The sequence below is a fragment of the Paenibacillus agri genome, assembly GCF_013359945.1.
GTDB classification, from domain to species: Bacteria; Bacillota; Bacilli; order Paenibacillales; family Paenibacillaceae; genus Paenibacillus_AQ; species Paenibacillus_AQ agri.
The window spans coordinates 1-57,671 of record NZ_JABWCS010000197.1 but is presented as its reverse complement, the minus strand read 5'-3'; the positions used below and the strand labels follow the sequence as shown (position 1 = coordinate 57,671).

45 protein-coding genes (1 of these 45 running past the window's edge) are annotated in these 57,671 nt (G+C 46.5%); 42 read left to right on the top strand and 3 right to left on the bottom strand.

Translation table 11 applies throughout. The features are described 5' to 3' along the window. On the bottom strand, window positions 1–502 hold the 5' portion of the coding sequence (locus HPT30_RS07100; RefSeq protein ID WP_175370724.1) for an NmrA/HSCARG family protein. Its footprint begins 389 nt before the window's first position; 502 of the gene's 891 nt are visible here — the first part of the coding sequence; its start codon is at window positions 500–502; the stop codon falls past the left edge of the window. A 175-nt stretch (window positions 503–677) separates the two neighbouring features. Here HPT30_RS07100 and HPT30_RS07095 point away from each other — a divergent pair, with 175 nt between their 5' ends. The 5 genes from HPT30_RS07095 to HPT30_RS07075 all read left to right on the top strand — a co-directional run bounded on the left by HPT30_RS07095 (window position 678) and on the right by HPT30_RS07075 (window position 7,514). Beyond that, a complete protein-coding gene (locus HPT30_RS07095; protein ID WP_066365119.1) occupies window positions 678–1,049 on the top strand; it encodes a winged helix-turn-helix transcriptional regulator in 372 nt (123 codons plus the stop codon). 74 nt (window positions 1,050–1,123) lie between these two features. Then, complete coding sequence (locus tag HPT30_RS07090; RefSeq protein WP_246316970.1) at window positions 1,124–2,050, top strand: helix-turn-helix transcriptional regulator; 927 nt, start codon at window positions 1,124–1,126, stop codon at window positions 2,048–2,050. 95 nt (window positions 2,051–2,145) lie between these two features. Continuing rightward, window positions 2,146–4,017 carry a class I mannose-6-phosphate isomerase gene (locus HPT30_RS07085; protein WP_175370723.1) on the top strand — a complete coding sequence of 624 codons (1,872 nt, stop codon included), beginning with the start codon at window positions 2,146–2,148 and terminating at the stop codon, window positions 4,015–4,017. Beyond that, window positions 4,017–4,985, top strand: coding sequence for an ROK family protein (locus HPT30_RS07080; protein WP_175370722.1), 969 nt, complete (start codon window positions 4,017–4,019; stop codon window positions 4,983–4,985). Before HPT30_RS07085 ends, HPT30_RS07080 begins: the two co-directional genes overlap by 1 nt. An 18-nt stretch (window positions 4,986–5,003) precedes the next feature. Beyond that, window positions 5,004–7,514 carry a glycoside hydrolase family 38 N-terminal domain-containing protein gene (locus HPT30_RS07075; protein ID WP_175370721.1) on the top strand — a complete coding sequence of 837 codons (2,511 nt, stop codon included), beginning with the start codon at window positions 5,004–5,006 and terminating at the stop codon, window positions 7,512–7,514. Window positions 7,515–7,707: 193 nt separating this feature from the next. Here HPT30_RS07075 and HPT30_RS07070 read toward each other — a convergent pair whose 3' ends face one another. Continuing rightward, on the bottom strand, window positions 7,708–9,339 hold the full coding sequence (locus HPT30_RS07070; protein WP_175370720.1) for a PucR family transcriptional regulator: 1,632 nt from the start codon (window positions 9,337–9,339) through the stop codon (window positions 7,708–7,710). Between the two features lie 223 nt (window positions 9,340–9,562). Between HPT30_RS07070 and allC the strand changes: the two genes are divergently transcribed. From allC to sufB, 36 genes are all read left to right on the top strand, one after another. Further along, on the top strand, window positions 9,563–10,834 hold the full coding sequence (allC, locus tag HPT30_RS07065) for an allantoate deiminase (protein ID WP_175370719.1): 1,272 nt from the start codon (window positions 9,563–9,565) through the stop codon (window positions 10,832–10,834). Window positions 10,835–10,870: 36 nt separating this feature from the next. Then, entirely contained in the window at window positions 10,871–12,109 is a 1,239-nt protein-coding gene (locus tag HPT30_RS07060) for a (S)-ureidoglycine--glyoxylate transaminase (RefSeq protein ID WP_175370718.1), read from the top strand. A 77-nt stretch (window positions 12,110–12,186) separates the two neighbouring features. Then, window positions 12,187–13,629 (top strand): uracil/xanthine transporter, encoded by a 1,443-nt coding sequence (locus HPT30_RS07055; RefSeq protein WP_175370717.1) that lies wholly within the window; start codon window positions 12,187–12,189, stop codon window positions 13,627–13,629. Continuing rightward, the gene (locus HPT30_RS07050; RefSeq protein WP_175370716.1) at window positions 13,619–14,932 is read left to right on the top strand and encodes an amidase family protein; all 1,314 of its coding nucleotides are present in this window, start codon (window positions 13,619–13,621) and stop codon (window positions 14,930–14,932) included. Before HPT30_RS07055 ends, HPT30_RS07050 begins: the two co-directional genes overlap by 11 nt. A gap of 20 nt (window positions 14,933–14,952) precedes the next feature. After that, window positions 14,953–15,093, top strand: a complete 141-nt coding sequence (locus HPT30_RS07045; RefSeq protein WP_175370715.1) for a hypothetical protein — start codon at window positions 14,953–14,955, stop codon at window positions 15,091–15,093. A gap of 306 nt (window positions 15,094–15,399) precedes the next feature. Then, the gene (locus HPT30_RS07040; protein WP_376767002.1) at window positions 15,400–16,788 is read left to right on the top strand and encodes an NCS1 family transporter; all 1,389 of its coding nucleotides are present in this window, start codon (window positions 15,400–15,402) and stop codon (window positions 16,786–16,788) included. Window positions 16,789–16,822: 34 nt separating this feature from the next. Beyond that, window positions 16,823–18,217 (top strand): allantoinase, encoded by a 1,395-nt coding sequence (locus tag HPT30_RS07035; protein ID WP_175370713.1) that lies wholly within the window; start codon window positions 16,823–16,825, stop codon window positions 18,215–18,217. Between the two features lie 155 nt (window positions 18,218–18,372). Further along, on the top strand, window positions 18,373–19,467 hold the full coding sequence (locus tag HPT30_RS07030) for a GntR family transcriptional regulator (RefSeq protein WP_175370712.1): 1,095 nt from the start codon (window positions 18,373–18,375) through the stop codon (window positions 19,465–19,467). A 310-nt stretch (window positions 19,468–19,777) separates the two neighbouring features. Next, a complete protein-coding gene (locus HPT30_RS07025) occupies window positions 19,778–20,689 on the top strand; it encodes an ABC transporter permease (protein WP_066365077.1) in 912 nt (303 codons plus the stop codon). Between the two features lie 12 nt (window positions 20,690–20,701). Further along, the gene (locus HPT30_RS07020; protein ID WP_175370711.1) at window positions 20,702–21,592 is read left to right on the top strand and encodes a carbohydrate ABC transporter permease; all 891 of its coding nucleotides are present in this window, start codon (window positions 20,702–20,704) and stop codon (window positions 21,590–21,592) included. A gap of 122 nt (window positions 21,593–21,714) precedes the next feature. Next, complete coding sequence (locus tag HPT30_RS07015; RefSeq protein ID WP_246316969.1) at window positions 21,715–23,376, top strand: extracellular solute-binding protein; 1,662 nt, start codon at window positions 21,715–21,717, stop codon at window positions 23,374–23,376. A gap of 79 nt (window positions 23,377–23,455) precedes the next feature. Continuing rightward, complete coding sequence (locus HPT30_RS07010) at window positions 23,456–25,624, top strand: glycosyl hydrolase family 95 catalytic domain-containing protein (RefSeq protein ID WP_175370710.1); 2,169 nt, start codon at window positions 23,456–23,458, stop codon at window positions 25,622–25,624. Window positions 25,625–26,416: 792 nt separating this feature from the next. Then, window positions 26,417–29,080: a glycoside hydrolase family 38 N-terminal domain-containing protein gene (locus tag HPT30_RS07005; protein WP_175370709.1), complete on the top strand. Its 2,664-nt coding sequence runs from the start codon at window positions 26,417–26,419 to the stop codon at window positions 29,078–29,080. Between the two features lie 277 nt (window positions 29,081–29,357). After that, window positions 29,358–30,317, top strand: a complete 960-nt coding sequence (locus HPT30_RS07000) for an AraC family transcriptional regulator (protein WP_175370708.1) — start codon at window positions 29,358–29,360, stop codon at window positions 30,315–30,317. A 140-nt stretch (window positions 30,318–30,457) separates the two neighbouring features. Continuing rightward, window positions 30,458–31,354, top strand: coding sequence for an SDR family oxidoreductase (locus tag HPT30_RS06995; protein WP_175370707.1), 897 nt, complete (start codon window positions 30,458–30,460; stop codon window positions 31,352–31,354). Between the two features lie 131 nt (window positions 31,355–31,485). Continuing rightward, window positions 31,486–32,691 (top strand): MFS transporter, encoded by a 1,206-nt coding sequence (locus HPT30_RS06990; RefSeq protein ID WP_246316968.1) that lies wholly within the window; start codon window positions 31,486–31,488, stop codon window positions 32,689–32,691. A gap of 175 nt (window positions 32,692–32,866) precedes the next feature. Next, on the top strand, window positions 32,867–33,667 hold the full coding sequence (locus tag HPT30_RS06985) for an aminoglycoside phosphotransferase family protein (protein WP_175370706.1): 801 nt from the start codon (window positions 32,867–32,869) through the stop codon (window positions 33,665–33,667). 286 nt (window positions 33,668–33,953) lie between these two features. Next, window positions 33,954–35,456, top strand: coding sequence for an argininosuccinate lyase (argH, locus tag HPT30_RS06980; RefSeq protein WP_175370705.1), 1,503 nt, complete (start codon window positions 33,954–33,956; stop codon window positions 35,454–35,456). A 68-nt stretch (window positions 35,457–35,524) separates the two neighbouring features. Continuing rightward, entirely contained in the window at window positions 35,525–36,490 is a 966-nt protein-coding gene (locus tag HPT30_RS06975) for an amidohydrolase family protein (RefSeq protein WP_175370704.1), read from the top strand. Between the two features lie 33 nt (window positions 36,491–36,523). Next, window positions 36,524–37,891, top strand: coding sequence for an extracellular solute-binding protein (locus tag HPT30_RS06970; protein WP_175370703.1), 1,368 nt, complete (start codon window positions 36,524–36,526; stop codon window positions 37,889–37,891). Between the two features lie 69 nt (window positions 37,892–37,960). After that, a complete protein-coding gene (locus HPT30_RS06965) occupies window positions 37,961–38,893 on the top strand; it encodes a carbohydrate ABC transporter permease (RefSeq protein ID WP_066365035.1) in 933 nt (310 codons plus the stop codon). A 15-nt stretch (window positions 38,894–38,908) separates the two neighbouring features. After that, complete coding sequence (locus HPT30_RS06960) at window positions 38,909–39,766, top strand: carbohydrate ABC transporter permease (protein ID WP_066365032.1); 858 nt, start codon at window positions 38,909–38,911, stop codon at window positions 39,764–39,766. Between the two features lie 20 nt (window positions 39,767–39,786). Then, on the top strand, window positions 39,787–41,097 hold the full coding sequence (locus HPT30_RS06955) for an LLM class flavin-dependent oxidoreductase (RefSeq protein ID WP_175370702.1): 1,311 nt from the start codon (window positions 39,787–39,789) through the stop codon (window positions 41,095–41,097). A gap of 22 nt (window positions 41,098–41,119) precedes the next feature. Next, window positions 41,120–41,965 carry a sulfurtransferase gene (locus tag HPT30_RS06950; protein WP_175370701.1) on the top strand — a complete coding sequence of 282 codons (846 nt, stop codon included), beginning with the start codon at window positions 41,120–41,122 and terminating at the stop codon, window positions 41,963–41,965. Between the two features lie 220 nt (window positions 41,966–42,185). Further along, window positions 42,186–43,907: a cache domain-containing sensor histidine kinase gene (locus HPT30_RS06945; protein ID WP_175370700.1), complete on the top strand. Its 1,722-nt coding sequence runs from the start codon at window positions 42,186–42,188 to the stop codon at window positions 43,905–43,907. Next, window positions 43,900–44,976 (top strand): response regulator transcription factor, encoded by a 1,077-nt coding sequence (locus HPT30_RS06940; RefSeq protein WP_175370699.1) that lies wholly within the window; start codon window positions 43,900–43,902, stop codon window positions 44,974–44,976. The genes HPT30_RS06945 and HPT30_RS06940 overlap by 8 nt, the downstream gene beginning before the upstream one ends. 362 nt (window positions 44,977–45,338) lie before the next feature. Further along, window positions 45,339–46,514: an acyl-CoA dehydrogenase family protein gene (locus HPT30_RS06935; RefSeq protein ID WP_175370743.1), complete on the top strand. Its 1,176-nt coding sequence runs from the start codon at window positions 45,339–45,341 to the stop codon at window positions 46,512–46,514. 104 nt (window positions 46,515–46,618) lie between these two features. Beyond that, on the top strand, window positions 46,619–47,884 hold the full coding sequence (locus HPT30_RS06930; protein ID WP_175370698.1) for an ABC transporter substrate-binding protein: 1,266 nt from the start codon (window positions 46,619–46,621) through the stop codon (window positions 47,882–47,884). Between the two features lie 140 nt (window positions 47,885–48,024). Next, on the top strand, window positions 48,025–48,897 hold the full coding sequence (locus tag HPT30_RS06925) for a carbohydrate ABC transporter permease (RefSeq protein WP_175370697.1): 873 nt from the start codon (window positions 48,025–48,027) through the stop codon (window positions 48,895–48,897). A 2-nt stretch (window positions 48,898–48,899) separates the two neighbouring features. Continuing rightward, complete coding sequence (locus HPT30_RS06920) at window positions 48,900–49,745, top strand: carbohydrate ABC transporter permease (RefSeq protein WP_175370696.1); 846 nt, start codon at window positions 48,900–48,902, stop codon at window positions 49,743–49,745. Between the two features lie 32 nt (window positions 49,746–49,777). Beyond that, window positions 49,778–51,193, top strand: coding sequence for a Sapep family Mn(2+)-dependent dipeptidase (locus HPT30_RS06915; protein WP_175370695.1), 1,416 nt, complete (start codon window positions 49,778–49,780; stop codon window positions 51,191–51,193). Window positions 51,194–51,438: 245 nt separating this feature from the next. After that, entirely contained in the window at window positions 51,439–51,945 is a 507-nt protein-coding gene (locus HPT30_RS06910) for a MarR family transcriptional regulator (RefSeq protein WP_175370694.1), read from the top strand. 51 nt (window positions 51,946–51,996) lie between these two features. After that, window positions 51,997–52,236: a NifU family protein gene (locus HPT30_RS06905; protein WP_175370693.1), complete on the top strand. Its 240-nt coding sequence runs from the start codon at window positions 51,997–51,999 to the stop codon at window positions 52,234–52,236. A 64-nt stretch (window positions 52,237–52,300) separates the two neighbouring features. Next, window positions 52,301–53,080, top strand: a complete 780-nt coding sequence (gene sufC / locus HPT30_RS06900; RefSeq protein ID WP_175370692.1) for a Fe-S cluster assembly ATPase SufC — start codon at window positions 52,301–52,303, stop codon at window positions 53,078–53,080. 17 nt (window positions 53,081–53,097) lie between these two features. Further along, window positions 53,098–54,411: a Fe-S cluster assembly protein SufD gene (sufD, locus tag HPT30_RS06895; protein ID WP_175370691.1), complete on the top strand. Its 1,314-nt coding sequence runs from the start codon at window positions 53,098–53,100 to the stop codon at window positions 54,409–54,411. A gap of 14 nt (window positions 54,412–54,425) precedes the next feature. After that, window positions 54,426–55,811, top strand: coding sequence for a Fe-S cluster assembly protein SufB (sufB, locus tag HPT30_RS06890; RefSeq protein WP_175370742.1), 1,386 nt, complete (start codon window positions 54,426–54,428; stop codon window positions 55,809–55,811). A 116-nt stretch (window positions 55,812–55,927) separates the two neighbouring features. Here sufB and gap read toward each other — a convergent pair whose 3' ends face one another. Further along, the gene (gene gap / locus HPT30_RS06885) at window positions 55,928–56,938 is read right to left on the bottom strand and encodes a type I glyceraldehyde-3-phosphate dehydrogenase (protein WP_175370690.1); all 1,011 of its coding nucleotides are present in this window, start codon (window positions 56,936–56,938) and stop codon (window positions 55,928–55,930) included. Window positions 56,939–57,172: 234 nt separating this feature from the next. On the opposite strand from gap, the gene HPT30_RS06880 reads away from it, so the two are divergent. Then, the coding region (locus HPT30_RS06880) for a TetR/AcrR family transcriptional regulator (RefSeq protein WP_175370689.1) at window positions 57,173–57,671 on the top strand (499 nt) is incomplete at its 3' end.

The window sequence follows — 57,671 nt, the reverse complement described above, 5'->3', positions numbered from 1 at the left end:
TCGTCCCGTTCTGCACGCCGGCGGACATCGGGTCTGCGAAGTTCTCCATGAAGGTGGCGGGACGCAATATGGTAGCCGGCAAATCGAGTGAAAGAATGTGCTGCTCGATATCCCATTTCTGCATGTCACGATATCGGGATTGCGCATCTGCACCGCCAACAGATGTATAAACGAAGTGCTGGATGTTCGCCTTTAGGGCAGCGTCCGCTACAGCCTTCCCAATACGTCTTTCATCGTCGTTGGATTCGAGAGTAGGGGTCCAGCCCGACGCCTGAACACTGAATACGCCATAAATCCCCTGCATAGCGGCATCGAGCGAAGCAAGATCGTTCATGTCACCGAGAAAAAGCTCGGCTCCCCATTGGGACAGTTGCAGGGCCTTATCGCTTGATAAATCGCGGACAAATGCACGAACCTTCCAGCCATCGGCGAGTAAATGCCTAACAGCCGCACCTCCTTGTTGTCCGGTTGCTCCCAAAACCAATATCTTTTTATCACTCATATCCTAATGCTCCTCTCTAAACTGTATAAGACTATCTCTGTTTAAACTAGACCATGGCAGTTAAATAAGCCCTGTTGTTATCTTAGAATATTAACTTTATAATTTAAAGGAGACACATTATTTATATATAACTTCAAAAAGTAGACTACCTATATTTTAGTTAGGAGTGATTTCTGTGGATGTACGTAAAGGGGACGAGCTATGCCTCATCTCTATTCGTGAAGCTTTGGAGGTTGTGCGCGGAAAATGGTCTTTTTTGGTGCTTTCCTTACTAAGTCTGGGGCCGCAACGATTTAATCAAATGCGAAGAAATTTAGATAACATCAGCATCAAGTCTTTAACGGATGTCCTGCGTCATTTGGAGCAGTATAAGGTCATCAATCGCGAAGTGTTTCCTACTGTACCTGTAACCGTTGAGTATTCGCTAACGGATAAAGGGCGGGAGTATATCCCCGTGCTTGGGCAAATGCGTAAATGGGGTGAAAACTGGGGGGAACATCCGCAGCTCGTTGATGGCCGCGAGTATCGTTGTTGCACAAATAGGTGAGAGCCGTGAAATGGTTAGCTTGTCTTTCATAAAGAAGGCAGTATACAATGGGAGCGAACAAAGGAGGGATGAACATGTCGATCCAATCCAGCTTCCGAAGGGCCAATGACATATGCAACCGGCATGCTACAAAAATTCAAGGGACTGGCCTTTCTATAACTATTTTATATTGGGGATTCATGCCGGCTCATTTCGATAATTCCCTCCACCGCCATTCTTTTTTTGAAGCTTGTTATGTGATGGATGGAGAGGGGAGCTATTATGAACACGACCGGGAGTATGATCTAGTAAAAGGAACGGCGTTTCTATCGAAACCTGGCGTATGGCACCAGATTCGAAGCACTTCCGGATTAACATTATGCTATGTTGCATTTGAAATAGATGCATCGCTAACAGAGCCGTTGTATCTCGAAGCGTATCGACAGCTAGCTGAAAGAGGAAACAGCGTTGTTAGCGGGGCCGACTTCTCTTCTACAGGATATTTGTGGCAGGCGTTAATCGCGTTGTGTGCAAGTTCAGTCTCAACAATCCCGCTATCCCTGGAAAAGGTTGCGCATTCGCTGCTGTTGTCCTTCCCGGATTTGCATGGCCTGACACTTACCGCGGGTGAAAGTGTTCAACAGCCGATTTCTCCAGGGCATGCTTTATTTAGCCAAGCCAAGCGTTTCATCGACGATAACTTAAGCAATGAGCTTACGCTTGCAACCGTCGCGAGTCATCTGCATATCTCTTCCCGGCATTTGACCCGCTTATTTCAGGAGCATCTCAGTCAGTCCTTCGTACATTATATTCAGGAGCGCCGGATGCAGCATGCAGCACAGCTTCTGCTGAATGATTACATACCCATTAAGGACATTGCGTTACAATGCGGCTTTCAGTCCGTGCATTACTTTACCCGTGTTTTTACCCGTGCGCTTGGTGTATCCCCTGCCAAATTTCGCCGTTCGCAATTCTCCGAAGGTCGCTCCGGCAAAAATCATTACCCTCCGAACATGTCCTGATTGTACAAAAATAGTGCCCTTTCCTTTAAAGACGCTGTCCCCAACAATTTATACAATGTGAACATGCATTGATTACGAGTTGGGAGGCAGCAGCAATGGAAGTAAGCAAAGTTCGATCCTTTAATTCGGTTCCGGTTAATCCTGTAAGGCTGCAAAGTCATGAGGAAGTGCAGTCCGATATCGGGACGGGCTATGAGGCATGGCTTCGGCTAATAGAGGACCATTTTAACCAACACAATTCCAAAACATATCATTTAGCCGTTGACGGTACCCATGGCGCGGCATTTACGACGATCCTTGAGCAACTGCAAACGTTATGTAGCCAAGAGAACATTGCATATATTGAACTGGATAGTACGCGGTATATGAAAAGCAGCGCAGAGCTCTTAACGGCGTTTGACCGTTATTTGACGGATAACCGCGCTTTTGGATTTATTGCTTCAGATATCGATTATAAAGATTACTTCAGAGCGCAGGCGCAAGCAGATTGGCAGAATGACGTTGCGAAAAAGCTTCATCCATCCTTGGAATCCTTAGAGGGGGATGGTTCACGTACGATAATTATTACGTATGGACCAGGCGCAGGCTACCTCTCTTCGGATGCCTCACTATCTATATTTTGTGACATTTCACGAGAGAACCAACAACGCCTTCACCGGCAAGGAATGGGTTCGCTGCAACTCGGGCAATGTGTAGATTCAGTAGAGACGTATAAACAAGCATTGTTCCTGGAATGGCCGGTATGGGAGCAATACCGTAAGCGCTATCTGAATGATTTTGACTATTACATGGATATGAATGATCCTGATCAGCCGACGTTTCTTACGCTTCCGCTGCTGCGTGCTCTCATGCAAGCCGCCGCACAGCAGCCGATTCGTGTGAAGCCTTTCTTTGCTCCGGGCATTTGGGGCGGGCAGTATTTGAAGAAGCTTTGTCAATTGCCAGAGGAGTGGGATAACTGCGCCTGGAGCTTTGAGCCGATCGCACCGGAAAATACGCTGCTGATTGAAGCCTACGGTCATACGCTGGAGCTACCGTTCCCGCTGCTGTTGTCTGCTCATCCAGAGCAAATTATGGGGGAGCGGAATGTTCAGCTATTCGGAGATTATTTCCCGATCCGCTTTGATTATCTGGATACGATTGGGGGCGACAATCTATCTCTACAGGTTCATCCCCGCCAATCCTATATAGAGGAAATCTTCAATGAGAGGATGACCCAGCAGGAGTCCTATTACATCATGGAGCAAGAGGAAGGAACAACTCCCTTTGTAGCCCTTGGTTTTACCGAAGGAACAACCGGAGAACAGTTGCTGGAAGCAGTGGATAACGCTCATGCCTCGCGAGAGCCGCTAGAAGTAGGGCGGTATGTCAACGTGCTGGATGCTCAAAAAGGCGATTTGTTCCTTATTCCACCTGGAGCCGTTCATTACGCGGGCAGAGGCAACCTCGTGCTGGAAATCTCATCTACCACCTGGTGGTTTACCTTCAAGATTTACGACCACTTGCGTCTGGACAAAGATGGCTTGCCGCGGCCTATTAACCGCGACCATGCAAGCCGCAATATGAATGACAGCTTCAGTACGCCTTATGTTCATAAGCATCTGGTGCCATCTCCTGTCATTACTCGCGTACAGGGCAGTAGTAGCGAAGAATTGCTGGGAGAGCGTGAAGACTTGCTGTTCCAGGTCAAAAGATTAAAGCTGAATGGCGAATGGCATGGCGATACGAACGGTCAATTTCTCATGTTCAATCTGGTCGAAGGCAATCGTGTTCGTCTTACGCCGCTGAATAATGAAGAAACCGCTGTGGAATGGGGATATGCGGAGTCCTACATCGTTCCCGCCGCAGTGGGGGAATTCCGGATTGAATCCATAGGTGACACAACATGCAGCTTAATCGTTGCTCAGGTCTCTCCAGATTGGCATACTCCGCTGCTGCCTCATCACTGGCAGGGTGGTGAAGCGTAATGGAGCCTGGGGTCTTACTGCAGACCGGCTTAATGACGACCATTGCAATCGATGCTGGAGGAACGTATTTGAAAGCGGGTGTCCTTAAGAATGGCATTCTTCTGCCTGAGCTTTCTTTCATTCGGCCATCACATTCAAATGGAACCCCGGAACAGATCGTCGGCGGTCTGGCAGATCTTATTCTGGAACTGTCAACCGCCTATAGAGCGCAGCAAGGTATCGAAGAACATCCGGCCGGATTTGTAATCGGACTTGCCTTTCCGGGACCTTTCGAATATGAGTCAGGTATTTCACGTATTCGTGGGCTCAATAAATATGAATCCATTTACGGCCTTAATTTGCAAGCACTGCTGCGGGATGAATTAACCCGGCGTGCGGAGCTTAATTCATCAATGCCATGGTTGTCCGAGCTGGCTGCGGCCCCTATCCGACTGGGCAATGATGCCGTGCTGTTCTCCCTTGGCGTCAGCAGATTGTTCCCGGAGGACAAAATGCTATGTCTGACGCTGGGAACGGGGCTTGGATCTACCTTTATTGAGAAGCGGAAAGTGGTCACCGGCAGATCAGGCGTACCGGCCACGGGCATGTTGTATGAAGAGAAATTTGACGGCGAACGAATCGATGATGTATTCGGCAGCAGAGGGATTTTGTCGCTGGGTGATAGCCTCCAGGTTCGTTCAAGCGATGATAGTGTACAGAATCTGGCTGTTGCTGCCCAATCAGGTGATCCCTCCGCCATTCAGGTATGGAAAATATACGGCCAGCGGCTTGGTCACATGCTTCGTCCTTATGTAGCTGCCTTTCAGCCCGACAAGCTTGTTCTTGGCGGACAAATTGCCAAAAGCCGAGACTTATTTGCAGACAGCTTGCTGAGCGCACTGAAGCCGGAGCAGGCAGAGCTTTATTATGAGAACGATGTGCTGGGGCAAGTGTTCTATGGCATACATCAACTATTTCACCATTCATAACATAAAGGAGTTCTCAGGATGAACCTTCAACAACAATTAGAGCAGAGCTCTATTCCGCTGACTGCACGTAAGTGGACAATTTACGCGATTCACCATTCTCACACGGATCTGGGCTACACCGAGCGGCAGGAGAAAATTGAACAATACCATGTCGATTTCATTCGCCAGGCTCTGCGTATTGTCCAGGATGCTCATAGCGGGGCTAACCCCGATTGGCAAGGATTCCGCTGGACGTGTGAGACCTTCTGGGCTGTGGAGCAGTTTTTGCAGCAGGCCAGTGCTGCTGAGCAGCGGGATTTTGCCGAGGCCGTTCTGCGGGGCGACATTGAATTATCCGGAACATACCTCAATATGACCGAGCTGCCGGATTACGGTCTGCTAAGCAAAATTCATAGCAAAGCGCAAGCCTATGCCCGTTCGATCGGACATCAGGTGGATAGTGCGATGACGGCAGATATTAACGGTTATAGCTGGGGATATGCCGATAGTCTGCTGCAAAATGGTATCCGGCATTTATTCAGCTGCATTCATACTCATCACGGCATGTACCCGCTTGGGCGCAAGCAGCTTCCGTTCTGGTGGGAGTCTCCCAGCGGCGAGCGGCTCTTGGTATGGAACGGCGAGCACTACATGTTTGGCAACGAGCTTGGGCTATGCCCGGGAGCGCTTGGCAAATATATGATCCGCGACGAGTTCAATCATAAGCTTGTTGAGCCGGGGGAGATTCACGATCAGATTGCTAATATCCGTATTCATCGCTATCTCACCCAATTGGAGGTGGAACAGTATCCGTATCCATTCGTGCCTGTCATGCTATCTGGACTGCCAACGGACAATGGAGCGCCGAACAGTGCAATCATTGAATGGATTGGACAATGGAATCGTCAGCACGGTGAGCAGATTTCCATTGAAATGGTCAGCTTGAGTCAATTTTTTGAGCGATTGAAGCAGGAAGGATTAGATGAGCTGCCAGTTCATGCAGGAGATTGGCCGGATTGGTGGACAGATGGCGTCAGCTCCACACCGATGCATACCCAGATTTACCGTGACGCGCAGCGCACACTCCGCAAGGTAGAAAAGCTCGATCCGCAGCGGAATCATGTCAGTGATCAAGAACTGGAGTCGGTCGAGCAGGCGCTGGTCCTGTATGCCGAGCATACCTGGGGCTATCATTCCTCCATTTATGAACCCTGGCATAAAAATGTACAAATGCTGGAGGTGCGCAAGCAGGCCCATGCTGCAGAAGCAAGCCGTTTAGCTTATCGTGCACTGGATGCTGTGCTGCTGGCTGAGAATGGAGCGACATTATATCCTGGCCGTCCATATCGCTTCCGTGTAACGAATACGTCGGAGCTTGAAATCACGGAGCTGGTGCAGCTGAGGCTGGAGGGATGGGAGCCGGATGAGCTTCGCAGTGGCGTGGAAGTCATCCGCGAAGACACTGGAGAAGTATTGCCTATGCAATCATCCCAACCGCAGATCATCATCACAGAGCTGACGCTGAAGGGACTGCAGACCTGTATGCTGACCTTGCGTCCGCTGCCGCAGAAGTCTGCGAGCACAGGTATAACAGTATCCAATACGAAGCTTGTCGGCAGTGACCGGGTATACGATATGGTCGACATTTATCCTCTTATGCCAGCTGGGGCAACTGCATCATCAATCACCTTGTCTCAGCATGGGCTGGAGTCTCCGTTCCTCTCTCTGAAATGGTCGGAAGCAGGCGGCATTACCTCATGGTACGATAAAGAGGCAGGAAAAGAATTGCTGCGGCCGGATGCACAATATGGTGCTTTTACACCGGTTTATGAGGTTACGGTTCCTGCTGCGGAATCAGAGGCCTCCGAGGTCTGGGGTATTCGGTCACGCATGGGACGTAACCGTAAAGGCCTGGGTGTGCAGCGGTCGATCGGCCGGCTTGCCTCTGTCAAAGAGCTGGATAACGGTCCGCTATATGCTACGCTGGAGCTTCGCTACCAATTGCAGGGGATCTCCTATTTCTCCTTGTTCCTTAAGGTATACGCCAAGACCAGCCGTGTAGATATCTCCGTCCACTTCCATAAGGACAGTGTCTGGAATCCGGAAAATGTGTACCTTGCGCTGCCGTTTACCGCTGGGGACAGTGAGCAAGAGACTTTATATGCGGATAAGCCCGGCGGGGTCGTACGCCCTTGGAGAGACCAAATTCCGGGAAGTTGTCTGGACTACTCCGCCGTACAAGCAGGTATCGCGTGGCAGGATGAAGAGCGTTCCCTGATGCTGGCGACTCCAGATACACCGCTTATCCAATTGGGATCGCTAGATTATGGCACGAGACAGGTTCATACCCAGCAGCAGCCTGACACTAGTCCGGAAACCTATGCCTGGCTTATGACCAACTACTGGGAGACGAATTTCAAAGCAACCTTGGGCGGATTTTATGAGTTCCAATATTACGTTGCTATAGGTGATAAAATGCCTCCGGCTAGCATTGCCTCGTCCCTGCAGGGTCTTATTGAGCCATTCGTTGTAACCCGGTCCCGCGACTGAGGTAACAAGTTTACCTTGCACATAACACACGAAGAAACAGCGCTTTCTCCTGTTCGTTCTGGAGGAGCGCTGTTTTTCGTGTTGACTTGAATACCTTTTATAATCAAAGTGTCGAATGGCCAAAAGCAGACTCATGGCTAATATAAGAATACATGACTGTTTAAACTGTTCGGAAATAAAGTACCTGTTCTGCTCACTCCCTCAGTTCATGTTCCGGCAATAACGCCTTAATCCGGAACGCCAGCCGCAAACGAAGTGTTTCCTCTGGGTCCTTTAGGCTGCGCCCTAGCAGCTCTTCACATTTTTCCAATCGATATATCACCGTATTGCGGTGAATATAGAGGCGCTTTGCTGTTTCGGCGAGCTGGCAGTGAGTCTCCAGATAGACAGAGAGTGTCTGAAGCAGCAAGCGATGGTCCTTAATCGTCTCGTCGATGAATGCTTGAAACGTCTCCAGATAGAACTTCTTAAGATGAGCATAGGGGATCAGGCGTAAAATTTCCGGTACCTCTTTTGGTTGATACAACTCGACAAAGCGGCAGCGACCCGCCATTCCACCGAAATAGAGTGCTTCGCTGGCTTCCTTGTACGAGACCGGGATATGGATAAGTTGCTGGGCGTAACTACTTACGCCAAAGGACAGCGAAGCTTCATTATGCGTCTGAAGCCGGTCTTGTAGTCTCGACAGTCCCTGCAAGAAGGACGTTTCCACCTCTCGCCATTCGTCTGTCAGCAGCATCAGTAAGACGTACTGCTTGTCGAGCAGGAATAGGCGAATGGTTTGGGGGAAGGATCGTAGTTCGGACACTATATGATCGGCTATCCGATCTTGGTCTGATTTGTACTGCATAAAACTGAGAGACTTGTCTCCTCCATCAAGTTGTCCAACTGCGCAAATATAGCGTTGACTCTCCGGCAGCCCCAGCTCTCGCGCACGGCTGATAATCTCGTCTGCACTGGAAAAAGAGCCGTTGATGAACTTGCCAAAGAACTCATTCTGGATACGACGACGGTTCTGATTGAGCGCTTGTTCTTTCATCAGATCGAAGGCGATAACGTTGGCGGCCTGTTCAATGGTCAGGATCGTCGAGCGATCTTTGGGGGACAGTTCAGCCTCTACACCAAGATAGTGGAGCTGCTGATAGGTATAGACAGGGAATAGAGTCAGAACACTACGTTCTTCCTTTAGAAATGAAAAGCTGGAGAATGTTGAAGGAGGCGATAATACCACACATCGTTCGGACATCAGTTGGTCTAGTTCTGCGGTCAAGGTCTGCCGCTGTGGCTTCCCTGCAAGAAGACGAAGGTGCGGATCAAGCAGAAGGACAGGAGTTTTAAGCAAGTTTGACAGGTCCACCAGCACTTTAACCATACCCTCGCCCTTCATAATATCATGGGTGAATTGGCGGTGAGCTTGCATTGCATTGTGCAGCTCATGTGTACGTACATCGAGAATATGGCTAAGTGACTTGTTCACAATGTCACCGAGCGACGGTTCGACTGGAAGTTCCAGCAAGGGGACAGCCAGTTCGTTTGCGCGTTCGATCAGCACAGAAGGCAGAGTGCCGAGGAAGCGTTTTGTCTTGATTCCTAATCCCGAGCAGTTCTGACGCCCCATTTCCTCGATCAATAGCAGTAATGAAGGCAAGTCATCCTTGAAATGAAAGGCTGTCGTAATCAGCAGTTCATTGGGCTTGAGAAAGGTAATGATATCGGGGGCATCCATCATGTTGACCGTCAGTACTTCGCGTTCCAGCCCCGCGCTCCCTGCGACGATCTGCGTTCCGTTAAAAACAGGGATGTGTAACAATTCCTCTAGTTTCATGACAATGCCTCCTCACAATTCTCTGTATTAGTTATTGTGTACAATTATTACACCGGTTCTTCTACACCTACGTGCATGTTTTTTAGGTTGATTTATTTTACAATGAAGACAATGAATTTGCCAAGTCAACATTTTGTTATAAAATCTGACATGGATACAGAGTGGAATGTGAAGGTACAGACACAGGCAGACGGGCATGTAGTGAAAAATGGGGGAATGCGAAATGAGGATCGAACAACAACCGTTGGTGGTCCCGTCACCTACTGATCTGCATCAGCAGGTGAGTGAGATGATCGACTGGCTCGCAACTTATGGTGGTCAAGGGGAGCATGGGGATCACGGTGTGACCCGAACACTCTATTCTCCCGCATGGCAAGCGGCTCAGTCGGCCTTGGAGCATTGCATGCGAGAGGGCGGATTAATACCGCGCTATGATGATGTTGGCAATCTGTTCGGAAGACTTTCCGGCACGGAACAGGACGGTCGGGTGATTCTTACTGGTTCACATCTGGATACGGTTGTCGATGGTGGTAAATATGATGGAGCTTACGGGATTATTGCCAGTTTTATCGCTGTCCGTTATCTAAAAGAGCACTACGGGACACCGCGCAGGAGCATTGAGGTTGTGTCGCTTTGCGAGGAGGAGGGTAGTCGCTTTCCAATGACTTATTGGGGTTCTGGCAGTATGACTGGGATTCGTGACATGCAGCAGGTCGAAGGGATCGCAGATGCCGAGGGAATCTCATTCCGTGAAGCGATGGGGCAAGCAGGATTCGGAATGGGGATTCATCCTTCACCGCGTCGCGATGATCTGGAGTGCTTTATCGAACTGCATGTTGAGCAGGGCGAGGTGCTGGAGCGAGAAGGCCAATCCATCGGGCTTGTCAGCCACATCGTTGGACAACGTCGTTATGAAGTTACGGTAAGCGGGGAAAGCAATCACGCGGGTACAACGCCAATGGAGTGGCGACGTGATGCGCTCCTGACTGCTGCTGAATTGATTCGGCTAGTGGGTGAGTGGGCGAAGCGACAGGGGGATGGATTAGTTGCTACCGTCGGACGGATGGAGATTCATCCGAATGTGGGCAATGTTATTGCGCGTGAAGTGACGTTTAGTCTTGATGTGCGGCACCCTGATGCTGAAGTGATCCGTCAGTTCTGTGAGGCCTTGTTTATCGAGTGGAAAAAGATCGCGGCGGCGCAAGGCACAACGCTTACGTATCACAAATGGATGGATGAAGACCCTGTAGCGATGTCAGAAACACTGGCTTCCAAAGCGCAGATGATTCTGGCGCGTCAGGGAATCTCCCATCGTAGGATGACGAGTGGTGCGGGGCATGATTCACAAGTGTTCGGCACCTATTGCCCAACTTCGCTGTTATTTGTACCCAGTCATTTAGGGATTAGTCATTCCCCACGTGAGTTTACTGGAACAGATGAGCTGGTCTGCGGGGTTCGCTTGTTAATTGAACTGCTGTATGAGTTGGCGTATTAACGTATATCATGATATGGATTTGAGGAGGCAGACCAAATGACGAACTATCGGGAAATTCAAGCACCCTTACGGACAATTATGACACCTGGGCCTGTGGAGGTAGATCCTCGTGTGCTGCGTGCGATGAGTACGCCGATATTGGGGCAGTTCGACCCGGCGTTTACCACAATGATGAACGAGACGATGGACATGCTCCGACAAGTGTTTCAAACGAACAATAAGTGGGCATTCCCAATCGATGGTACATCGCGATCTGGTCTGGAGGCGGTGCTATGCAGCGTGATCGAGCCAGGCGATAGGGTGCTAGTGCCGATCTTTGGCCGTTTCGGGCATCTGCTTACGGAGATCGCCGAGCGCTGCGGGGCGGATGTGCATCTGATGGAGTGTCCTTGGGGGCAGGTATTCGACCAGCAGGCGGTGATTGAAGAAGTGCGTCGTATTCAGCCCAAAGTGTTGGCTATCGTGCATGGCGAGACTTCGACGGGGTGTATGCAGCCGCTTGATCAGATCGGTCCTGCGTGCCGGGAACTTGGGGTATTGACGGTTGTTGATGCGGTAGCGACGCTGGGCGGAACGCCTGTCAAGGTGGATGAGTGGCAGCTTGATGCTGTGATCGGCGGGACGCAAAAATGTCTGTCCGTCCCGTCCGGAATGGCACCGATTACGTATAACGAAGGGATTGAGAAGCTGCTGTTGACGCGTAAAAAGGTTGAGCGCGGTGTCGCGCAGGAGCAGGATCGCCTTGAGGTGCGCGTGCCGATTCGAAGTAATTATTTTGACCTCAGTCAGCTTCAGGATTACTGGGGACCGCGTAGATTGAATCACCATACGGAAGCGACCTCGATGCTGTATGCGCTTCGTGAAGGTGTACGGATCGTGCTGGAAGAGGGGCTGGAAGCGAGATTCGAGCGGCATCGTCTGCATGAACGGGCGTTGATGGCGGGAATTCGTGGCATGGGCCTGGAGCTGTTCAATGATGTACCGTGGAAAGCGCCAATGGTGACTTGTGTAAAAATTCCGGCGGCCATCAATGGAGAATCGGTGCGGCAGATGCTGCTGGAACAGTTCGGAATTGAGATCGCTAGTTCGTTTGGTCCGCTGCATGGTCAAATCTGGCGGATCGGCACGATGGGCTACAGCTGTCGTAAGGAAAATGTATTGTTTGTGCTGTCTGCACTGGAAGCTGTATTGATTAGACATCAGGCGAAGATTGAGGTCGGACGTGGAATGCAGGCGGCGCTTGATGCGTACGGAGTGGAGCGGGCTGCAAACTGATGTAAGAGTGTCATGTGTTTTTCGGGGCACAGAGTTTGAATAGACTGAGGTCTTTGGGTTTAGAGGGAGGTCAGTCGGTGAGTGGGAAGCGTAGCAATGTCGCGAATAAACAGTGGCTTGGGGCTTTGCGTTGGGTTGCTGGTTTGCAGTGGTTTTTCTTTTTATTTACGAATACAGTTGTGATCCCGATTACGGTCGGAGCAGCATTTCGATTAGGGCATACCCAGGTAGAGATGCTGGTTCAAATCTCGTTTGTACTGACAGGCATTGCTAGTGTAATGCAGGCGGCAATCGGACATCGCAGGGCGATAATGGAAGGTCAGTCGGGGTTGTGGTGGGGAGTGATTCTCGGACTGTGCGCGGCTGCACCTTCCATCGGACGAAGTCTGCAAGAGGTTGGAGCGAGTCTGGCAGTGGGTGTAGTGCTGTCGGGAGTCGTGACGATTTTGCTTGGCGTTATGGGCTGGGGAGCCTGGCTGGCTAGGCTGTTCACGGCTCGGGTGATGGCGGTATTTATGTTTCTGCTCGGTTGTCGTCTGAACTTGATCTTCCTCGAAGGAATGATGGGCATATCTCCAGGCATGTCTGAGGCGCAGCGGGTGCTTCATCCAGCAGTATTCGGTTTAGCATCGGCGGTAGCCTTATTGACAATCTGGATTGTCATCAAGGGCGGACGCAGAGTGGCTCCTTATGCGCTGCTGATCGGAATCGTGGCGGGCTGGGCAGTGTATGCCGTGTTATTTGGAGCGGGTCATGAGTTGACTGGGGTCACACAATCAGTACCAGCAAGCGTGACAAGTGAAGGGGCAGGTATAGGGCGCTGGTTGTTTCCGGTAGGTATGCCGCAGAGCTGGGGCGGGCTAGATATTGGTGTGATACTGATCGCGGTAATTGCAGGACTGGTGAATACATCCAATACGTTCGGGGCGATCAAGGGAACTGATGACATCTATGAACAGGAAGCAGACGACAAAACGTATCGGCGCTCGTTTACAATTAGCGGTGTACTTACAGTGTTGTCCGGTGTACTGGGGACGGTCCCTTATGCACCTTATGTGTCATCCATCGGCTTTCTTCAACAGACACGGATTAGGGAGCGGTTGCCGTTTGTACTGGGGGCGCTGCTCTTTATGATCGTCGGTTTGATTCCGGTGGTGAGTGACTGGATGACATTGTTACCGCTGAGTATAGGAAGCGCAGTGTTGCTGGTGACGTATGTACGACTGTTATTTTCATCGCTTAATTATTTCCGGCAAGTCAGAATGGAGGATCCGGTCAATCTGTATGCAGCGGGTATACCGCTTTTCGTAGGAGTGATCCTGATGGGGTTGCCTGCGGCGACCTTTGTCTCACTCCCTGCATTACTGCGACCGTTACTCGGTAATGGCCTGCTTGTCGGAATTCTGCTGGCGCTGCTGATGGAGCTGATTCCGCATCGTCCGGAACGATTAGCATCAGAAGCTGATGTGAGAGCAGTGAATGATGATTTTAACCAAGGAGGTGCGCCGGATGAGCTCTGATCAACATCATCGTACTAACCAGGCAAGCAGTAAGATAGAATGGCAAGCTTATCAAGCCTATATTGCGCCGAATGTTATTGTGCCACCGTCTGGCGAGGGTAGATTAAATGGTACACGCTTCGCGCTCAAGGATGTCGTCGCGGTTGCGGGGCATACGAATGCAGCGGGCAATCCGGACTGGCTGCGCACTCATGAAGCGGCGCCCCGCCATGCGGAGGTTGTTCGGCGATTGCTGGCGGCGGGTGCTGCACTTGATGGCATGACACATACCGACGAACTGATGTACAGCTTGAACGGAGAAAATGCCCACTACGGCACGCCGATCAACCCGGCGGATTCAACGAGAATCCCTGGCGGCTCCTCCAGTGGTTCAGCAGTTGCGGCGGCAGCTGATGATATTGAATTTGCAATCGGCACTGACACAGGTGGATCGGTGCGGATTCCCTCATCCTATTGCGGGGTGTACGGTTTCCGTCCAACACATGGCATGGTATCGCTGGATGGGGTGATTCCGCTGGCGCATAGTTTTGATACCGTGGGCTGGATGAGTCGGAAATTGCAATGGATCGTTGAGGTTGGCGAAGTATTGTTGGCTGACGAGAGTGACTCAGCTGTCACTTCATTTCATAAGATCTATATGGATGAAGAGACATGGGCCGTGCCGGAGGCGGCAGATCGGGACAAGTTGCTGACACATGTGGGCGAGTTGCAGGGGGATTATCCCTTGCCTTTGGGGTCTGTTCATCTGACTGACCAAGTGTGGAAGGGGTGGATGGAGCAATCTCTTTACTCAGTGCCTGAGGAGTATGCATTGCTTGGTCGGGGGCTGACTTTGTGGTCGCAAGCTTTTCGTCTGCTGCAAGGAATGGAGATATGGCGGGAGCATGGGACATGGGTAACACAGCATCAGCCTGTCTTCGGACCGGGAATTGCAGAGCGGCTGAAGTGGACAAGTACGCTGCGGGAAGCGGATATCACTTGGGCGCAGGAACTGCGAACGGTGTTGCGTGCAGAACTGTCGAGTCTGCTAGGTGTCGATGGGCTGTTGGTACTGCCGACTGCGCCGGGTGTCGCTCCGCTGTGTGGGCTCCAAGGGGAGGAAGCTGAGGCATATCGTGCAAAAGTCATGCAACTATCGTGCATAGCGGGTCTGGCAGGGTTGCCGCAATTAACAGTTCCAGTGTGGCGTGAGGACGGTCTGCCAATCGGGGTGTCATTCGTTGCCGCGCCGGGCCGGGATCGTGCGCTGCTGCATTGGGTGGCGGCAAGGTATGGTGATACAAGAGTGTCCACTGCTGAATAGATTAGGGGGACTAGAATATCTTGAAGGATATACTCTTCATAACGGGAACGCCAGGTTCAGTCATCCTGCAAGCCGGAGATCATGTCGGAGGTCAGTTGACAGGGATGGAGACGTTACATCATCCAGTGTTGGTGGATCAGGGATACATTAAGATGTTGTAGTATCTTCATATCTTTTGAATTAAGTAACTGCCGAGTGGATGCCGGCAGTTTTTTTGTGCAGTTGAAGCTTGGTTTCCGACATGTCTATAACCGCTATCGTTATAAACATAACATAAAATGTTATTTTATTTTGTGCATATTCACCAATAGATTGAAAGATAATCTACGATTTTGCTGATGATTTATAAAAAATAGATGATAAAATGAAGAATATAAAGATTGAGTAAGGAAATATAACATAATTAAGTTATGTTATATAACCTATTAGATGACGAACCAGAAAAAAGGGAGTGAGCGGAGATGTCTATGGATTTGGCGGGTCACATTCAGGAGCAGTCGCAATTGAAAGAAGAGATGTATGTTGACGAGTCCCTTCGACCGAAGCAAGAAAAGGATCGGAAAGTAGGGGTTATCTCTTACATGTTTATGTGGATCGGTGATGGTGTCAATCTAGGGAATATGACACTTGGTGCGAGCCTTATCGCTGCCGGCGTTGCTAACTTGAATCTCGTGCAGACTTTTGTAGCTGCGATCATCGCCATAGGGCTCATCTCAGTCATCTTCGCACTCAATGATCGCTTCGGCTATCGTACAGGCGTCCCGTATGTCGTACAGCTTCGGATGTCGTTTGGCACCAAGGGAGCGATCATCTCCTCCTTCCTTCGAGGCATACCGGCGATTATCTGGTACGGTTTCCAGAGTTGGGTTGGCGCAACGGCGCTCAATGAGATTGTCAAGGTCGTCACAGGCGGCAGCTTTGACAGTATTCCAGTTTGTTTTATTGCTTTGCAGCTTGTCCAGATCGGCCTTTCGCTATATGGGTTTCACGCGATTAAGTGGGTGGAGACGCTCGCATCAATCGTAATCGTACTCGCGCTAATCTATGTATTCGGACTGTTGGTGAATTCACACAGTGATGCTATCATGCATAACTGGGTCCATGCGAAGGGAACATGGGGCCTGCCGTTCTTCTCCTTTATCATGGTTTTTCTGGGTAACTACGCTGCAATATTCCTGAGTGCAGCAGACTACTCCCGCGAACTGAAGCCAGGGATCAGTGATGGGAAACGAAGCTTCCTGTACTTCAGCCCGATTACGATCGCCTACGGCTTCGTACTGACAATCGGTGCGATGATGGCAGCAGCAACAGGGATCTCCAACCCGGTCAAGGCGTTCGCTATTGTTGTCAACAATTCGTATATCACCGTTGGTGTATCCGCGTTTATCGTGATCGGTGTTATTGCAGTTAACATGGTGGCGAATATTGTTCCTCCCGCATACGTTATCTCTTTTGTTACGAAACTAAAGTACAAACCTGCAGTAGCGATCACGGGTCTGCTGGCGCTTTGCTCCTTCCCGTGGGTGCTGGTGAAAGACTCTTCAGCGCATGGTCTGAACATGTTCGTCTTGATCTACTCGGCATTCCTAGGGCCGATCGTTGCGATTCTGCTGGTTGAATTCTATATCCTGCGTCGTCAGAAGGTGGATGTCGCTGAGTTATATCGGGAGAACGGCAGCTTTGCTGGTTACAACCCAAGCGCAATCCTCGCCATGACGCTTGGCGCTGCTGCGGCATTCATAGAAGTAGACCTCGGCTGGATCGTCGGCTTTATCGTGGCAGGGCTCTCATACTTCTTGCTGACGAAATATGCATTCAAAGGCTCGTCCTTCAAGCGCGGCACGATTTTCGAATAGATGGACCAAGGACAATACAAAGGAGCGAATCACGATGGAACAGATGGATCTAATCGTCCGTAATGGAGTAGTTGTACTCCCGACAGGTGTAGAGCAGGTTGACATCGGCATCAAGGATGGCAAGATCAAAGTAATTACATCGGAGCTGGCTGCCTCAGCCCGTCAGGAGTGGAATGCAGCGGGTCAGGTCGTTATGCCGGGGATGATTGATGTTCATGTTCATTTCAGTGAGCCGGGGCGTGAGCATTGGGAGGGGTTCTCTACTGGATCATCGATGATGGCGGCAGGAGGATGTACAACCTTCTTCGATATGCCACTGAACGGAATTCCTTCGACGGTTAACTGTGAAGCGCTGCTGGATAAAGCAAGGCTTGGCAATAAGAAGTCAGTCGTGGACTTCGGTTTGTGGGGCGGACTTGTGCCAGGGAATGAAGACGATCTTGCGCCGCTTGCGAAGTCTGGTGTTATCGGATTTAAGGCATTTCTGTCTACGACAGGTAACAAAGAGTTCGAAGCCGTAGATGAGATGACGCTGCTCAGTGGAATGAAGCAGATCGCCAAGCTGGGCAAAGTGCTGGCGTTGCATGCGGAGAGTGCGGCGATCACGAATTGGCTCAAGGCGGAGAAGGAACAGGCAGGCTGTGTAAGTGCCGATGATTATCTGGCGACACGACCGATCCTTGCTGAAGTCGAAGCGGTTGAGCGGGCGCTGTATTATGCAGAGATCACCGGTTGCGCACTGCACTTTGTGCATATCAGTTCTGAGGCAGCGGTGGGCAAGATAGAGGATGCAAAAAGCCGCGGAATGAACGTAACCGTAGAGACGTGTGCGCACTATCTGCTATTTAATCATGACGCTCTTCGCGAACGGGGCAGCATTGCCAAATGTGCGCCCCCACTGCGTGAAGCCTCTGAGCAGAAGAAGCTGATTGAACTGGTCGCTGCAGGCAAGTTCGACATGCTGACCTCGGACCACTCGCCATGTCCATATGACATGAAAGACCCTAAGGATTTCAATTTGTTTCAGGCGTGGGGCGGCATTAGCGGCGGGCAGTTTACGCTGCTGGCTGCACTGGAATTGTCTCAGACGAACCATATTCCGCTGGAACAGATCGCCCGTATGACCGCTTCCGCTCCTGCCGAGCGCTTTGACCTTGCGGATCGCAAAGGCAAGATTGCCGTAGGCATGGACGCCGATCTGGCGATTATCGACCTAGATACACCATTTACCGTAACTGAAGACAATTACTACGCCAAACATAAGCAAAGTCTGTACATGGGGCATACTTTCCCAAGTAGCATTGTCGGAACGATCGTGCGTGGTAAGGTTGTTGTACAAGATGGGCGTGTGCTGGAGAACGAGGGTATAGGTAAGAACGGTCAATGGCAGAAACCGGAGGGAACGCAATTAGTAGATTTAATGGGTTGATCGCATTGACATGCAGAGCGTCATATTCATCGCTTTCTTATCCATCCACAACTTCAGACGAGGTTGTGGATTTTGTTTTCTTGTATCAAGAAACTTGACACAGATTGGGGCGAAGGGTACAGTGAATGATAAGATTACATGAGGAGAATGAAGCTGTGGCTAAGTACTCGGTTATCAAAGAGGATATTAAGCAAAGGCTGATAAGCGGAGAGTGGACTGAGGGCTACAGGCTACCATCCAGCCGCGAGTTCGCCCAATATTATGAGTCTAGTGTGAATACGATTGAAAAGGCGATCAAGGAGCTCACGGAGGAAGGGTGGCTTATCCGGGATAGCCGCAGAGGAACCTTCATGAATAAAGAGAAGGAGATTTTGCAAGGTGGTACGCGTCTGGTGGCTGCTTTTGTGTTCGGCATCGATAATCCGATCTGGGCGACTGCACTGCGGGGAGTGGAAGATGCCTTGTTTCTACGGGGCTACCAGCTGCTAAGTTCAAGTGATGACCGGAATCTTGAAAAGCTGGAATCCCTCGTACGAGGGGCAGTCGAAAGAAAGGTAGAAGGGGTGATCCTAAGTCCCTTTATGAGTGAAGGACATGAAGAGATTAATAATCGGATCTTCTCCTTACTTCAGGATCACGGGATCAAATACATAAGCTTGGATCGGGTGGTCTACAACACAAGCATTCCGTATGTAACCAGCGATAATATTGCAGGCGCTTACAACCTGACCAAGCTGCTCATCGAACAAGGACATAGGCAAATGCTATTTATTAAAAATAGTAATATAAGCACGATCAATGAACGGCTTATGGGCTTCAAGCAGGCAATTGTTGACTCGGGACTGCCGTATTCGCATGAATTCGAAGTGTTTATTCCCACCAAGTATGAGGATTTCTCTGATGAATTTGACCATTATTGTGATGTTCTAGAGAGAAAAATGAAAGAAATGTCGTTCACGGCTGTATTTACTGCAAATGATCAAATTGCCGAGGCGGCCCTCCGTTCGTTACAAAGTATGAATGTTCGCGTACCTGAGGATGTATCGCTCGTCACCTATGATGCAGAAAATTTAAACCGCAGAATCAAATTAAATGTAACTGGAATCACACAGCCTTTTTATGAAATGGGACAATGTGCTGCCGGGTTATTGCTGAACATGATTGATGGCAACGAAGATCAGTTGTTTTACGGACAAGTATGCAAATCCAACATTTATATCGGGGAGACTGTTCGCTCGATAGGCACCTGAATGTTTTTATAATCTTGAAAGGTCAGCTTGTATCCAAATGAACATTTGGCACAAATTTGATAGCGGCTTTGTTGGAATTCCGTTGCGGACTTTCAATGAGGTCGCTTTTTTTCGTTTCTTACTTGGATAGTAATCAGTGAAATTAGAGTTTTGATATAGCTTCTGTATCATTTATTGTATCATTTATAATCTAAATATAAATCATATATTGACACAGATATTCAATGGTTGTATTCTTTGTTGTAAGCGGTAACAATTTCTTTTTCTAGAGAAGCTTTAAGTGCCAAGTTTTTGAAGGGGGAAAGCAGAGATGGTAACTTCACACAAGTTTTTCAAACGATTTTGGAAGCAACGTTACTTATTTTTAATGGTATTGCCTGGATTTTTGGTTGTACTGGTGTTTAGTTACTTTCCAATGTACGGGATACAGATCGCCTTCAAAAAGTATAGTGCGGTTCGAGGGATGTGGGGCAGTGAATGGGTAGGATTTAAGTACTTCATTTTATTCTTTCAAGATCCTATGGCAATGAGGGTACTTAAGAACACCATATTGTTAGGTATCTACTCCTTGTTATGGGGATTTCCCGCCCCGATCATTCTGGCCTTGCTATTCAACGAATTAAGGTTTCCTAAATTCAAAAAAGCGGTACAGACCATATCCTACTTGCCGCACTTTATTTCCACGGTCATTATTGTGGGTATTCTTCGGACCTTTACCGAGAGAGAAGGGTTGTTTAACAAAATTGCAGGTTGGTTCGGCGTCGATCCGATTGTGTTTCTGTCAGAGCCTGAATGGTTCAGGACCATATTTATCAGTTCAAACATATGGCAGGGGATCGGTTTTGGTACAATTTTGTACCTGGCGGCATTAAGCAGTGTTGATCCTACGCTATATGATGTTGCGAGTATTGACGGTGCAAACCGCTGGCAGAAGGTGCGAAATATTAACTGGCCGCATATCAAACCAACGACGATTATTTTGCTTATTTTGTCCCTTAGCGGGATTTTGGGTACGGATTTTCAGAAAATCCTTATGCTGTATAACCCGGACACCTATGAGGTTGCGGATGTTATTGGGACCTATCTTTACCGTGAAGGGATTATGGGGTCAAGATTTGAATATACGACCGCCATTGGGCTTTTCCAGTCCTTGGTTGCATTTATCTTGCTCATAGGAGCAAACATGTTAAGCCGTAAAGTATCAGACACAAGTATTTGGTAGGGGGTGCGGGACATGGTAGGTAAAGAAAGTATTGGTTCAAAAATATTTGATGTGTTCAATATTTTGTTGATGCTGCTGCTATGTGTGGTCATGCTATATCCATTCTTGCACGTCATTGCAGTTTCTTTAAGCAGTTCTGAACCTATTCTTAGAGGGGATATTACGATTTTTCCGAAGGGCTTTAATGTAGGCGGTTACAAATATATTTTCCAGGACCCATTTCTGTATTCGGGCTACGCGCATTCCATTATATATGCACTGGGTTCCACCTTGTTCATGCTGACTTTTACCTCATTAATGGCGTATCCGCTGACGCTCCCGGACTTCATGGCCAAAAAATTTCTTTCGATCTTTCTGGTCATTACGATGTTCTTTAGTGGCGGCTTGATCCCTTCTTATTTGCTCGCACGGAGTCTTCATTTGCTTGATACCTATTGGATCATGATTATCCCCGGCTGTGTATCTGCGTTTAATGTATTTTTGTTCAGGTCCTTTTATCAATCCATACCAGCCGATTTGCGCGAATCCGCTGTTATTGATGGGGCTAACGATATTCAAATCTTAACCAAAATTTATTTGCCGCTCTCCAAGCCGCTTCTGGCGACATTTGCTCTATTCGGCATTGTTGGCAGCTGGAATGGATGGTTTGAAGCACTGGTGTATCTTCAGGACGAGAATAAGTATCCATTACAGTTGATCCTAAGAAAATATTTATTCTCCCTTTCCTTCGATTCCGGAACCGGAACAGAAGTCATGCAAGCGATGCTGGCACAAATGAATGTGAATGCGAAAAATATTCAAATGGCGATTGTTGTTATTGCGATGTTCCCCATCATGGTGATCTATCCGTTCCTCCAAAAATATTTTGTGAAAGGTGTCATGATTGGTGCTGTTAAAGGTTGATTTTCCGAGGCAGCTGAGAGGAGTGGTGGTTATTAGAAAAGAGACCTGAGCATAGCGGCATAGCACGTACCCTGTAATTGTTAATGAAAGACAAAAAGATGACTATGTTTTCAGGAGGGGTAATGATGAGACAACGCTTCAAATTATCTTCTTTATTGCTTGCAGGTGTATTAAGCGTAGGAACCATCTTGGCAGGATGCAGCTCTAACGCTACTTCCACAAATTCGGGAAACAGTGACACTGCGGAGCAAGCTGGAACGCTAAGCTTTTCTGTAACCTTACCTTCCTTTGGCGCCAAAATAGAAGATTCTATGGTGCACAAGGAATGGATTAAACAGATGGAAGCGCTAACGGGTAAGAAATTGGACATTAAATATAATTACATCCCGATTGGCGAATACGAGGAGAAATCCAAGCTGCTGCTGGCGAGCGGTGATACGACAGATTTGTTCATGGTCATGAGCAAAGACCTCTTTAAGCAATATGAAACAGAGGGCACGTTCCTGGAGCTGAGCGAGTATAAAGACCTTCTGCCTAACTATATGAGCTTAATCGACCAAGCGACCGATGGGAAAATCAAGGCGATCCGCTCAGATGGACAGTTCTATGGATTATGGAATATTGACCTTCCAAGGCAAGCAAAAGATAAAGGTATGGGCGTATACTCGCCGGTAACCTATCGATATGATATTTTTCAAAAGGAAGGTATCAATATTCCAAGCACGATCGATGAGCTGTATGCAGCCGCAAAAACGTTAAAAGAGAAATATCCGAACTCCTACCCGGTGAATACGCAAAGCGGTTCTTTCGATCCACTCTTTTATGCTAACCACAATGGAGGCACATCCATCTATTGGAACGGAAAAAATTATGTTTACGGACCGTTCGAAGAATCGTATAAGGAAGCGCTGCAGTTTGCCAATAAGCTGTATGCGGATAAGCTGCTAGATCCTGAGGTGTTCTCGGATAAAACCGATGCTATTAAGAAAAAAGCAATGAGCGGCACGAACTTCATTTTGCTGTCCAACTGGTTTACCTTCCCGGGTGACTGGAATCGCGCATCAACGGGAGGGGAGAAGTTCGTCATTTCGCTATTCCCCGATAATCCGAAATACGGGAAAGCATGGCAAAGTGTGAACGACTTCAGCTCCGTCGGAGTTAGCTCGGGTGCGGTGATGGTGGTCAGTCCGAAGGCTAAGAATGTGAAGGATTTAGTGAAGCTGTTGGATTTGCAATATAAACCGGAAATTATAAACCTGATTACTTGGGGGATTGAAGGTACGAGCTACACCAAAGATGCCAGCGGCAAACCAACCTTTGTGGATTCGATTAAACATGCGGAGAACCCATGGATTGAAGGCGATAAATACGGAACGAGATCAAGCAGCTCCTACCGTCCTGGTCTGCAAATGGCCATTGATACGAGAGCATTCGTTGATTTTGCGCCTAAGGACTCAGGTATTGTAGATGGCAAACTGGTTGAAGAACCATGGGAAACTGCGTTCCAAAATATGCCGTTCCCTAATGATTACGTACCTCCAATGATTTTCGAGCCTAGCCTTGAATTTACAGATGATGAACGCGAGCAGATCACCTCAGTCATGTCGCCGGTAAATACGTATGTAGCAGAGATGCAGAACAAATTCGTGAATGGCAAAGAAAGCTTTGATAAATGGGCTGATTTCCAGGCTAAGATTAAGAAAACAGGCGATCTCGATAAAGTTCTTAAGATCTATGACGATGCGTTGAAGAGATATGAGGAAAGACGTGCAGCGAATAAATAATTAGCGATCATGCCCGCTATGTTCCTTCTAGGGGGGCGGGCATGATTTTGAACATTAAAAACTGGTGGTGGAACCTTACATGGAAGCTGTGGAATGGAAACAAAGAGTGGAGAAGTATAAGGGAATCTTTACGGAGCCTCCGAAAATTGTCCCTACAGACAAGGTCGTCGATAGCCCGGTCATTGGCAATGGCGATCTCGGTGTCACTATTAGCGGAAAGCCTGAACAGCAGCGCATATGGATCTCGAAAAATGATTTCTGGAAAGCGCAGCTGATGTATTCGAATGGTAGCCCGTGCTTGCTCGGCGGGATTGATGTTCATATACCCGATCTGGCCAATGCTTCGTATTATAGCGAGCAGCGACTGGATGAAGCAACTATTGTATCGACATTTCATGGAGCGGCAGCGTCGGTCAAGATGACCTCCTGGATTTCATCCCTGGAAAATGTGTTAATCGTGGAGCTGAGCAGTGAAAAGCAAGCCGTTTCCGTTACGCTGGATCTGTGGGTGCAGACCGGAAATGGCTCGGAAACGGAGCAGGGACAGGATGGCGATACTGCGTGGGCGGTACGTAAATTTACCGGTGAAGGCATCGAATGGCCAACGGAAGGCGCTATTGCTATGTGCAGCTCGTCAGGAAGTCATTCCTTTGAACTACAGCCTGGAACCAAACAATATATCGTTGCCTCCGTGGTGACGAACCATGATGAGTACAACTACTTACAGGAGTCGATTAGCAGAGCGGGTCTTATCGACGAGAAGCGGATTGCTTCGCTGCGTTCAGAGCACACCGACTGGTGGAGCGGGTTCTGGGCAAAGTCTGCCATTGAAATCGGGGATGAACTGCTAGAGAAGTTCTGGTACGGCTCCCATTATATTATGGCTTGCTGCAGCCGCAACAAGAAGTTCGCGCCAGGATTATTCGGCAATTGGATCACGACAGATAACCCGGAATGGGCGGGAGACTATCATTTGAATTACAATTACCAGGCTCCTTGGTGGGGCGTGTATTCGTCCAACCACATTGAGCTGAGTGAACCGTATGATACACCGCTGCTGGAGTATATGGTGAACGGTCGCCGGTATGCAGAGGAGTATTTGGGATGTAGAGGGATCTATTACGATGTTGGTATTGGCCCGAAAGGGTTACCTACAGCACTATGTAATACGCCTTATGAGAACGGACACATGTTTTTGGGGCAGAAGAGTAATTCGGCGCTAAGTACAGTCAACATGCTGATGCGGTTTTACTATACGTATGATTTGGAATATGCCCGCTTCGTTTACCCGTTCATGATTGAGGTGGCGAATTTCTGGGAGGATTACCTGACCTTCGAGGATGGCCGTTACGTGATTTACCGTGATGCCATTCATGAAGTCGGAACCTATACAGAGTCGCATGACAATGAGGATTGGGACCGCGGCCTGGAGGATATGAATCCTATTCTTTCATTAGCGCTTATTCGGATGCTATTCAAAGGGCTGCTCGATATTTCTGGGCAATTGCAGCTTGATGGGGATCGTCATGAGAAGTGGACTCATATCTTGGAGCATATCAGCGATTATCCGACGTTTGAGCGCGAAGGGAAAACGATATTCCGCTTAACGGAGCAAGGACATGAATGGTGGGGGGACAATACGCTCGCCATCCAGCACATATGGCCTGCTGGCGGGATTGGCCTAGATTCAGATCCACAGCTTCTGCAGATTGCCAAGGATACGATTACGGTGTTGAACCGCTGGACGGATTATAACGGCTTTCCAACCATATTCACCGCCGCCGCGCGTGTCGGTTATGATCCTGAGACTATTCTTCGCGAGCTCCGCCGCCAATGCTCGGAGCATAGCTTTCCGAATCTGTTTATTTTCTTCGGCGGAGGGGGCATTGAATGCTGTAGTGGCGTACCTTCTGCTATCAACGAAATGCTGCTGCAAAGCCATGAGCAGGTGATCAAGCTGTTCCCGGTTTGGCCGCAGGAGAAGGCTGCCCGTTTCCATAACCTGAGAGCCGTTGGAGCATTTCTTGTATCTAGCGAGCTGTCGGAAGGAAAGGTGACGTATATTGACCTTACTAGTGAGAAGGGCAGGATCTGCAGCATCTTGAATCCATGGTCAAACGGCGAGTTCTCTATTATAGAAAAAGATGGCGCTGGTGATCAGCAAAGGGAAGTTGAGTGGCAGTTGTCTGGGAACATCATCTCTTTTAATACAGAAGCCGGCAAGTCTTATAGGCTGCTGGGACATTAGATATAAAACTACTATACAAGATGAACAAAAGATAGTAACGAAAGCGATGAGGAACGAAGGGGGAAGTTTGGAACTGTAGGAGCGAAAGTGATCGCCTGAAAGCTTTCCACCGGAAAGCTCGCATCGGAAGCATACGTTGTCTCCAGATTTCAACCGCTAGAAGCGGTATATTCCCCTTCACTAGTCGCCATACAGTGAAAAAAGAGGGCCATCTCCTCAACTAAAGGCATTTTTGTACCTTATTTTTCTTTAATATAGGTAAATAAGGGTAATAAGGGCGTTTTTGTATCTTGTTTTGGAAAAAACACGCTCGATGGGCTATTATGGAAGATTTAAGGTACAATATTGCACTTAATCTCCACTAACCCCTAACTGCAGAGGATTTAAGGTACGAAAATGCCGTTAATTACACTTTGATCCTTCTTATATAAGCTCTCTTTTTTCTTGGCTATGTTTGTTTTGTGAATTCGTTCTATGTAGATATAAAAATTCTATATAAGACGAGTAAAAGAAAACAACAAATAGCGAGAAGGAATGGAGGGGGAAGTTTGGAACTGTAGGAGCGAAAGCGATCGCCTGAAAGCTTTCCACAGGAGCCCGCACCGGAAGCATACGCTGTCTCCAGATTTCAACCGCTAGAAGCGGTCTAATCAAAGAAATCTGGGGACAACAGCGGCCGAAAGTCCAAACGTTTTCCGCAATGATGATCAAACCCCGTGTAAGAATTCTAAGTTCAATCTATATAGTTACGCAGTAACGAGAGCAAATCTAAGCATGTCAGGAGGAAAGTCTGTGTCAAAAATTAAAGAAATACTTGTGCTTCACCACAGCCATTTGGATATCGGCTATACTCATGCGCAGCCTATTCTACTGGAGCTGCAAAAGAAATATATCGATCAGGCCCTGCAATTATGCGAAGCGACCGAGAATTGGGCGGAGGAGAATAAATTCCGCTGGACCTGTGAATCCGGTTACCCTGTGCTGAGGTGGCTGGAAGATGCAACCGAAAAACAGGTTGAGCAGTTCCGCCGTTATCTGCACAATGGGCAAATGAGCATCTCCGCTTCGTTCCTGCATACAACACCGCTTGTGAGTGCGGAGCAAACGGCTCGTATGCTGCAGCCCATCAAGGAGCTGCGCAGCCGATTTGGGATCGATATCACCACGGCTATTCACCATGATGTCAATGGTCAGCCGTGGCCTTACAGCCAATTGCTGCTTGATGCCGGTGTAGAGTTCTTCATCATGGGAATCAACATCCATATGGGTACCGTTCCCTTCAAAAGGCCGAACGCTTTCCACTGGGAGACGCCTGATCATAGAAAGCTGCTGACGTTCAACGGTGAGCATTATTCTCTGTTCAGCCAAATTTGTAATGTAAACGATAAAAACACGGAGCTTATGGCGGAAGGTCTTGCCCAATATTTAAAGAAGATCGAGGATAATCCAGACTATCCATTCGATTTCGTCTATTTAACCGCAACCAATCTGCCGCTATACGATAACAACCCGCCGGATCAGGATTTGGCAGACCTCATCAAACAATGGAACAGTGAGTCGCGCGAACAGCGAATTTCATTCGTGACGCCGGAGCAGCTGTACGCAAGGGTACGCAAGCATACGGAGGAGCTTCCTACATATGCCGGGGATTGGACAGACTATTGGAACTTTGGTTCCGGCAGTGCAGCCAAGGAAACGAAGCTGAATCGCCGCACGAAGCAAGGGATGAAGGCAGTCGAGCTGCTGGAAGCCTTCCAAGGGGAGGCCGATGGAAGATATCCGGCGATCAAACGGCAAGCTTGGGAGCAAATCCATTTATACGACGAACACACCTGGGGGGCATTTAACGCCATCGCCGATCCCGATCATTTGAATGTTGATATTCAATGGGCACACAAAGCGCACTACGCGTACCAAGGCAATAGTCTAACTGGCTACTTGCTTGGAAGCCAACTGGAGCAGCTCACCGCAAATCCGATTCAGGGGGATAACCCCGAGGGGATTATGCTTGTGAACTATTCATCGGCTCCAATCAAGCATGACCTGCGGGTTCCTTCAAGCTTTCGAGCGCCTGGACGGCATCTGAGCGCCGACAGAATGAGGCAAGTGCTTATGAACAACGATCGTCTTACTGGCGGAGAGAGCTATGGCGTGATTGAACTGCCGCCGTTCAGCTGGCGTAAAATTCCGTTCGATAAGCTGCAGAAGGCGGAGCAGGCTGCAAATCTTGAAGCTTTTCCCGGCTCCAAGGAGCAATGGAACGATCCGTTTAGTGCGATGAATCGGGGATTTGAAATCAAAGTACTAGACGGTCATATTGAGTCTCCGTATCACCGGATACAATTCGATCCCGTTCGGGGAAGAATTCTGAGCTTGTATGACAAGCAAAACGGCTGGGAAACGCTTGATTTGTCCAGTCCGTGGACGTTGTTCCAATATGTTCAGGAGACGATTGACACGACCGCTGCTGAAAATAGCAGACAAACTATTTTTTCGCGGGATGTTGAGAAAGGCAATAATAGCATCAGCTGCTGGAATAACGACTGGCCTGCCGCAAGGCAGACGTATTCCCGCTTGCTCGACTGTTTCGTTGAGCAGGGAGCAAATGATGCAACACTGGTGCTGCGGTGGGATGCGCCTGGCGTGGATAATCTGGAGCAGCGCTTCACGCTATTCAGCTACCGTCCGGAGATTGAGATCAAAGTATCTTATATGAAGCAAGACATCACCACTCCGGAAGGAACGTATTTCGCGATTCCGCTCAATTTGCGAGACTGGCGATGCTTCTACGATACTGCCGGACAGCTTGTGGAGCTGGATGAGCAGCAGCTGCCGGGTGTATGCAGAGATTTTGTGACCGTGGACAAAAGCGTTTCCCTATTCGACGGCGACCATGGTGTAACACTGGTTTGCCCCGATGCGCCTTTGGTGCAAGTAGGGGATTTCAATTTCGGCAGAGAGCACAAGCAAATTGACAAGTCGGGCAATCCCTTACTGTTGGCTTGGCCTATGAATAACTACTGGGAAACGAACTTTAGAGCGCGCCAGCCTGGTTTTAATTCTTTTACTTATGTGCTGTCGACTTATCGTGCATTCGAACCATCAGCCATTACTGAAGCTTCCACTCAAGGTGTATCACAAATCTATGCCACGCCTGTTCTGGATTGCAAGCAGGAAGAAGCAGGGCAATTCATCACTTTTGAGGGTGAACATGTTCATATTTTCGATGTGAAACCGGCGGAGATAAGTAAGGGCATCATTGTGCGGGTAAGGAATGTGAAGGAGGACAATGCAGAGGCTCGCTTGAGCTTTCCAGGCAGAGTGATTGCGGAAGCGTACGAGTCCAATGTTCTGGAGGAGCAGCTGAATCCATTGGCTACCCAGGATGTAGGCACGTTACACATCAACCTTGGTGCCAAGCAAGTGCGGCATTTGCTGGTTATATTAGAAGCATAGGGTTAAGAAAGACGAAAAACGAATTTTCACCGGAGTAGCCTATTGTCTGGAGAATCGGTAAATGTAAAAAAAACCTTCAAGCGGATGCCTTGTGATTGCAGCATGGCATTACCGCTTGAAGGTTTTTTTCTATGAGAAGCAACTTTAAAATTATACTGATATAAACTTTTATGAAATTGTATTATTGTTTACATAGTCCCATTTCTAATGGACCGGGATACATGTCAAAACATATGAAACAATACAGGATAGAGCCATTGGAGGTGCTATTGTACTTATGACATTCCAATCCGAACATACATTGGCTATACCTGCGAACGGTAGCATCAAGGAATCGCTTGCTGTAGAGACGCTTCGCTTGGCCAAGTTGATTAGTGACCATACTCCGTATGATGGGACCTTTAGACAACGTATTCCTGCTTTGTCTGTGGGCCGTTATTCTGCAGCAAGTAAGGACGAGGTCAAATCTTTCGACTTGCCCTCCATGTTAATTGTTGCACAAGGGGCTAAGACAGTGACAGTGGGGCAAGAGGTCTATCAATTCGCTCAATCGCAAATCCTTATGCTCCCTGTTGCGCTGCCGATTGCTTTGAAGGTTACTCACGCTAGCCGCTCGGAGCCTTATTTAAGTGTGAAGCTGGTACTTGACCCGCAAAAAATTGCTGAATTAGCGCTCAGAGTATATCCAAATGGAGTGCCTGCCGTAACGAAATGGAGTGCCGGTTATGTTCTTAATGCCGATGCAGGAATGATTAACGCTACCTCAAGGCTTGTAGAATGTCTAACCAATACCAGTGATGCCGAATTGCTCGGCCCCCTTGTAATGGATGAGATTTTGCTACGTGTTCTGCGCAGTCCTATTGGAGCTCGGATCGCTGAACTTGGTTTTGCAGGTTCGGAAGTCAATCTGGTTACGAAGGCGGTCGCTTGGCTCCGTAATCATTATTCCCATCCCATGAAAGTTGCGGAATTGGCGGAAATGGCACATATGAGTGAGTCTACTTTTCGTGTGCACTTTAAGTCCATTACTTCAATGAGTCCCCTACAATATCAAAAAGCACTTCGTCTGCATGAAGCGAGACGGTTAATGGTATCTGGAGCAATGGACGCGACAACAGCCTGCAATCTAGTAGGCTATGCTAGTCCCTCGCAATTTAATCGGGATTACAGCCGCTTTTTTGGAAATCCGCCCAAAAGAGACATTGCAGGATTACGTCAACAACTTCCGTTGAAATAGGCAACAAGTGAACCAGAACAGGCAATTCTTAGGTCAGTATATCTTCTAAAATTAAATTATCCTTGAAACCACGAATTCCGATTACGTCATCATCTTTTCGTCGATTCAAGTAGATTTAATATTTAGAGGAGGATCTCATAATGCGTATTTTTGTAACTGGAGCGACTGGTTTCATCGGCTCTGCCGTTGTAAATGAATTGTTAACAGCAGGGCATGAAGTCATTGGTTTGGCTCGCTCGGAAGAAGCGGCTAGTGCTCTTCTTAAAGCCGGGGTAACTGTACACCGTGGTTCTTTGGATAATCCCGAAAGTCTTAGAAGCGGTGCAGAAGCAGCGGATGGTGTCATTCATACGGCCTTCAACCACGACTTTTCTAACATGACAGGTGCTGGAGTCACAGACCTGCGTGCAGTTCAGACTTTCGGTGAAGTGCTTGCCGGTTCTGGCCGCCCTTTGGTTGTTACTTCCGTAATTGGCCATCTTGCACCAAGTAGAATTAACACTGAGGAAGATGCTCCTGATGCCAGCACTGCGGGTAAGCACCGTATTGCTTCTGAAGAAGAGGCTCTATCCTTGGCTTCTAAGAACGTACGTGTATCCGTATTGAGACTACCACCTTCAGTACACGGCGCTGGTGACCGCGGCGGTTTTGTTCCGGCATTGATTAATGTCGCTCGTCGTACAGGTGCCTCAGCTTATGTGGGCGAAGGTGCAAACCGTTGGGCTGCTGTACACCGTCTGGATGCAGCGCGACTTTACCGACTGGCAGTTGAAGCTGCACCTGCAGGCTCCAAGCTGCATGCAATCGCCGAGGAAGGTGTGTCCATTCGTGAGATTGCTGAAGTCATCGGTCGCCACCTCGATTTGCCTGTGATCAGCAAGTCAGTTGAAGATGCTCCTGGTCACTTTGGTTGGCTGACTCATTTCGCTTCGCAAAACATCCAGGCTTCGAGTAAGTTGACCCAAGAAATGCTCGGATGGAAGCCTGAGCATGCGGATCTCCTGCGTGACCTGGAAGGAAATTATTTCAAAAATTGATCTAGAACGACAAGTTTTGTAGGATCGCCTTACGGCATAAACTTGAACTGGCCCCTTCCGCTAATCCAGCGAAGGGGGCTTTTGATGTAAGCCCCGCAGGGGCGTCATCTTTTAAAAAAAGAGGTGTTCTTATGAACCAAGCAATATCAGCTAATCATCCCTCCAGAAATTATACCGCCATGACCATGATTCTGTGTTGGGCAGGCATGGTTATCATGTCTAGCCTGTACGTTACCCTTCCGCTCATTCCCTTGTTCTCGGATGTCTTTGGAGTATCTTCCACGCAGGCTGCAACTGCAGGCAGTATCTTCTCGTTGGGATTTGCGATAGGTTGTCTTATCTATGGTCCATTATCTGAAAAATATGGCCGCAAGAGTGTTATATTTATCGGATTAATTGCGTTAACCTGCATATCTTTGCTTATTGGCCTGGTCCGCGATTTTTCCTGGATCATTGTATTACGTGGGTTTCAGGGGGCGGCTGCAGCAACGTTCTCTCCTGTTGCACTTGCCTATGCTGTTGAAATGTTCCCTGCGCAAAAACGGGTCACGGCGATCGGGTTCATTACAACCGGATTTATGGTAGCCGGAATCGTTGGACAAGTGATGAGTGGAATTGTTAGCCAATATTATGGATGGAACGCCATTTTTTATTTTTTGGCAGTGGTTTATTCCATTACTGCTATCCTGGTCTTGAAATTCCTACCTAAAGCGGATTTTCAGAATCCAAATTCCAGTATCCTGGATCCGATTCGAAACATAGGGAAATTATTTGCCCGTAAGAACCTCATACTAGCTTATTTAGTAGCGCTGGTACTTTTGATGTCGTTCGTAAGTATGTCGACTGTTTTGGGCACCTATTTGAGCAGCTCGACATTTGGGTTAAGCAAACAGGAGATTTTATACGTTCGTTCCGCTGGTGTGTTAGGGATGTTGCTTTCACCCTTTGCAGGAATGCTTGCTGAGCGTTTCGGCACAATGAAGATATTGCGTGGAGGATTATTATTAGCTGTACTCGGGCTTGCCTCTTTAGGTCTAATCTCAAACTTAACGTTGCTTGTGATTATGAGCGTCATCTTTATTGCGGGAATCGCTCTTGTAGGTCCAGCTCTCATATCTCTTGTGGGTCAGTTTGGTGGGCAATCGCGTGGCATCGCGGTATCTGTTTATACGTTTATCCTGTTTGCGGGAACGAGTTTAGGGCCAATTATTGCGATTCAGTGCATGAGAACGGACAACTTCTCGCTCACCTTTATTTTGTTGGCACTTGTGCTGGGGATCGGATTCTTGGCTTCTTGCCTGATTCGTAACGATGCTGCCAAAGAGGTCGGAAGCTGATGGAAAGAGTCGTTTTTACGCTAACGGGCAGTTAGCCTGTGATCTGCTAGGGTCATGAATGTTTAATTATAATTGTTTTTGATCAGTGAAAATCGGTAACATTTTGCTATTATCAGGTGAGAACCTCAGGTGAAATCTGCAATGATCATGCATGAAGAAGCGAGGAATGAACCTTATGACTCAAGAAGAAGTGTTGAGTGGCGGAAATGTAAACCATATAGTTCGTATAGGAGACACTGTTCGTCGCCCTATAGGATATTGGAGTTCAAGTGTTCATGAACTGCTCAAACATTTAGAAAGACAAGGCTTTGAGGGAGCACCAAGATTTCTCGGAATCGATGACTCCGGCCGTGAAATGTTGACATTTGTTAGTGGAGATATTAATCAGCCGGAGCTTGAAACGTACACATGGTGGACGGACGAAACGCTTGTGGGCTTGGCTCAACTTTTACGTCAGTTCCATGATGGGACTGTGTCCTTTACACCCAGTAGTGAGGCCAAATGGCAGCTTATATATGCTAATGATGCCGAGCACGAAGTGATCTGCCATAATGATGCAGCGTTTTATAACCTTGTCTTTAGGAATGGTCAGCCGGCGGCGCTGATTGATTTTGATATGGCAGGCCCAGGTCCACGCCTGTGGGACATTGCATATACCCTGTACACATCGATACCGCTTGGCGATTTCATGCCTGACTTTTCTTCGGGGAAAATCGAAATAGTAACCTATCAGCATGAAAAACATGCTGCAGAGCGCCGTCGGCGAATTCATTTGTTTTTTGAATCTTATGGTATACCCGTTCCTAATAATCTGCGGGAATGGATTATTGAACGATTGATTGTTCTATGTGATACGATAAAAAAATTTGCTGCTAACGGAAACCAGGCTTTTCAAAAAATGATTGATGAGGGACAGTTGGCTCACTATGAGAATGTGATTACATTTGTAGACGATCATTTCGATGATTGGATATAGAAATCGAATATTGAGCTAACGAGGACTGCTTCATAAATAACTGAGAAATATACTCACCAATCTCACAATTTTTATATACTCATATTTTGTTATAAAAAAAGTATTGTAAATAATTTCAAATGGTGCTATCATCCTTTTCATATCATTCCAATAAGAATAATACACATTCAACCGGACAGCCGGAGATGTCGCACACTTGCGATTTTCTCTGGCTGTTTTTATTTTCTCTGTCATTTATCTTTCCGCTATTGATCGTAACAGCGTTTATAAAGGGAGGTCCTATAATTTGGTCATTAGAAGGCATGGACAAGAGGAGGGAAACCAGTTTCCGAGTAAGACCTATGTGGAAGCGGTGCTGGAGCCCGCCTACAATCATGCGAAGCAAGAGCTGCTCTTACCGATGATTGCAGTACATAAAGCACATCTCGTAATGCTATATGAGCAAAGTCTACTATCCAAAAAGGATTCCGCGAACATAGCGAAGGCATTGCTCAACATTGATTTGGAACAATTCAGAGAAGGAAATTATAACGGACAGTTTGAGGATTTATTCTTTGAAGTTGAGGATAAGCTTCTGAAATTATCGGATGAATCTTCAAGTAATCTGCATCTTGCACGCAGTCGCAACGATATGGGGATTGCCATTTACCGAATTACATTACGGCAAAAGCTGCTTCTAACACTTCACTCTGCGCTTGAACTACATGCTAGCCTGCTTGATTTTGCCGGGAAACATACGGACACAATCTTTATCGCCCATACTCATACCCAGCAAGCACAGCCTACTACAATCGCCCATTATATCGCCGCGGTAAGTGATTCACTGGCCCGGGATATTCGCAGGCTTCAGGCTGCTTATGCCAACTGTAATTTAAGTAGTCTGGGAGCGGCTGCTCTAACTACGTCAGGCTATGACATCAATCGAGAACGTGTGGCAGAGCTGCTGGGGTTTGATGGACTCATCGAGAACTCTTATGACGCGGTAAGTGGGGCGGATTATGTTGCTGAGATTGCTTCTGGTACGCAGCTGGCAGCGATTAATCTCGGACGTTTCGTTCAAGAGCTATTGCTGTGGTGTACTCAGGAATTTGCAGTTATAAAGGTTGCTGCCCCTTATGTACAAATCAGTTCGATTATGCCGCAAAAGAGAAACCCTGTCTCGATTGAGCACATTCGCTCATTATTATCCAGCGTTGCTGGGTCCTCACAAACCGTACTCACGATGATTCATAACACCCCTTTTGGCGATATCGTAGACACGGAGGATGATCTGCAGCCCTACGCCTGGAAAAGCCTTGATACGCTTGAGGTTATCTATAGGCTGCTGTCAAAGGTGATTGACTCCTTGGAAGTTAATAAAGACGTACTGAAGAAGCGTGCTGGGGCCAGCTTTGCAACCGTAACGGAGCTTGCAGACACCCTAGTAAGAGAAGAAGAAATCCCTTTCCGCCATGCTCACAAGATTGTTAGTAGGCTCGTGTCACAGGCCGTTGAACAAGGGAAAGGAGTTGGGGAATTAGACCTGCAATCCCTTAATGAGATCGCAATCCATACGATTGGCGTCCCTCTGAAGCTAAGTGAGGAGAAGTTTAAGCTAGCTTTAGAACCTGAGCATTTTGTCAACATCCGCAAGCTTAGAGGAGGACCAAGTCCGAGTGAAATCAAACGGGCATTAGAAGCTCAACACGGCAGGCTGCACAGCTTGGAAGAGTGGCTTAGTGAACGAGAAACACATGTAGCGACCGCCTCAGCACAGCTCGATGATAGTTTAACCAATTTTATAAGATGAACAAAAGAAAGTAACGACCGAGCCCTACGTTTGAATCAGAATCAGTCAAAAGAAATGGAGTGATCGGGATGTTTCGCAAATCGTTCAAAGTGTTTGATATTCACGGACATCTACCTTACCAGCTTCAATTAGGCAGCAAAAATAGTCATGCACTTATTTCAAGCTACGGCGCCGAGCGCAGCGAACGAATGCGTCTGACCTGGGACTTTCCCGAACCGGCACCTGTACATGATGAGAGTGATACTACTCCGCTAATTGATCGATGGGTTCAGGAGCTTGATAAATACGGAATTGGTGGACTGAACTTTCTGACAGCCTTAAATAATGACAATATGGCTGACCAAATTTCCAGACACCCAGACCGCTTTACGGGCTTTGCTTATCATTCGATTGAGGAGGAAGGTGCGGAGGCTGAGCTGCGCAGAGCTGTCAATGAGCTTGGCTTGAAGGGCTACAAATTGTTTGGACCGTTAATCTCACGCCCCTTTGATGATCCTTCTTTCACACCGATTTGGAACTTTTTATCTGAAAAGAAACTGCCTGTACTCATACACTTCGGCTTGCTAGGTCATGCGGGAGGGATCGCTCATCATCCCAATATTAGTCCGCTTGCTATTTTTAATACGGCTCGTGATTATCCCGATATTCCATTCATCATTCCGCACTTCGGCGCTGGATATTTTCAGGAATTGCTGCACCTATGCTGGAGCTGTCCGAATGTGTATGTGGATACGTCAGGCTCTAACCAATGGATGCGCTGGATGCCATACGAGCTAACTTTAGAATCTGTATTACGCAAAACTTATGAGCTAATCGGACCAGACCGGATCATTTTCGGAACAGATGCTAGCGGTTTTCCAAGAGGCTTCCCTTATCGCTACTTACAGGATCAAGTTCGTGCCGCACGTGATCTTCGTATACCCGAAGACGATATTGAAAAAATATTCGGCAATAATGCGCGTCGCTTATTGAACCTGAAACAGCTACGACATGATGAAGTTACCTCAAATTCAAGCTTGTCCAAGCAAGGTTAGTATAGACATTTTATAAAAATGGGAGTGGATATCATGCAAAATAAAAAAGGGATAAAATCAATCACAACCTTGCTCGCCATCATTTTGGTGCTTGCTGGATGCAGCAGTAACAGTAGCGGTAGTAGTAATGATAAAAAAGAAAATGCAAAGCCGTCCAATGCAGCGACCGAACCTACAGCTTCGGAAAAGAGTGAGCCGGAAAAAGAAGTATCGATTGAATATTGGCAATATGAATTTCCAGCTAAAGTCGAGCTGATTGATGAACTCATTACAGAATTCCAAACCCTTCATCCCAATATTAAGGTCAAGCAAACCAACTTCCCCTATGACCAATATAATCAAAAAGTAGCCACGCTCGTACCCGCAGGAAAAGGCCCGGATATTATTAATCTCTATTATGGCTGGTTACCGAAATATGTTGCCGCAGGCTACTTGCAGCCACTGCCTCAAGACAGCTTCCCTACTGCGGAAATTGAAAAAGACTACTACCCGCTCGTTGAAGCCGCCAAAATCGACGGCTCCTATTACGCCATTCCTACCGCAGTGCGCACACTCGCTTTATTTTATAACAAAGACCTGCTAGACAAGGCACAAATCAAGGAGCTTCCAACGACTTGGGAGCAGCTTGTAGAGGACTCTATAAAACTAACAGAAAAGGATGCTAAAGGTCAGTTTGTTGTAGAAGGCTTGGCATGGGAACCTGGGGCGCAGCTGCATCACTGGTATCGTGATGGTCTTCTGCCTCAAGCGGGCGGCCAGGATTTAAGCGAAGATCGCCGCAAAATTCTATGGGCTGATACGCCAGCTGGCTTGGAAGCTTTCCAATACTTGCTCGATTTCGCCATCAAGCATAAGGTTGGAATTAACGGCTTTTATGAAAATGATAGCAATGCTTTTATGAATGGCTTCGCAGCACTCAATATTGACGGTTCGTTCCGTCTAGGCTCCATTAAGAAGGATTTTGCGAATTTGAATTTTGGAGTTGCGCCACTCCCATCATATAAAGCCCAGTCAACACCATCCTCGTTCTGGGCGAATGCAATCCCGAAAAACGTAGAAGGGGATAAGCTAAAAGCCGCTACGGAGTTTCTGAAATTTTTAACAAGCAAAGAAGTTCAAGAGAAATGGGTGGACCGGATCGGGGAACTGCCTGCACAGAAAGCAGTAGCAAGCCAGGATAAATATGTGAAGGATGAGAAGCTCGGACCTTTCATCACGCAGCTTGATCATAGCCGTGCGCATTTCTTCATCGATGAGACGCAAGAAAAAACTCTGTTTGTCGATGCGACCAATGAAGTATTGGTAAACCATGTTTCTGTCGAGAAGGCCTTTAACGATCTTGTGGCAAAAGTGCAGAAGCTCTACGATGACTACTGGGCTGAGGTCGACAAGAAAAAATAATAGCAGGATCAGCGGCGCTTAGCTCATTGCTAGCGCCCTATCCTTCTTTAAAGGGAGGAAATATTAGAGATGCTCACACATGTCATCAGACTCACTGCCCGAAAAAGCAGGGAGCTGTTCCGTGTAAGGCTGTCCTATCAGACGCAGCGATACCTGTTTATTTATATCGTGCTGGGTATACCGTTATTGTATTTCCTCAGCACACGCATGCTCCCCATCTTCTATGCCTTTAATGTAAGCGTAAGGGAATGGAATTTGTTGTCCTCAGAGAAGCCCTTCGTCGGTTTTGAGAATTTCAGCACCATATTCAGCGATGAAATTTTTAGTAAATCTATTTTAAATACATTCAAATTTGTTCTTATAGGCGTCCCAGGCCAGCTCATTGCGGGTCTAGCTGTTGCTTTGCTTCTGCAAAGCATTTATCGTTTTCGTGGCTTTTTTCGAACGATCTATTTTATCCCTTACGTGACAAGCATTGTCGCCGTTAGCTGGGTATTCCGTTGGATTCTCATGCGTAATGGCTGGTTGAATGAAGTGCTGCTACAGTTAGGGATAGAGCCGCAATTATTCCTGCAATCTCCACGCCAAGCACTAATTCTGGTGACATTAACGATGATCTGGCAAAGCATCGGCTTCCAAATGCTGGTGTTTATGACTGGGTTAGAGGCGATACCTAGAATGTATTATGAAGCTGCGTCTATTGACGGAGCAAGCGGATGGCGGAAATTTGTTCATATTACGCTGCCTTTACTGAATCCTGTGATCGTATTTTCAGCAGTGATTGGTGTCATCTCTTATCTGCAATCCTTTGGGCAAGTGCTAAGTATGACTAATGGGGGACCTCTAAACAGCACAACAACGATGGTCCTCTACATTTACAATTTAGCGTTCCAGCAGTTCAAGATGGGCAGAGCAGCGGCTGCCACGGTAGTGCTATTTGCGATTATTTTAGTGCTCACTCTACTGCAATTAAAAGTCTTGAATAAAAAAGTAGAATATTAATAGGAGGACGCTCCAATGAGCTCAGCAAGGGAAGTCCAAGGTAGCAAGAGATTACCCGTTAAGAAGCTTCATACGGCACTCATTTACTTATTGCTCATTATCGGTGTCGGGATTATGCTGTTTCCTTTTTTATGGATGGTCGCTACTTCTTTTAAAATTCCGCAGGATGTATATAACTTGAGCCTGATCCCAGAGACCATAACATTCGATAACTATGCTACGATTTTTAAAAAGGCTCCGTTTGGCGACTGGATCAAAAATACACTTATTATTTCTTTAATTGGAACCGCCACGGTTGTTATTTTTGATACAGCAGCAGGCTACGTACTCGCCAAATTTTCTTTTATCGGCAAGCAGGTTATTTTTCTTATCATCATTAGCACGATTATGGTGCCAACGGAAATGCTTATTATTCCATGGTATTTGATTGCCAACGAGTTTGGATGGTCAGATACCAATTGGGGTGTGTTGTTCCCTAGTATTATTACAGCCTTTGGGATCTTTCTTATGAGGCAATTTATGGACTCTATCCCCTCTGAGCTGCTGGATGCCGCCCGCATCGATGGTCTTAATGAGTGGCGTATTCTGCTTAATATAGCGATTCCTCTCGTAAAGCCTGCTATCGTTACCCTAATCATTCTCACGTTTATTGGAAACTGGAACCAGTTCATTTGGCCGCTGATCGTGCTACAAACGGAAGAGAAGTTCACATTGCCTGTCGGGATTGTTTATTTCTCCAGTGAGCTCAAGGATACAAGTAACTGGATTCTGATTATGGCTGGAACAACGATTTCAATTGCGCCGCTGATCTTGTTATTCCTTATTTTTCAAAAGCAAATTATACGTGGTATCGCACTAAGTGGTATGAAATAAGAGGAGTAAAGGTGATAACGATGAGCGAACAAAGTCGTAGAATGATATTAAACCTGGCTCTCCAAAATTCTGGTTCCCACAAAGGCGCATGGCGCCATGAGAGCACACAGTTAAAAGATATTCACGACATCAAGCAGTATCTTCGCATTGCTCAAAAAGCTGAAGCGGCTCGCATCGACTCGCTTTTTATTGCAGATGGTCTATCCATTGAAGCTACAGCGGTGCAATATAGTCCGATTTTTGGGTTTGAGCCTCTGACCTTACTTTCGTCAATCGCAACTGTAACGGAACGGATTGGTTTAATCGCTACTGTATCCACTACGTTCAACGAGCCTTATAATTTAGCTAGATTATTGTCATCGCTGGACCATATTAGTGGGGGGCGAGCGGGCTGGAACATTGTAACGACGGGGGTTGAGCGAACAGCGTTTAATTTTGGACTATCGGAATTACCCCCTCATGCGGAACGCTATGAGCGTGCCCGTGAATTTACAGAGGTGGCCTTAAAGCTATGGAATAGCTGGGAATCTGACGCGCTTGTGCAGGATAAAGAATCAGGGGTGTATGCGCAGGTCGATAAGGTACACGAGATCCACCATGAGGGGAAGTTCTATTCCGTACGCGGAGCATTAAACCTTATGCGCTCACCTCAAGGCAGACCTCTTCTGATCCAAGCTGGCGCCTCTGAGGACGGTAGAAATCTTGCTGCTGGGTTTGCAGAATTACTGTTCACGATTCAGCAGTCCATTGAGGATGCACGTATCTTTTACAAAAACATTAAAGATAGAGCCATAGCAGCTGGACGATCCCCCGAGCAGATTAAGATCCTGCCAGCCCTTCATGTCATCGTCTCTGAAAATGAAGAAGATGCGCTTAAAATCGCTACGGAGCTTCAGCAGCTCGCACCTATTAAAAGAGCGGTTATGTCATTATCCAACCTGCTTGGCATTGATTTCTCGGGATATCCACTGGATGAGCCGTTCCCCGAGCTACCGGATAGAAGTGGAGGAAACGCATATCAATCCTTTTATCAAATGGTGCAAAAAGTAGTGAATAATCAGACGGTAACCCTTCGGGAACTCCTTGAGAAGCATTGGGTTGGGCATGGTCAGCTGAACATAGCAGGGACGCCAAAGCAAATAGCTGATACTATGGAGGAATGGTTTATAAGTGGTGCTGCCGATGGCTTTACAGTTATGCCTGAGCTGGCAAGCGGGGGAGCAGAAGCGTTCCTTGATCTGGTTGTTCCTGAATTACAACGCCGTGGCTTATTTCCAACAAGCTATACAGGGCACACGCTAAGGGAGAATTTAGGCTTCGAGCCACTTTAATTGTAGAGGGGAGTTTGTTATTTTGACGGATCAACATTCATCATATCCTAACGGTCATCTGCTTGTAGATAGCGAATGGCTGGAAGAGCATAGAGGCGGGCCAGATTTGATCCTGCTTGATGCTAGAGCCAATAACTACGAAATTTCGCATATTCCGGGTGCTTACTGGCTGAATGTCAAAGCATTAAAAGAACCTGTTCAAAAATCGATTGTTCCTAAAGAGCAGGTACAACAATTGTTAGAAGGCTTCGGGATCACCAATGAGTCAACGATTGTAATTTATGACGAAGGTAATAATGTGCTTGCCACACGTGCCTTTTATGTTCTTGAGTATTACGGGCTGCGAGATCAATTGAAGCTTCTTAATGGCGGCTTTGCGGCATGGACGGCAGAAGGTTATGAGGTCTCTAGTGATCAGCCGTCACCTCGCAGAGAGAGTTCAATAAGTCTAAACGCTAACCCGCTGCTCATTACTTCCAAAGAGGAACTTCAGGCAGGACTACAGAATGTTATTCTGCTTGATACACGTAACATCTTGGAGTATACCGGTGAGGATCAGCGTAACAATAGAAGAGGAGGGCGTATTCCTGGTGCGATTCATAAAGAATGGCGTGACGCACTCCAGGAAACAGACGAGAGGGGAGTTACCCGGTTTAAGGATAACTCCACCTTGGAAAGAGAGTTTGCCGAAGCCGGTCTTCAGCGGGAGCGAATCATTATCCCTTATTGCCAAACCAACCAACGCGGGGCACATACCTATTTTGTGTTACGTTTACTTGGATATCCCGATATCCGCCCGTATGAGGGATCCTGGGAGGAATGGGGGAACGATGAGTTTACGGAGATTGAGTTAGTTGGTAGAAGCTAAAAAATCAACGTTTATATATCATCGATAATCTTGATTTATTTTAATATAGCCCATAAAGTCCGCGTCTCAGATCGTCAGAAATTTAGAAAACTTCGATATTCCCAACAACTATACTCTTATTCCCTTATTGTTTTACTAGGGAATATAGAGTATTTTTTATTAGAGCATTGTCTCCGGGATACGATAGAAGCGGTTAGACGGGGCAAGGGGAGAATTCAGAATGAAAATAAGAATCAGGCATAAGCTGGTGTTGTTTGTATTGATCGGTGTTCTACTGACGAGTGGCATCAGCCTTTTATATGTACAAAATATGCATAAGTTATATGAACAGCTTGTCTATGAACAAACTAGTGAAAAGCTATATTTGTATTCAGAGCGAATTGAGGACAAGCTAGCCGCCATTGACCGAATGACACAATCGATCGCAAGTGACGCTGACATTCAGCAAGGGCTGGAGAAGATCAAGCAGAGCAAGAATAGTCGCGAAACCTATTATGCGATTCATGCGATGGAAGAGAAGCTGTTATCCTACCGTTTTTTTAATTATCCGATTCGCTCTGTGGCGATTATTGATTATTGGGGCAAGGGTTACTGGCTGGGCACAACCAAGGATGAGACTGCACCAGCTTATAGTAAGCAATTTATTGCAATGGCCGCTCAGAAGGAAGGGGGCAGTCTGTGGAAGGGTGGGGAAAGAGATTCCAAGATTTTTACTTCCTTAAGGGAAATAAGGGGAGTGAAGAGTATGGATTTTCCATCGTTAGGAACGTTAATTGTTCGGGTGAATGCGGATGATTTGATTGAATCCATGGGCTCCAATCCGTCATCCTCCAATAATAAGTTGCTCATCTATGAAGATCATACCCCAATCTATTGGAATGATGAGCAGTGGAAAGCTAAGCCGATGCCAAGCTCTTTAATACAGAATGAACGCTCAGGTGAGCGCTATGAGATGGTCACGTTAAATCGTCATAAGTATTTAAGTACCTTATCTACAATGAGCTTTACAGGTTGGACATTGGTGAATCTGGTACCTTATGAATCGTTATTTCAGAAAGCTATTTTGATGAAGAAAATCCTACTGCTTTTATATACGCTCATTCTGATCTCGCTTGTGTGGATCGGCTTAATTTTTGCAAGAAGCATTACACGTCCCTTGGAGACGCTGGCTGTTCGGATGAGCAAGGTAGAGCAAGGTGATTTTGCCACTTATCGAGAAGAGCCTGTGAGGAATAGGGATGAAATCGGATGGTTAACGAATAGCTTTGACAAAATGACCGCCTCATTAGACCGCTTAATTAAGGATAATTACATCAAACAAATCCATATCAAGGAGTCTCAGTATGAAGCACTGAAGGCGAAGCTGAATCCTCATTTTCTGTACAATACGTTAGATTCTATTAACTGGCTGGCACGCAGACAGGGACAAGAGCGCATCTCCAGTATGGTTAAAGCTTTGGGTGATATGTTGCGAAGCACAACAAGCCGAAAGGAAATGGTCATGTTACAGGAAGAAATTCAGCATGTACATAACTATTTACTCATTCAGAAATATCGTTTTGAAGAACGGCTGCAATGTGAAATCAATATCCCTGATGATTTAAACAGCTGTTATATTCCTGCAATCATCCTCCAGCCTATCGTTGAAAATGCTATAAAGTACGGTATTGATGAATTAACAGGAGAGTGTCACATTACGATTAGCGGGGAGCGTTTTGGCGAGCAATTAGAGATTTGGATTGCGGATCAAGGTCCAGGGATGGACACGCATTATTTAGAGCAAGGCCCGGGAGAGGGCATTGGACTAAGAAGCATTCATGAGCGTTTGCGATTACTGTACGGAGAGCCCTATGGTATTGGGATTTTGGAAGGCATGGATCAAGGAACCATTATTCGAATTACAATTCCTGTTTTATTGAAGGAGGGAAATAGTCATGTCTAGCTATCGGGTATTAATCGTCGATGATGAACGGATGGCAAGAGAAGGAATTGCAGAAGCCATAGACTGGATTACCCTTGGTATGGAGTTGGTAGGGACAGCTATTAATGGACAGCAGGCATTAGAGAAGATTCAAGAGCTCCAGCCGGATGTAGTCATTACGGATATTAAAATGCCTATTATTGACGGACTTCAATTAATTGAGCAGGGCTCAAAGATTTCTTCCCAGATTGTCTTTATTGTATTGTCAGGATTCGGAGAGTTTGAACTGGCTACTCAGGCGATGCGTTTTGGGGTGCGACGGTATTTACTAAAGCCAAGTGATGAGCATGAGATTACTGAGGCTTTGCAGTGGTCTAAGGGCGAGGTAGATGTTATTCGTAGTAATGCTGCGGGCAACATTGCTTCAAGCATGCCCCAAAATCAAGGAATCCTTTCTTCCTCTATCCCTAGTGATTTGCTCCAGGCGATTGTTGATGGTGATGAAGCCCAATTAATGAAGATATCGAGATCATGGATCGAGCAATTATTAAGTAAGGGGTTATCCTTACTTACCATTCAAGACAATAATAATCATGTCCTGTCCTACATACGCAATCAGTTGAAATCAGAACATGGCATTAGTACAGCAGCTACAGTTGTAGGGGGGCAAGATATACAAGCGTTCCAGAAGGAGTTAGGCAAGCTGTATACAAGCTATCATTACCGTAAGATTGATAAGAAGGCGATGCTGGTTATAAAAATAAAGCAATTAACGATCCAGCATATTCAGAATGGACAGCTTTCTTTGCAATGGCTGGCGCAGCATTATTTATTTCTTAACTCTGAGTATTTGGGTAAGCTGTTTCGACAAGATACAGGAGAGAAATACACTCAGTTCTTGACCTCTGTTCGCATGAAGAAGGCGAAGGAGCTATTGCTTTTACATCCTACATTGAAAATATATGAAGTAGCTGAACAATGTGGATTTGAGCAAGATCCGCAGTATTTTTCCAATGTGTTCAAGAAATTTTATGGATTTACACCCAATGAATATCGTAAACAGCATTTAGCGGACAGCTATATAAGATGAACAAAAGAAAGTAACAAAAAAGCGAGAAGGAACGAAGGGGAATGGTTGGAACTGTAGGAGCGAAAGCGATCGCCTAAAAGCTTTCCGAAGGAAAGCTCGCATCGAAAGCATAAGTTGCCCAGATTTCAACCGCTAGAAGCGGTTTAATCGAAGAAATCTGGGGACAACAGCGACCGGAAGTCCAAATATTCACCGTAGTGACGACCGAAATTTAAGTGGAGAGCTTAAGCTAAAGTTCGTCTTATATATTACGGCTTTTTACAATAAAAAACTCGGATTTTTTATATTCAATTTTTAAGGAAATAACATTACTATTAAACGAAGTAAACCACTATGGATTATGAGAAAGGCAGTTGTTAATGATGACATACTCTGATTCTTCAGATCGTTTTATACGAAATGAGCGGGAAGCAAAAATTGCAGCAAGAGCAGATCAGCTGGCAGGGATTTTTGCAGAGCGAGCTCCTAAGCATGATCTTGAAGGGACATTTCCCTTTGAGAATTTTAATGAGTTAAGAGATAGCGGATACCTTGCTCTTACCGTACCAAAGCAATATGGAGGAGAGGAAGCATCGATTTACGAACTGGTTCTTTCTCAAGAGCGACTGGCAAGAGGAGACGGCTCCACTGCACTGGCAATCGGGTGGCATATTGGTTTATTGAAGCAGCTTCATCTATCAGGTGCAATTCCAGAAGAGCTTTTTAGTGAGCTATGTCTTGAGGTTGTAAATGATGGGCTAGTATTGAACGAACTGGTAAGTGAGCGAGCAATGGGCAGTCCGACCCGTGGTGGTAAGCCTGAGACGACAGCCGTTAAAGTTGAGGGTGGCTGGCGGATTACGGGTCAGAAATCGTACTGTACGTTAAGTCCGATTCTTAACAAGTTTATTATTGCAGCTACGATGTCAGATACCGATACTGTAGGATCATTTCTCGTAGAAGCTGGCGATGGCGTTGAAGTGCTGGAGACATGGAACACGATGGGCATGCGTTCCACTGGCAGTCATGATGTTGCCATGAAAGAGGTATTTGTTCCGGACCGATATCTCATTCGTGGAAAAGCAAGTGATCAGCTGCGTAAGCCTGTCCCAACAGACGGTAACATGCTGCATATTCCTGCTTGTTATCTCGGAATTGCACATGGTGCCAGGGATTTCGCCCTTTCATTTGCAGCGAACCATCAGCCTAATTCATTACAAGTCCCAATCGCTGAGCTGCCGAATATTAAGCGTCTAATTGGAGAAATTGAACTTGATTTAATTACAGCAAGAACCTTCCTTTATGATACTGCAGATCGTTGGGATAAGGAAAAGGATAATCGCGAAAATTTGAAGATTGAGCTAGGTGTTGCCAAGCATCTTGCTACCAATGCGGCACTACGTGTGGTTGATCACGCGATGAGAATTGTAGGCGGCTTGAGCCTTTCTAAGAGTTACCCGCTGGAGCGTATGTATCGCGATGTTCGTGCAGGACTTCATAATCCGCCAATGGACGATGTTGTCATTACGAATTTAGCGAATCGTGCATTAGGGAAGTAAGTGCCCTGGGGACAACAGCGACCAGAAGTCCAAACATTCACCGTAGTGACGACCAAGCCTTAAGTGAGAATTTTAATCGTCTTATATAGATAGGGGAGAAAGAGATGAAAAGAACTGCAAAGCTATCTGTTACAGCTATGTTATTAATGTCCATTATTCTGACGGCATGCGGAAAGGAAGACGCAGCAGAGAACGGAAATGCAAGCAAGAGTGATGTTGTTAAAATCGAGTTTTTCCAGCAGCAGGGTGAGGAAGCCATACAAAATGCTTATCACGAAATTATCGCTGATTTTACAAAGGAAAATCCGAATATCGTAATTAATATGAATACCGTGCCTGACCCGGTTAAAGTATTAACCTCCCGTTTTGCAACAAATGATATTCCACCCCTATTTACTGATTTTCCTACACAGCTTCAATTTAAGGAAAAAGTAAAAAATGGCTACATCGAAAACTTAAGCGATCAACCCTTTATCAAAGATGTTAACGAAAAATATTTGGATATGACTGCGGCAGATGACGGTGGATACTACTCTTTGCCGTATGCTCGAAATTACATGGCAGTCTACTATAATATCGATCTATTCGAACAAAATAACGTGAACATCCCAACCACCTATGCTGAATTTATCGAAGCCTGCAAACTATTCCAAAGCAAAGGCATTACACCACTCTATCTTCCATTGAAGGATGTAGGTCATATCTTCCAAGCAACGAACATTGCTTTTGCACCTGGTGGTGTTGAAGAAATGGTTAAAGTGGCTAATGGCGAAGGTCAAGTGGAAGGCAATCAGGTATTCTTGGAATTTGCTAAGAAGCTCAAAGAACTAACACAGTATGCTAATAAGGATGCTTTTGGTGTGAGTGCTCAAATGATGCAGGAAGCCTTTGCTAATGGTCAAGCCGCTATGATTATTTCTGGCTCATACGGTCGTGGGAATATTAAGCTTGCTAACCCTAATTTGAAATTCGGTGCGTTCCCGCTTCCCAATGATACTGTAGATACAACGACAGCTTTATCAGGCGTCAATGCTTCCTTGTCCATCTCCGCAAAAGCAAAGCCTGAGGAAAAAGAAGCTGCGCTTACCTTCTTAAAGTATATTGCCCGACCTGAGGTTGCTCAGAAATGGTCTGATCTATCTGGCGAACCTTCCATCATTAAGGGTACAACCTATGGCGATCAATATTTACAGCCTATCCTTGATTTTATCGACAATGGTCGAGTTCATGACTGGATGTCTTCAACGCTCCAAAGTGCGATCGTAACGGAGCTATATAGTACAACTCAAGGTTATCTCATTAATAACGAGACGCCTGAGCAATACCTGAAGAACATTGATGAGACGATCAAGCTTAACGCTGTTAAGTAATCAATTTCATAAATCTATAAGTGAGCGTGAAATTGATTTAAGTAAAAACAATAGCTTTGAACGGAGCGACAATTTGAGCATTCAAATTGTCGTTCCCTATTTACAAGCTTCACGTAACAATGAGATGAGGAAGGTGCAGCATGATAGGCAAATTTCTAGAACGCTCAACTTATTTCTTATTCACGGTTCCGGCTATCATTCTGTATACACTATTTTTTGCTTATGCAGTTATTGTAGGGATTCAATATAGCTTTACAGATTGGAATGGGATTAGTTCTAGCTACAATTATGTAGGGTTTAGTAACTATGTGGAGCTATGGAATAACCCGAATTTTAGGGACTCATTATTAGTTACTGGAAAATATGCAGTAATGCTTGTAGCAGGAGTAATGAGTCTGTCATTAATTTTAGCTTTAAGCTTAAATTCTCTTAAGAAGCTGCAAACCTTTACCAAGTCGATATATTTCGTGCCGGCCATCATTAGTGCTGTAACCATTTCTTTAATTTGGGACCAGATATTTGTGCGAGTCATTCCTCCGATTGGTCAGGCCTTAAACATTATGGAATTATTCCAAAGTCCTTTAGCCCATCCCAAGTATGCTTTGTTTGCTGTTGTGATTGTTAACATTTGGCAGGCCGTGGCCTTGCCGACCCTTATCTTTATTGCAGGCTTGCAATCTGTTCCCTCCGAGCTGTATGAAGCGGGGAGAATTGATGGGGCCAGTACCTTTAACCGTTTTCGTTATATTACATTTCCATTTCTAATTCCGACGATTACCGTAAATATGGTGCTTGCGATTAAATCAGGTATCACTTCCTTTGACTATGCCTATACCCTGACAGGTGGCGGTCCAATAAAATCCACCAATGTTATTGGGATTATGATCTATAATGATGCATTTCAGAACTTAAAGTTTGCGATGGCTAATGCAGAGTCAGTCATATTGTTCATTGTTATTGCAGTGCTATCTTTTATCCAAATTAAACTAACACGTAAAGGTGGTGTCCATTAAGTATGAATGTATCGATACGAAAAGAAGGGCTTGGCTGGCGTATTCTCCGAAATATCATTTTACTTATTGGAATCATCATTATATTGGGGCCGATGTATCTTGTTATCATTAATTCCTTTAAGACATTAGAAGAAGCTGGTAAAGGTTTTTTCAGTTTTCCCAAAGCCTTGAATTTTTCGAATTACGCAGAGCTGCTGTCTAAGGGGAATTACTGGAGAGTGGTATGGAATACGGCCTTGATTACAGTCGGATCTGTATTCATCGTTCTCGTCATTAATCCTACCGTTTCTTATGCTATTGCCCGTAACCGTCATAAAAAATATTATAAATTTTTATATCTCTATATCCTGTTAGGATTGTTTGTGCCCTTTCAAGTGATTATGCTTCCTTTAACTAAAATCATGACCAATATGAATCTGTTAAATCCGTTTGGACTCATTTTATTATATGGAGCGCTTAGCTTAACAAGAGGGGTATTTCTGCTCGTCAATTATATTGAAGGGATGCCCACCGAAATTGAAGAGGCGGCAAGAATTGATGGCTGTAGCACCTTTCAAATCTATTATCTGGTTACATTACGTTTAATTATGCCGATGCTGGTGACGCTTATCATTATGGATTCATTATGGTTCTGGAATGATTTTATGCTTCCATTACTAATTTTGAATAAAGCGAAGGAGTTTTGGACACTCCCCTTATTTCAATATAACTTCAAGACCGAATATTCCTTCAATTACACCATGGCCTTCACTTCGTATTTAATGGCGATGTTGCCTATTATCGTGATCTATGCAGCCGGTCAGAAGTACATTATCGCTGGGCTAACAGAAGGTGCAATAAAAGGATAATGACAAGATACTCTAAGATCGGGGGAAAGGTAATGAGGGGTTTAGCTATTGAAGAGCAGATTGAACAATGGATTGAGAAGCATAAGGCAGAGCTATTAGAAGACATTGCCGGATTAGTAAGTATTCCAAGTGTAGCCAGCTATGATCCATCCTCTCCTTATCCATTCGGGGAAAAGTGTGCGGAGGCGATTCAGTACATATTGAATTTAGGCCAACGACATGGCTTGCAAACGTTTAATCGGGAGTACTATTGTGCAGAAATTCGTATTGGAGATGAATCAAAGCGATCTGTAGGCATTTGGGGACATGTCGATGTTGTTCCTGCAGGAGAGGGGTGGAGCTACCCGCCCTTTTTTTGTACGCAGAAGGAGAGTTTTCTCATCGGCAGAGGTGTACAGGATAATAAAGGTGCAGTCATTGCCGTTCTTTATGCACTCAGATTTATTCAGGAGCTGGGTATCCCGTTAAACTATCAGCTGCAGCATATTATCGGAAGTGGCGAGGAAATAGGTATGCTTGATGCTGCGTATTATCGTGAGCATTATGATGCCCCTGACTTTAATATTGTGGCGGACAGCGGATTTCCGGTCTGTTATGGAGAAAAGGGAATGCTCTCGGTTACCTTAAGCTGTGATATTGCAGATTCATCTATCCTTCGTATACAGGGGGGAGTGGCTTCTAATAGTGTGCCTGGTTATGCTGAACTTATTGTACGACGTGATGAAGCAGCGGTCGCCAAGCTAAGCCTTCTGCCATCTCATATTCAGTATAGTCAGACGGAAGAGGAGATTACTTTATTCGCAGCCGGCAAGTCCGGACACGCAGCATTTCCTGAAGGGACAAGTAATGCGATAGCGATTCTTCTAGAGCCCTTGCTGCGAAGTGCATGGTTTGAGGAGTCTACACACAAGCAACTGGAGAACATTTATGATATTTGCAGTCATTATGATGGAAAGGCATTAGGCATACATTGTGAGGATAAGCTTTCTGGAGCTTTAACATGTGTCGGAACGTTATTACAAGGGCGGGATGGACGGCTGGAGTTGGAGTTAAATATTCGCTACCCTATTCATCAGTCATCCCAGGTGCTGCTGCAGCAGTTGCAGAAGAGTGGCTTTACCCTGACTAATATTCATGATAGTGAGCCGAGTTATTATGATCCCGATACGCCAGAGGTAAAGTGTCTCATGGATGTTTATCAAGTCGTAACAGGAGAGCTTGCGGAGCCATTTGTAATGGGTGGAGGTACTTATGCCAGAAAGCTGCCTCATGCAGTAGGCTTTGGCCCTGGCTTGCCGACTGATTTCTCATCGCTTGATCTGCCTCCTGGTCATGGCCAGATTCACGGCCCGGATGAGGTGCAGTCCATTCCTAATCTGATTACTGCGTTAAAAATTTATATTGTAGCGTTATTAGATTTCAATGAGCTGTACCAATCATCTAACTAACAGTCTATTCAGACTGTTTTTTTATTATCAATGGGGTAAGCAGGAACTTTTTCAAATGACATTGATAATTATTATCAATCGTGCTATGATTTAATCGTTAACTAGTTAACAAAAATGATATCACTGAGAAATGGTGGTGAACAACTTCTTTGATTTCGGTGGATGAATTGATCGTCAGTAGTTGTCGTGTTACGATAATATTGTTAACCATCTAACAATTTATCACTGGAGGTTTTACGATTACGATGAGTCATTCGGCCGAAATGAAACAATATATATACGGATTGTATTGGAAAACCGCTCATTTAAGTGAACAGTACGGAAGTCTGGAGTTTAAAGAGTTTTTGCAAATAGCTAGAGAGAAGGGGATTTTTGAATATCCTGCTAATCTTACAGCTGTTCACGTCATTGACTGTATTGGCAATAATGAACCCATTAACAATACAGCACTTGCAGAAAAAATGGACTTAACGAAAGCGAGCATAACAAAGATAACGACCAAATTGTTGGAAGATGATTTTATTGAGCGGATCCGTCTTAATGATAACAAGAAGGAAATTCATTTCAGATTAACGGCAAAAGCTCAGGAATTATACGTACTGCACGCAAAGCTGCACAAGGAGGAGCAGGACCGGTATTTCCGGTTTTTAGAACGCTACACTAGCGAAGAATTAAGTTTTATCAAGCGGTTTTATCAAGACATGATTGATGAATTAGAGGAAAGAATGAGCGAAAGAAAGGCCATTGATTAACTAAATGCGAACAGTGAAGACGGCAGTATCCTCTATGAAAGGAGTTATGAAATGAGAGGTTCAGAGGAATTGTTCGAAGCGGTAGATGATGTACTTAGAAAACTGCGTCCTTTTTTAATTCGTGATGGCGGGGATGCGGAATTGGTTGAGGTTAAGGACGGAGTGGCTAAAATGAAATTTTTGGGAGCCTGTAATGGCTGTCCCAGTGCAACAATCACATTGAAGGCTGGCATTGAACGGGCCATTTTTGAAGAAGTCGATGGAATTCATGAAGTTCTTCAAGTTTTCTAAAAGATGTGTCCGGATAGAGAAGTCTGCGTTGTAACAATAATTTTATAGAGAGGAATCGACCCTAATGAAAACGAGGCTAACTATTAATGGCTTAAAAGCTGTTATTGAAGGTAAGGAGATCTTGAAAGGATTCGACCTGGAAATTAAAGGCGGGGAAATTCATGCGGTCATGGGGCCGAATGGAACGGGGAAAAGCACGCTGGCCTCAGCTTTGATGGGGCATCCTAAATATGAAGTCACTAGCGGGAACGTCACCTTAAACGGTGAAGATCTGCTAGAAATGGATGTAGATGAGCGGGCGAGAGCAGGTCTATTCCTGGCGATGCAGTATCCAAGTGAAATTGCTGGTGTGACGAATTCTGATTTCCTGCGCAGCGCGGTTAATGCCAGACGTGAAGAAGGAGACGAGATTTCCCTTATTAAATTCATTCGTCAGATGGAGTCCCAGATGAAAACACTAGAGATGAATCCTGAGTTTATGCACCGTTATTTAAATGAAGGCTTCTCTGGCGGTGAGAAGAAACGAAATGAGATTCTGCAGATGATGATGCTGGAACCGAAAATTGCCATCCTGGACGAAATTGATTCAGGGCTTGATATCGATGCGCTGAGAATTGTGGCTGAGGGCGTGAACGCGCTTAGACATGAGGACCGTGGTTTCTTGATCATCACGCATTATCAGCGCCTGCTCAATTATATCAAACCGGACTTCGTTCATGTCATGATGCAAGGCCGAATTGTGAAATCAGGCGGCCCTGAACTTGCAGAACGTCTGGAAGCAGAAGGGTATGAATGGGTGAAGGCAGAGCTTGGCATTGAGGACGAGACCGTAGGTCAAGATTAGGGCGAGGAGGAGCAGCAATGAGTGTGAACAGAACGCTGTTATCGGTGGATAAAAGCAGCCTGATTGATTTTATTTCAACGCGGGAAGAGCCGGAATGGATCTTGGCTGAGCGACTGCAAGCGCTAGAGCTTGTTGAGCAGCTGCCATACCCGAAGCTTGAGAAGACGAGACTGGAGCAATGGGACTTTGGACTTCTTGGTTCCCACGTGCAACCGCGGCGTGTGTCATCGTTGCAAGAACTGCCGGCGGGGGCAGCGAGTCATGTGGTTTCCGAAAATGTGATCGTAGGCCGGAATTCGGGCGTTGCTTTTATTCGCTTGTCTGATGAGCTAGAAGGTAAAGGTGTTATCTTTACAGATCTGGATATAGCGGTCAGAGATCATACCGATCTTGTTCGACCTTATTATATGAGAGCAATTCATGCAAATGAAAATATCATTACAGCATTACATGCTACTGCCAGAACAGGCGGCGTGTTTCTCTATGTACCTGAGAATGTACATATTGAGGTTCCACTCCAAGCGTTATTCGTACAGGATCAGGCTGATGCGATCCACATGCCGCATGTGCTGATTGTTGCTGAAGCGAACAGCTGCGTGACGTTCATCGAGAATGTGATATCGTCTCTTGGCAGTACCGGAAGCTATTCTACTAATGGAATGCTCGAAGTCTTCGTCAAGCCGGGGGCGAAGGTTAGCATTGTATCAATTCACAATGTGGAGGCATCCGTAATTGATACGACTTACCGCAGAGCAGTGGTTGAAGCAGATGGGGCGATCGAATGGATTATCGGTGAATTAAACGAAGGGAATGCCGTGAGCGATACAACAACTCTTATTCAAGGGACCGGCGCCTCCTCGGATGCCAAGATCATTTGTGTCGGAAAAGGGGGGCAGAAGCTGGATCTGACCACCCGCGCGGTTCATTTTGGCAAACATACGGATAGCGATATGCTTACCAAAGCAGTAATGACCGGGCAGTCTACGGCGATCATCAACGGGATTACAAAGATTGAGAAGGGGGCGAGCGGGACGAATGGCCAGCAGACAGAACGGGTACTGATGCTCAGCCCAGAGGCACGCGGAGATGCGAATCCGATCCTGTTAATTGATGAAGATGATGTCAAAGCAGGCCATGCAGCCAGTGTAGGACAAGTCAATGCGGAACAGTTATATTATCTAATGTCCAGAGGAATTAACAAAGAGGAGGCGCAGCGGCTGATTATTAATGGTTTTCTGATGCCGGTCATTGCAGAGATTCCCTATGAAGATGTGCAGGACCAAATCATACAATTAGTCGAACGTAAGCTTGGAATAAAAGGAGGTGCTTGAACGTGGCCAAACAAATGCCAGAGCTGGGTGATTACAAATATGGGTTTCGGGATACCCATCAATCCGTGTTTCAAGCGGGTAAAGGATTAAATCGTGAGATTGTTGCCGCCATTTCAGAAATGAAAGGGGAGCCGGCATGGATGCTCGATTTTCGCTTGAAAGCGCTGGAGCAATTTTATGCTATGCCAACCCCGCAGTGGGGCGGCGATCTGTCGGATCTGGATTTTGATGATATCCGCTATTATGTGAAGCCTTCAGAGAAGCAAGGGAAGACCTGGGAAGAGGTGCCATCGGAGATTAAGGAGACCTTCGATAAGCTCGGCATTCCTGAGGCGGAGCAGAAGTATCTGGCTGGCGTGTCTGCACAATACGAATCCGAAGTAGTTTACCATAGCATGAAGGAAGATTTGCAGGCACAAGGCGTTATTTTCACAGATACGGACACAGCACTGCGCGAGCATCCCGAACTGTTCCGTCAATATTTCGGTACGATCATTCCGCCATCCGATAATAAATTTGCAGCACTGAACAGTGCGGTATGGTCCGGAGGCAGCTTCATCTATGTACCGAAAGGCATCAAATGCGAGATCCCGCTGCAGGCGTATTTCCGCATTAACTCGGAGAACATGGGTCAGTTTGAGCGGACTTTGATTATCACGGATGAGGACAGTTTTGTGCATTATGTAGAAGGCTGTACAGCACCGATCTATAGTACGAATTCTCTGCACAGCGCCGTCGTTGAGATTATTTGCCGTAAAAATTCGCGTGCCCGATACACGACTATTCAAAACTGGGCCCCGAACATCTACAATCTCGTGACCAAACGTGCGGTTGCGGAGGAAAATGCCACGATGGAATGGGTGGACGGAAATATCGGTTCGAAGCTGACGATGAAATATCCGTCTGTTGTGCTCAAAGGCCGCGGCGCGAAAGGTTCTGTGCTCTCCATTGCAGTTGCAGGAAAGGGACAGCGGCAGGATGCGGGCGCTAAAATGATTCATCTCGCGCCAGAGACAACGTCAACTATTGTGTCAAAATCAATCAGTAAGCACGGCGGGAATGTAACCTACCGCGGCTTGGCGTCCTTCGGCCGTAATTCAGAAGGCTCCAAGTCGAATGTAAAATGCGATACCCTTATTTTGGACCCGCAATCGACTTCAGATACCATTCCATATAACGAGATCAAGAACGACAATATTATACTAGAGCATGAAGCGACGGTCTCTAAGGTGTCAGAGGATCAGTTGTTCTATCTCATGAGCCGTGGTCTGAACGAAGCTGAGGCCACCCAGATGATTGTTATGGGCTTTATCGAACCTTTTACAAAGGAACTGCCCATGGAATATGCGGTTGAGATGAACCGGTTGATCAAGTTCGAAATGGAAGGCAGTATCGGTTAGATCACACGGATTATTAAGTGAAAATCTTGTTATTGCACAGAGAGCCTAAAGGTCAAAAACGGGTGCTATCCTCGAATGAGGATAACACCCGTTTTTTGGCATATGCTTGCAGCCAGTTACTTGGCGATTTTTGCAAAATATTCTAAGGTTCTAACCAGTTGGGCGGTGTAGGACATTTCATTATCGTACCAGGCTACGGTTTTCACCAGTTGTTGGTCGCCTACAGTTAGAACTTTTGTTTGCGTGGCATCAAAGAGGGAGCCGAATGTCATTCCCTTCACATCGGAAGAGACGATTTGGTCTTCTGTATATCCGTACGTGTCCGGATCAGATGCTTCTTTCATAGCGGCATTCACTTCATCCACTGTTACTTTGGTGTTCAATACGGCTACGAGTTCCGTTACAGAGCCTGTTGCTACAGGCACACGTTGAGATGCACCATCCAGTTTGCCCTTCAGTTCGGGAAGAACGAGGCCAATAGCTTTTGCCGCACCGGTGGAATAAGGAACAATATTCTCTGCAGCCGCCCGTGCTGCGCGGAAGTCACCTTTTGCGTCCGGAGCGTCAAGGGTGTTCTGGTTGCCTGTATAAGCGTGAACGGTTGTCATCAACCCGGATTGAATGCCAAACTTATTGTTCAGAGCATTAGCCATAGGAGCCAGACAGTTCGTTGTGCAGGAAGCGCCGGAAATGACGGTTTCTGTTCCATCCAGTGTCTCATGATTGACGTTATACACGATGGTCTTCATGTCGCCTGTTGCCGGAGCGGAAATAACGACTTTCTTTGCTCCGCCTTTCAGGTGAAGCTCAGCCTTTTCTTTGGTGGTGAAGAAACCAGTACATTCGAGTACGATATCTACGCCAAGCTCGCCCCAAGGAATTTCTTCAGGGTTACGGGTAGCTAACACTTTAACTTCTTTACCGTTAACAGCAAAGGCTCCATCCTGAACTTCGATGTCTCCATGGAAAGTGCCTTGCGTAGTATCATATTTGAGCAGATGAGCCAGCATTTTTGCGTCAGTTAGATCGTTGATGGCCACAACCTCGATATTGTCCACTTCTTGAATTCGACGAAAAGCGAGTCTTCCGATCCGCCCAAAACCGTTAATACCTACTTTTACACTCATTGAAAGTTCCTCCTGTTTTCGTTCGAAATCCATTCCACGCATTAGTTTGCCCATTAGACCTTAAAGGTAAGCACTGAGCCGATGCCAAACAAGATTGCCTTTGGAATGGGTTAGTTTTATAATAAATGATACCGATCGGTATCTTTATTATATCAGGAATTAAGACATTGGCAAGGCTTCGGCCGTAAAATTTGATATAATGTTAGATTAGAATAAGATCATTCGGAGGAACCTATGAAAAAAGGAGATCGTACTAGAGAGCACATTATTATGAAATCGGCAGCAATCTTTAATCAGAGAGGGTATGCCGGTACATCGTTAAACGATATTATTGCCGACACCGGAATTAAGAAGGGGGGCATCTATCGGCATTTTACAAGTAAAGATGAGATTGCGCTTGAAGCCTACAATTACGCTGCCAGTTTGGTTAGCGGGAAATTTGCCGAGGCGGTCGACCGAGAGCAGTCTGCGTCAGGGCGGTTACTTGCATTTTTTCGTGTGTATGAGGATGTTGTTGATAATCCGCCATTTGTTGGCGGATGCCCCATGCAGAATACAGCAGTAGAAAGTGACGATACGCATACGGAGCTTCGTGACCGGGCAAGGCAAGGACTGCATAACCATTTGGATATGATGAAAAGTATTATTCGTGACGGGATTAAAGCTGGGGAGTTTAGGGGAGATCTGGATTCGGATGCGCTTGCTTCATTTGCATTTTCCTTGTTGGAAGGAG

Bases quoted from the DNA above. Each gene is read 5' to 3' on its own strand.
- HPT30_RS07090 (WP_246316970.1), top strand. From the start codon at position 1,124: ATGTCGATCCAATCCAGCTTCCGAAGGGCCAATGACATATGCAACCGG.
- HPT30_RS07085 (WP_175370723.1), top strand. From the start codon at position 2,146: ATGGAAGTAAGCAAAGTTCGATCCTTTAATTCGGTTCCGGTTAATCCT.
- HPT30_RS07080 (WP_175370722.1), top strand. From the start codon at position 4,017: ATGGAGCCTGGGGTCTTACTGCAGACCGGCTTAATGACGACCATTGCA.
- HPT30_RS07075 (WP_175370721.1), top strand. From the start codon at position 5,004: ATGAACCTTCAACAACAATTAGAGCAGAGCTCTATTCCGCTGACTGCA.
- HPT30_RS07070 (WP_175370720.1), bottom strand. From the start codon at position 9,339: ATGAAACTAGAGGAATTGTTACACATCCCTGTTTTTAACGGAACGCAG.
- allC (WP_175370719.1), top strand. From the start codon at position 9,563: ATGAGGATCGAACAACAACCGTTGGTGGTCCCGTCACCTACTGATCTG.
- HPT30_RS07060 (WP_175370718.1), top strand. From the start codon at position 10,871: ATGACGAACTATCGGGAAATTCAAGCACCCTTACGGACAATTATGACA.
- HPT30_RS07050 (WP_175370716.1), top strand. From the start codon at position 13,619: ATGAGCTCTGATCAACATCATCGTACTAACCAGGCAAGCAGTAAGATA.
- HPT30_RS07040 (WP_376767002.1), top strand. From the start codon at position 15,400: ATGGATTTGGCGGGTCACATTCAGGAGCAGTCGCAATTGAAAGAAGAG.
- HPT30_RS07035 (WP_175370713.1), top strand. From the start codon at position 16,823: ATGGAACAGATGGATCTAATCGTCCGTAATGGAGTAGTTGTACTCCCG.
- HPT30_RS07025 (WP_066365077.1), top strand. From the start codon at position 19,778: ATGGTAACTTCACACAAGTTTTTCAAACGATTTTGGAAGCAACGTTAC.
- HPT30_RS07020 (WP_175370711.1), top strand. From the start codon at position 20,702: ATGGTAGGTAAAGAAAGTATTGGTTCAAAAATATTTGATGTGTTCAAT.
- HPT30_RS07015 (WP_246316969.1), top strand. From the start codon at position 21,715: ATGATGAGACAACGCTTCAAATTATCTTCTTTATTGCTTGCAGGTGTA.
- HPT30_RS07010 (WP_175370710.1), top strand. From the start codon at position 23,456: ATGGAAGCTGTGGAATGGAAACAAAGAGTGGAGAAGTATAAGGGAATC.
- HPT30_RS07000 (WP_175370708.1), top strand. From the start codon at position 29,358: ATGACATTCCAATCCGAACATACATTGGCTATACCTGCGAACGGTAGC.
- HPT30_RS06995 (WP_175370707.1), top strand. From the start codon at position 30,458: ATGCGTATTTTTGTAACTGGAGCGACTGGTTTCATCGGCTCTGCCGTT.
- HPT30_RS06990 (WP_246316968.1), top strand. From the start codon at position 31,486: ATGAACCAAGCAATATCAGCTAATCATCCCTCCAGAAATTATACCGCC.
- HPT30_RS06985 (WP_175370706.1), top strand. From the start codon at position 32,867: ATGACTCAAGAAGAAGTGTTGAGTGGCGGAAATGTAAACCATATAGTT.
- HPT30_RS06975 (WP_175370704.1), top strand. From the start codon at position 35,525: ATGTTTCGCAAATCGTTCAAAGTGTTTGATATTCACGGACATCTACCT.
- HPT30_RS06970 (WP_175370703.1), top strand. From the start codon at position 36,524: ATGCAAAATAAAAAAGGGATAAAATCAATCACAACCTTGCTCGCCATC.
- HPT30_RS06965 (WP_066365035.1), top strand. From the start codon at position 37,961: ATGCTCACACATGTCATCAGACTCACTGCCCGAAAAAGCAGGGAGCTG.
- HPT30_RS06960 (WP_066365032.1), top strand. From the start codon at position 38,909: ATGAGCTCAGCAAGGGAAGTCCAAGGTAGCAAGAGATTACCCGTTAAG.
- HPT30_RS06955 (WP_175370702.1), top strand. From the start codon at position 39,787: ATGAGCGAACAAAGTCGTAGAATGATATTAAACCTGGCTCTCCAAAAT.
- HPT30_RS06945 (WP_175370700.1), top strand. From the start codon at position 42,186: ATGAAAATAAGAATCAGGCATAAGCTGGTGTTGTTTGTATTGATCGGT.
- HPT30_RS06940 (WP_175370699.1), top strand. From the start codon at position 43,900: ATGTCTAGCTATCGGGTATTAATCGTCGATGATGAACGGATGGCAAGA.
- HPT30_RS06935 (WP_175370743.1), top strand. From the start codon at position 45,339: ATGACATACTCTGATTCTTCAGATCGTTTTATACGAAATGAGCGGGAA.
- HPT30_RS06930 (WP_175370698.1), top strand. From the start codon at position 46,619: ATGAAAAGAACTGCAAAGCTATCTGTTACAGCTATGTTATTAATGTCC.
- HPT30_RS06925 (WP_175370697.1), top strand. From the start codon at position 48,025: ATGATAGGCAAATTTCTAGAACGCTCAACTTATTTCTTATTCACGGTT.
- HPT30_RS06920 (WP_175370696.1), top strand. From the start codon at position 48,900: ATGAATGTATCGATACGAAAAGAAGGGCTTGGCTGGCGTATTCTCCGA.
- HPT30_RS06915 (WP_175370695.1), top strand. From the start codon at position 49,778: ATGAGGGGTTTAGCTATTGAAGAGCAGATTGAACAATGGATTGAGAAG.
- HPT30_RS06910 (WP_175370694.1), top strand. From the start codon at position 51,439: ATGAGTCATTCGGCCGAAATGAAACAATATATATACGGATTGTATTGG.
- HPT30_RS06905 (WP_175370693.1), top strand. From the start codon at position 51,997: ATGAGAGGTTCAGAGGAATTGTTCGAAGCGGTAGATGATGTACTTAGA.
- sufC (WP_175370692.1), top strand. From the start codon at position 52,301: ATGAAAACGAGGCTAACTATTAATGGCTTAAAAGCTGTTATTGAAGGT.
- sufD (WP_175370691.1), top strand. From the start codon at position 53,098: ATGAGTGTGAACAGAACGCTGTTATCGGTGGATAAAAGCAGCCTGATT.
- sufB (WP_175370742.1), top strand. From the start codon at position 54,426: ATGCCAGAGCTGGGTGATTACAAATATGGGTTTCGGGATACCCATCAA.
- gap (WP_175370690.1), bottom strand. From the start codon at position 56,938: ATGAGTGTAAAAGTAGGTATTAACGGTTTTGGGCGGATCGGAAGACTC.